Here is a 57,671-nt window from a genome sequence, read left to right as displayed (position 1 = left end):
GGACGGAATCATGCAGCATTTGCGGCCGATTCGCGGAGCAAATGACAGCTACAAGCCCATTTTCGTTCACTCGTTCGATGACTTCACCCTTTCCGGAGCGAGATTTTAGTTAGGATAACGCCCCTTGGCAGCCGGTGGGAATGGGGCATCCAGGCAGGACAATATCGCAAAAAATCCATCCTGGGCCTTCTCATTGATAAGTAGTTGTAAAAAATTGCAGAAAAAGAGAAATTAATTTCCAGTTCCCATTTGGGAAATGCTCTAAATAAGCCCTGCGGGGTCAGCAATTTAGTCCGACATCCTATGCTAAATGCCCAGCCATATTAGGTTTACACAACTTTCGTGTCACAGTGCGCATATGCATTTTGTTGCATAATTGCCCTATGCTCGACATCCGTATGATGGTTTCCCTCTCACGCATCGAGTGTCTAAAATGGCGGCTCCTCCAGGGGTTCGCTCTGATTTGTATCCCCGTCGCGCTGCTCAGCGGCTGCGGGAGCGCGGTGACCGAACTGACCCGCGCCTCGGGTAGCGGAGCCGGGCCGCTGGCTACTGGGTCGACTTCGTCCGTCACTGGAGCGGAACTGGCCGCCGGGCCAATCGTGCGCCCCGCCAATTTTATGACGTCTGTTAAGACGTATGGAGCAACAGGAGACGGTAAGACCGACGACACGGCAGCCATCCAGGCTGCGCTCAGCGACAGCCGGAGCGATGCGACGGGAAACTACAACGGCGCACCCAAGGCGCTTTATTTCCCTGCGGGAACGTACCTGATCAGCAAGACTCTGTCCTGGAATGGATGCTGCGTCATGCTGGAGGGCGCAGGATCCTCCACAAGCATTATCCGGCTTGCGCCGTCCGCGGCCGGCTTCGGCACGGCAGGAACTCCAATGCCGATGATCCAGACCCCTGCTGGAATTAGCTCCTTCCGCGAGAACATCTTCGACCTCGGCTTCAGCATCGGCGCCGATAATCCTGGTGCTGTCGCTATCGACTATGTCTCCAACAACAGCGGCTCAATTCGCAATGTAAACATTCTCAGCGAGGACGGCGGGGGCGTAGCCGGTATCTTGCTCACGCGGCAGTACGCTGGTCCACTGCTGATCAAGAACGTTGCAGTGAGCGGCTTTCAATATGGCATGCAGACATCGAACTATGAGTATGGACAGGTCATGGAGAACATCACGCTCAAAAATCAGAGCGTCGCGGGCATTTACAACTCGGAACAGACGATCAGCGTTCGCAACCTTTTAAGTACCAATAAAGTGCCCGCGATCATGAATGAACATGGGATGGTCTTGCTGCTCGACGCAGAGCTGCAGGGCGGGGCATCGAGCACCCAGGCGATTCAGAGTCTCGGCAATATATACGCGCGAAGTGTCACATCGGCTGGCTATGGCGCTACTCTACTGGACGAGATCACCGCAACGCCTAAGACGGTCACAGGCGCCATTACCGAGTACGTGAACGGCACACCGTTGACACTGCGAGGTGGCTCCAAGGCCTCCAGCCTGAACCTTCCGATCGCCGAGACACCGACCTATGAGGACACGAACCTTTCGGACTGGGCGCCCTTCACGCCAACATACGTCAATGAGGCACAGCTGCAGGCAGTACTCAATAGTGGTGCGTCGACCGTCTATTTTCCGTTCAACACCTATGCCTCCTACAACGAGGCCGTAGTCACGGTTCCAGACACGGTCAAGCGGATCATCGGATTCTCTTCAATCGTGAACGTCGATGCATCGGGGACCAATGGCGGCGGAATTCGCTTCGTCGTGAACAGCAATAGCGCGACCCCGCTGATCGTCGAGCAGTTCGGGTATGGCGTCAAAGTCGATCAGCAGGGCACCAGACCGCTCGTCCTCAACAATGGGAACTATACCTATACGAGCTTTACCGGGGCGGGAGACCTCTTTCTTGAGGATATGATCGCCGCAACGCCGATCGTTATTCAGCCGGGACAGCAGGTGTGGGCGAGACAGCTGGACGACGAGATTCCCGGCACGAAGATCACCAACAACGGCACGTTCTGGGTGCTCGGCTTGAAGACCGAAAAAGAGGGAATCGTGATCGACACCAGCTCAACCGGTCAGACCGAGGTGTTGGGCAATCTCATCTATCCATCCAGCGTGCTTCCGTCAAACTCGATCATGTTCCGGGCTGCAACACAGTCCGTCTCCTATATCTATTCGCAGTCGAACTACTGCACAGACTGCGGCTACGACATCCAGGTCTCGGAGATTATCAACGGGGTGAACGAACAGGTCACATCGAATCCGTCACTCCGCTATGTGATGCCGCTTTATCACGGCAAATAGCGCGGATGCTTCTGCTTACAACGCAGAACTCCGAATAAACATCCGATTGCTATAATCATTCAGAGCGCCGTAATGGTCGGATTTAAGCTAACATCCGGCTAAGTTTCGCTGTTCGTGAGTGCTCCTCCCGGCGAATTCCTTTTTACGAACACGACCTTGGGGAATGTGGTTTGCACAGTTTGCAGAGGCTGCGACAGATCCTGTTTCGCGTCAGCGGAGGTCGAGAGCTGGCTGCTCTGGGAGACCAGGCGCTAGTCAGTGGCGCGAACTTCATAACGAACGTCATACTCGCGCGCAGTCTTGGCGTAACCGAGTATGGCGTCTTTGCCCTTGCTTGGATGACGGTGCTGTTCGTCAACAGTCTGCAATGGGCTCTCGTCGTATCTCCCATGATGAGCGTCGGGCCGAAGCAGGCAACGTCGGAGCGACCGGCTTACTTCGGCGCTGTTCTGGCTCAGGAGATCGCCTTCGCCGTCCTCAGCGCGCTGCTGGTAATGGCCGGCGTTATGCTTTCGACGAGGTTCTTTCCGCGATGGAATGTAGGCGGACTTACCCTACCGCTCGGCTTCGTCGTGCTGTCCTATCTTTTGCAGGACTTCCTTCGCCGGTATTTTTTCTCGGTACGCCAGAGCATGTGGGCGCTGATCACCGACGCTGCAAGCTACCTTACGCAGTTACCTATTCTTCTTCTGCTCGCGAAGCAATCCCGTCTTACTTCTGCGAAGGCCTTGTGGATCATCGGGCTCACCTCCGTTTTTGGATTTGTGGTGGGCGGCTTCAAGTTTGAACGCATTACCATGATCCGCAGTTCACTCAGGGATGTATCGCTTCGGCATTGGCGCATCTCACGCTGGCTGCTTCCTTCAGCCTTCATGCAGTGGAGCGCGGGCAACCTGTTTGCCGTCGCTGCGCCGCTGTACTACGGCGCAGCTGCGGCGGGCGTACTTCGCTCTGCGCAGAACATCGTCGGTGTCGCGCACATCTGGTTTCTCGGTTTGGATAACGTCGTTCCCGCAGAGGCCGCACGACGCATGCACACCGAGGGGCTCGACTCATCCTTCCGCTATATCCGCAGCATCCTGGTGCGCTGGGGACTGGTCACGCTGGCGTTTGTCATCTGCATCGGCGTACGGCCCGACTTCTGGCTGAAGCTGGTCTACGGCAGCAAGTATGCGAGCTATGGCTACATACTCCAACTCTATGCGCTGCTCTACCTCATGGCGTTTTTCTCCGGACCGCTGCGGGCCGGTCTGCAGGCGCTTGAATATACGCGTCCCGTATTCTGGTCTTATCTGGCGATGACCATCTTCTCGATCTTGCTGGCAGGCCCCAGCACCCGCCTGCTCGGCCTTCGCGGCGCCATGTTGGGCATGATCGCAACTCAATTTCTCTTCCAATGCATTGTGGGCACCGGACTATGGCTGCATGTACGGCGGCTGCGTCGTGACATGAAACTGGCGCAGGTAGAGAATTGATGACCGAAGTTACAACTAAGACCGATCCTCGCAGAACCACACCGTTTCGTGTCCTGCTCTCCTCGTATGCCTGCCGGCCCGACGCCGGCTCCGAGGTAGGCATCGGCTGGAACTGGGTCATGAGCCTCGCCGAAGCCGGATGCGAGCTCGATGTATTTACGGCGGCTCGAAACCGCGAGGCGAACGAGGCGTTCCTCGCAGCGAATCCCATGCCGAACCTGCGCTTCCACTTCGTCGATGTTCCGTGGATGTCTCCGTGGGAGCGCGGAGGCAAGCACTATCTGCTGTGGAGTTGGAAGACGTGGCATCAAGCTCGTCTCCTTGCGAAGACAAAACGTTTCGATCTCGTGCTGCATGTCTCCTATGGGAGCGTTCATGTTCCTACGCAGCTGTGGCGGCTAGGGCTTCCTACGATCTTCGGCCCTGTGGGCGGTGGGCAGGTAACGCCTAAAAGCTTGCTCGAGTACTACGGTTCGGGGCGGAGTCATGAAGAGCGGCGCACGCTATTGACGCGCTTACTGCCAAGAATGCCCGGCTATCGCGGTTCCATGCGCAAGATGCGTGTCGTGCTCGCAGCAAATAGCGACACAGCGGCTCTGGCCAGGAGTGCGGGATGCCGCGATGTGCGCCTGCTGTGCGACACAGGTCTGCGGCGCGACTACGCCTCGGAGAGCCCGCGCCAGTTCACCGCGACAAACGAAATTCATCTGGTGTGGGTGGGAAGCTTTCAACGGCGCAAAGGTCTGGAGCTCGCCTTCGATGCGCTTCAACACTCATCCCCGAAGATTCAGCTCACCCTCATCGGGGACGGCATCGAGCGAGCGGAGATGGACGCCATGCTGGCAAAGCGGGGACTCGCGGAACGAGTGCACTGGAGCGGCGCACGCCTTGGCTGGATGGAGGTTCGAGACAACTTCCGTACGCACGACGCGATACTCTTCACCAGCCTGCGCGACTCCTTCGGCTCGCAACTCCTCGAGGCCATGAGCCAGGGTCTTCCGTTCATCGCGCTGAGCATGAGCGGAGCTCGCGACTTTCTCCCCGCCGGAGGCGGCCTGAGCGTCGAGCTGGGGCCGAACGTAAGCGAGACCGTGCGCGGTCTTACCCGTTCTCTCGATGACTTCGCCGCACTCACACTAGAACAGCGTAATCGCATGTCGGAGATCGCATGGCACGCTGCCCAGGGGTTCGCCTGGAGCAGACGCGCGGAGACGATGCTTGAGATCTTCGCGCAGGTGACGCATGACAGATAGATCCGAATCTTCGCACCGGACGGCATCGCTGCGATGGAGAAGTACTGCATTGCAGATTAGAGGGGGACGATAAGTTGGCAGGAAAATATGTCTTCTGGGGCGGCTACGCGGGCAACAATCTTGGTGACGAAGCTATTCTCTGGGCGTTGTCCCGGCTGATTCGCAAACTCGATCCTGCTGCCGAACAATTCGTCTTTATACCCGATGGTGTCAGCGCCGCAGTGGAGGCGCAGTATAAGGAATGGAACATCGCCGTCGTATCCGGGCCGCTGCTCCGCTGTCTCGGCATCTTCCGTCACGCACGTCTGATCGTCGGTGGAGGTCAGATGATCGACGACAGCTCGTATGCATGGCCGATCGGGTGGAGTTCAATCTTCATCGCAGTGAACAAGCTGTGGAGTCATCGTCCGCTCGTTCTCTGTGTCGGGGCGGAGCCGCTGCGGAAGACCATCCCTCGCTTTTTGGTGCGACACTTCTATGGGCTCGCCGAAGTCATCACCTGTCGCGATGAGGAGTCTTCGACGGTCGTGCGTGAGGCTGGCGTGCCAGCTGCAAAGGTATGGACGACACGAGATGTTGTCTTCTCTCTTGACCGCTCACAGCTTCCGCAGTGGGAGCCGGGCCGCAGCACAGTGCGAACGGTAGCCGTGGCCGTGGCCTACGATCCTGCACGTGTGCTGGAAGACGTATCCCGCTACAAGCACCTCGTCATTGCGCTGCGCAAGTTGGACTTCCGTGTAGAGTTCCTCGCTCATGATCTACGCGAGGCGTACGACGTGCAGGCCCTCCGCGAGGTCAAGAAGAGCTTTCTAGACGACGAGGGCGTTCAGGTGGCACATGCTTCGAACGTAGCGGAGACCTTTGACATCTATGCACGAGTCGATGCTGTCATCAGTGCGCGCATGCATCCGCTCATTATGGGAATGCTTGCAGGCACGCTGCCCATCGCATACGGAGGCAAGGCGAAGGTCAGATCGCTGCTCTCGAACTCCGCCATTCCAGCAATTGCAGCAGATGGCGAACCGCGCGAACTTGCAACGCAGCTCGATGATGTCTTTGCACAACGCGACAGCATTCGCCGTCAATTGGCAGAGACCGCCGAGACCTATCGTTACATGGTCGAAGAGGCCACCTCGCTGGCGCTGCAGCATGGACGCCGCTGAACCTCACTAAACCTAGCCGAACGCTAGCGCGAAGTATAGATAAGGGCCGAGGATGTCGAGGTGATAATGCCGAGAGAAGACGCAAGCACCGTCTTACCTTTGCTGACCGGTACATAGACGATGTCCTGGGCGTGCAGCATTGGAGCGCTCGCCTTGCCCTGCGTGATCTTCCGAAACTTCACAGGTATTTCGGTCAACGTCCCGTCAGAGTTCTTATGCACAATGTGGATGCCACCTATCGAGGCATTCATCAGTGTGCCATAGGCAAGGGCAAGCGCCTGGGCCACGTCAAGCTGTCCATCCTCCTGCATGACGTACCCGCCAGGCCGGGTGACGGCGCCAAGCACATACACAATACCGGCACGTGGAACCGTAACGGTATCGCCCGGACGAACAACGATATCCTCCGCTGCTGGGGTGTTCTTGCTGCGTGCATAGGGGACAACCTGCGTGGTCATGTGCCCATTCGCGGAGTGGCGAATCTCCACGGTGTCACCCGCGGTGATCGTCTCACCCCCCACCATGGCCAACACATCGGAGAGCGAATGCGGCGCCAACAGCGGGACACGCCCAGGGGACCCCACCTCGCCCAACACCGTAACATTGCTGTCGGCGTACTGCGCAACATCGAGGTTGATCTTTGGGTCTTTGAGTATCTGCGCATCTCTCAGCTTGGCTTCGATGGCATCGTGCGCTTCGGACAAACTCATGCCGTTGACAGAGATAGAACCCGCCATCGGCACGGTGATGTTGCCGTTGTTGTCGACACGGAGCTGGCCGGAGATCTCCGGCATGTCGTAGACCTGCATATCCAGCAGATAGCCGGGAGCAAGTGTGGCCGAAGAGAAGTCGTCGGGTACGGAAGTGATTGCGCCTGCGCTGGCACCTTGCGGGCGCGTGTGCAGCACCGCGGATCCGCCGCTTCCTAAGGTAGAAGAGCCACCGCTTCCTAAGGTAGAAGAGCCACCGACTGGAGGCTGACCACTGGTCTGGGCAAGCGCGGTGCAACTCGCGGCGGTAAGCAGAAGAAGCAGTGTAGCGCCGCAGAAAATCAAAGAGCGACTTCGGCGATGAGATATCGAGTACATTGTGGTGATTGCTGTTGAGGCGATTGAAGACGGGAACATTTCAGGCATAAGATCCCTTCCGTGCGCTGCGTGGGCTGCCGTAGCTGTGAAGCCGTGTCGAACTCTGAGGTACGCCGTTCAGGACGTAGCCGACAATAGGAGCCCCCGTGCGCTCCAGTAACTGATTCATGCTCTGCAGGTCCGCGCGAGAGGTAATACCTGCACGAACCACGGGAAGGATCGCGTCCACCTTCGCCGCAAGCACGGCTGCATCGGCAACAGGAAGCACGGGCGGACTATCGATGAGTATCCAGTCGAACTCCTTGCGCATCTCAGTTACCAGTAAATCGAGCGTCGGCCCGGTGAAGAGCTCAGAGGGCAGCCCAGGCCTTGCTCCAGCTGGTAACAACACAAGATTCTCCACGCTGGGATGGGTCTTAAGACGAGCTTGCACATCAGTCTGTTGTGCCTCGAGCGCGTCGCTCAACCCATTCTGATTGACAATGTCGAAGTAGTGGTGAAGATCGGCATGGCGAAGATCTCCATCGATCAACAGGACTCGCGATCCCTGCTGCGCCAGCGCGATGCCGAGGTTATAGACAATGGTCGTCTTGCCGTCCGAGCCCAGTGGGCTTGTAATCAACAGCGTCTTTCCTGGCTCGGCGGGGCTGCTCATCATCAGGGCCGTACGCAATACGCGGAAGGCCTCGGCCAATGGAGAATCTGGCTGCGAGAGCAACGCGCTGGCGTTCGACGAGGTTGAAAGTTCAGCAGTCTTGCCAGAGAAGAGTGGAAGAAATGCAAGCACGGGAGAATGTACCGCCATCTCGACATCGCGTGGCAGTGTCACCGAGACGTCCATGCTCTGACGAAGGAAGGCGACACCGATGCCGATCAGAATCCCAAGAAGCATCGCGACAGCCAGCGTCAATGGATAGTTCGGGAAGGAGGGAAGGCCCGTGACCTGCGCGCGATCCACAATTGAGAGACGCGTGGCATGAATACCTTGCTGCACGCTCGCCGCCTGTACCTGCGAGAAGAGGCTTTGATACTGGGCGCGATTCGAAAGCGCCTGCTGAGACAGCACCTGCAGCTTTGCGGTGTTGTCCGAAAGCTTGTTTACCTCTTCCTGCTGCTTGGCGAGTTGGGCTTTTACCGTGTCCTCGGACGACTTTGCAAACTGGTACGAGTTATAAGCGCGCGCCGTAATGTTATCGAGTTCGATCTTGATAGACGAATTGATCGTGTCCATCTGGTTATGAAGTTCAATCAAACGCGGATTCTTCGCGCCGTACTTCGTCTCTAGATCCGCATACTGAACCTTCAGCGCGACCTGCTGCGCGCGCAGTGTGCGAAGAAGATCGAGGCCGCCAGTTTGTCCGATTGCGGAACCGCCAACCAGCGATGCGATCGGTCCAAGCCCAAGCACAACCTCCGGGCTCTGATCCTTCAGCAGTCGGTAGACGCCCTCGCTCGAGATACGATTAGCCTCAGCTGTATCCAGCTCCTGGTTCAGCGCATTCAGTCGATCGACGACTGCATTGTGCGACTCCACCGTCACACCCTCTGAACCCGGTATCGTTCCACCAAGATTGATTCCCGCCAGACCACTGCTCCTCTGAAAGTCCGCCAACGCCTGCTCCGACTCCTGAAGACGTTTCTTCGAGCCCTCAAGTTCCTTGTTCAGCCAGAAAGAAAATTGCGAGCTCGACTGGAGACGACGCTGCACGTAGTCTTCGATGAACATCTCGCTGAGCGTGTTTGCCACCGAGGCTGCAACGACCGGATCGCGATCGCGAAATGTAACCTGGATCAGCCGCGAGTCTTCGACAGGCTCAGCCTTCAGCGAGGCTTCAAACATCTTCAGCAGTTTCTGCCGTGTCAACGGAGCCTGGTCGAGCGGACGGCCTATCTCTTTTTTATCGATCGTGCGCTTGTAAGGTACGTGAGACAGAAGATTGAGCTTATCGATTGTCTGCAGCGCAAGCGTACTGTTCTGCAGAATGGTTACGTCGGTCGTCACCTCTGTCTTTACATCGCTGGTGGGAGCGCCCGAGGAGCCCCCTCCCGCCGCAGAGGCGTCGTCGGGGATGATCTCCAGTGTTGCGACAGAGTTGTACTTTGGCGTCAACAGCAGACACGCAAGAAACGCGAGCAGCACCATCGACAGCGTGATGAGTGCGATCATTCCGCGATAGCGACGTAGTACAGCAAGCAGATCACTCAGCGACTCGTACTGCTCCGGCGCTGCGTGGCTCGCCGCGTCGAGCACTCTGTGATGCTGAAGATCCGATTGACGCTGACCGTTGGGTGTTTGCCACTCACTTCTGAGTAGGGCCATAGCTTCATGTCTCCAAAGTTCTGTAATCGCAAGCCTTGGAACCGCTCGAATATCGCTTCTTGCAGCCAACTAAGGCAGAAGACGGTACGCCCGTTCGTTGTTCTTTACTTGTATCCGCCGCAAAGATACGTAACGCTCGTGCCCGGCTGGGGAGGTAAAGATCTGTTGCGATTGTATCGTCTTTAGGCTTGCATCTGAAAGATCTCTTCTCTTCCCACAGCCTCGAGGTTTTAACACCTTTGAAACAGGCTTCGATTAAGCCTTGCACTTGCCTATTTCATGCAGATGTCTGCATGTAGCTCGAAGTCGGAACTCCGCTTCGCCTAATAATATTTTTGTAACAGCAACAAGAGCAATTTACTGCATAAGATGCTTCGCACCATAAAATGGGATGCTTCGCGCAACAACAAGCAAGATTCACGCTGGATCAGAGTGGTTCCATTTGGACGGTAGACAGCCCATTTGGGCTTCTCTACACTGAAGACAGAGTCACCCTAAATGCACAAGGAGACACGATGACCTCTGGCGAACAGTCAAGAGTAAATATCCTCGGCGTTGGTGTCAGCGCCCTCTCCATGCAAAGCGCAATTGAGCAGAGCGAGGCGTTGCTCGACCGCGGCGGCAGCGGATATATCTGCGTGACCGGAGTACACGGCATCATGGAGGCGCAGGCAGGCGAAGAGTTTCGCGGAATTCTCAACCGATCGTTTCTAACGACGCCCGATGGCATGCCAACCGTATGGCTGGGCCGTCTCCATGGCTTCAAAGACATGACTCGCGTCTATGGACCGGACTACATGGAAAACGTCTGTCAACGCTCTGTAAGCCGCGGTTACCGCCATTTTCTTTATGGCGGAAAGGAGGGCGTCGCCGAAGAGTTACGTTCGGAGTTGACCCGTCGCTTTCCTGGACTCGAGATTGTCGGAACGTATACTCCTCCGTTTCGCCCGCTGAACTCCGATGAGGAAGAACAACTGCGGGCGCAGCTGGAAGCAGCACGCGTCGACATATTCTGGTGCGGATTGAGCACGCCCAAGCAGGAGAAGTTTATGGCTGCCTACACAAGCCGACTGCCAGTAAAGTTGATGGTAGGAGTCGGCGCAGCCTTCGATCTACTGAGTGGAAATCTGGATGAGGCCCCCGACTGGATGAAGAGTGCCGGGCTGCAGTGGCTCTATCGCCTGATCAAAGAGCCGCGTCGTCTGTGGAGACGATACCTCTACAATAACCCGCGCTTCATCTGGCTCACAATGCTGCAGCTCTCCGGCCTCAAGCGTTTCTCAATCTGAACGCGTAACTTCGCGTTGAAGCTCGGCGAACAGTCACACTTTCGTTCGCCGAGTTCGCTTGCATTCAAACCCTATGCGGGAGACTTACCTATTTTGGCGCGGCGCACCTTCGCCGCTGAAGTCTCGCTATCCACGGAATAACTCTTCGACGGAATCTTATTGCGCGGTGTAAGCGCATACAGAACAGCCTCCATCCGATTGGAAACTCCCAGCTTGTCGTAGATGTGGAAGAGATGATTCTTGACCGTATGCTCACTCACCTTCAGCGCATTCGCCAGTTCGTGGTTGCTCAGCCCCTCTGCTAATAAATGCAGAACCTGTTGCTCCCGCGCGGTAAGCAGCGACCTTCCCTGCCGATCCGTTACATCAGTAAACTTCGGACGCGATAGGGACATCACCAGATGAGACAACAGCTCATTACTGGCCCATATCTGTCCTTGATGGACGCATCGGATACATTTGCAGAGTAGATCGAATCGAAGATCAGCACTACCGAAGATGCCCCTCGCCCCCGAGCGAAATAATGAGATGACTTCAGCGTAATCGGTGTCCTGGGTCAAAATAACCGTACTTGCGCTTTTATAGCAGTGCGGGAGCGAGTCCAGAAGCTCCACCGCGTCGCGTAACTTCTCCGTTTTCAAAGAGCCCAAAAGAATGACGTCGACGGAAACGCCCTTTGTGGCATTTAGCATCTGCGGCACATCATTGACCGGTTCAACAACCTTCAGGTCAGGAACTGCATCAAATGCTTTATGCAGAAGTTCGCAGAGCATGGCAGGTAGATTTGCCATGAGGATCCTGATAACTCGCTCGGGTGCGGGTTTTTCAGAAGACTGATGAATAGAGGTCTCCGACATTGAGTAATGCTCGATTGGGTACTCTTTCTCAGATTATGTAGCGCTCTGGTTCGTTGAAAAAATCCAGTTTCCCTATTGATTACAACGCAAGTTTGTAGGCCCTCAAAATCATTAAATGCTCGAAGTATATGCATGTCAAGAGTTACCAAAAAATATCTGAATAGGACATATAAGGAGAATCTCTCATATGAGAACCCGACTTTTTGATTCAATACATGAGAAGAACGCCTCAAGCCTTTTTTTTCATTGCCACCTCAAGCCGAAGCGTCTAGCGTTAGATCTAGACGCTATTTGTCGTTTTGTCCAGTCATCGAACCTTAACTTCGCGAGAAGGCAACATCGGAAGGGGCTCCCCCAATGACACCTTCGAACAGAAATACGCTTCTAGAGTTAGTTCAGATTGGCGATGTCGGCATTCTATTTTGCTGTTTAGGCGTTTCCTATGCCGCGACATCGCACAGCCATACGCTCAGCGTTCTCTCCTCCCTGGAGACTCATCGGCCAATCCAGGTATTTCTTGAGACGCTCATCCTGGCATTTGGGTGGCACGCCACGCTTCGGATCAACCGGTTCTACCGATCCAGAAGACTCGACGGCTATCTGAAAGAGACGCTTGACGTCTGCTCCGCCAGCGCAGTATGTGCCTTCTTCAGTTTCATATGGCTGTGGCTCATCTGCTCTCCCTACAAACACCCAGTCGCGGACCTGGCTCTCATCAGCCTCTTCTTCGGGGTCTTGACGTTCAGCGCCTTCATGTCGACGCGTCTGATCGGCCGGGCGATCGTGCACTCCATTCGCGCACGCGGACACAACCTCAGACACATCCTCATCGTTGGCACGAATCGCCGCGCCGATGGATTTGCACGGGACATCGCACTCCATCCGGAGTGGGGCTACCGTCTGCAGGGCTTCGTCGACGACCAGTGGTGGAACAAGCAGACAGCAGATTCCAACTCCGGTGAACTTCTCGGCGGGTTCGACGATATGCCGATGCTGCTTAGAACACTTCCAGTGGATGAAGTCATCGTCGCGCTTCCGCTTGCGTCCTTCTATCATCAGACCGCGAAGATCGTCTCCCTGTGCCGCAACCACGGCATCGCCGTCCGCTCCATAGGAACATTCTTCGATCAGGGAACCTCCCGGCGCACGGCCTTCCTTAGAGGATCGATCGGCACCATCACCCTGCACGACGAGTCCTGGAACGCGCGGGCTTCGCTTGTAAAGCGTCTCGCAGATATCGCAATTTCCTCTATCCTGCTCATCGCCCTCGCGCCGATCTTCGCGGCTGTCGCAATCCTGATCAAGTTGACCTCGCCTGGGCCAGTGTTCTTCAAGCAGACGAGAATGGGATACGGGAAACGTCCCTTCAAGATCCTGAAGTTCCGCACCATGGTTCAAGAGGCGGAAAAACTCATCGCGCAGGTCGAGCACCTCAACGAGACTCAGGGACCGACCTTCAAGCTGACCAACGATCCCCGCATCACGAAGTTCGGCAAATGGCTGCGCAAGACAAGTCTCGACGAGATCCCGCAGCTCCTGAACGTCTTCATCGGTCACATGAGCCTGGTCGGTCCTCGACCGCTCCCGCTGCGTGACTACGAAGGATTTTCCAAAGACTGGCACCGCCGCCGCTTCAGTGTAAAGCCCGGCATCACCTGTCTCTGGCAGATTATGGGACGAAGCTCCATCGGCTTCGACGAATGGATGGCTCTCGATATGCGCTACATCGATCAGTGGTCGGTTTGGCTGGATATCAAGATTCTGTTCCAAACCATACCAGCCGTCTTCCGTGGATCGGGCGCTGTATAAAATCATCGGCTCATCAGTGGACGTTTCGCTATTGCTAGTACGAAACGTCCACGATGACAGATGACACGATCAATGGCCGTCGCGCCCGTCCAAGTAGACACCTCTGCAAATCACACTTCCATCGCAAAACATACCGTCCCAACCCGCCTACGGTATGTGCCTGTCATCAATCCTTCCCATTCCATCGCCCCTGCGGCAAACGCGGTTGGCAGACCGTGCATCTCTTTAAAGAGAACTAGAGAATTCGCGTCCGTTTTATGCGTGCGTGAATCAGCGCGAGTGAGCGCAGACCGTACGTCTAACCAAGCAGTCAGACCTGCTTTAAATGCCCAGGTGATATGAAACCTTTCGAAGGCCGCAAACGTGTCGTCATAGAAGAAGTCCAGCCGCAAGTCGATTGCGGCCGCTACCCCGCAAAGAGAACAATCGGCGATGTCGTTACTGTCACCGCAGCCGTCTTCGGCGACGGCCACGATCATGTAGCCGGCCACCTGCTCTACCGTCACGCCAGCGAAGACACCTGGAAGACCTCCCCACTCATCCCTCTCACCAACGACCTCTGGTCCGCCAGCTTCACGCTCGACAGATTAGGCGAATGGGTCTTTACCCTCGAAGCCTGGATCGATCACTTCGACACCTGGCGAGACGATCTTGGCAAGCGGCTCTCTGCGCAGCCAGCATCAGAAGACGTCACTTCGTCCGCAACGCAGCAAGACATCCCACTTGCGCTGCGTTCAGGCTCCATCCTCCTGAAACAGGTCGCCGAACGCGCGAAGGGTGCCGACCAGCAGCTTCTGTCGCGCGCCGCAGCCTCACTCATCCAACTGGCCGAAAGCAAAAATACTACTTATACGGATCCCATCAACGAAGAGACCATCAAGGTCGCCGCGAAGTATCCCGATCTGAATCTGTGCACCCGCTATCCGCAGGAGCTGCACCTCTGGGTCGACCGCGAGCGCGCACGCTACTCCACCTGGTACGAGCTCTTCCCTCGCTCCACCTCGCCCGATCCCACTCGGCATGGCACCTTCGCCGACGTGCAGGCGCTTCTCCCCAGCATCGCTGCGATGGGCTTCGACGTACTCTACCTTCCACCTATTCATCCCATCGGCACCGCATTTCGCAAAGGCCCCAACAACAACGTCACCGCAACCGAGAACGATCTCGGCAGCCCCTGGGCCATCGGCGCGAAGGAGGGCGGCCACAAATCCATCCTCCCTCAGCTCGGCACCCTGCGCGACTTCAAAGCTCTAGTAGCCGCAGCCCAAGACTCCGGTATGGAGATCGCCCTCGATATCGCATTCCAATGCTCCCCCGATCACCCCTGGGTTACAGAGCATCCCGACTGGTTCATCATCCGTCCGGACGGGACCATCCAGTACGCGGAAAATCCTCCAAAGAAATATCAGGACATCTATCCACTCAACTTTGAATCATCCGACTGGCGCGGCCTATGGGAAGGCCTGCGCGACGTCTTCGCCTACTGGATCCGTCAAGGTATCCGCATCTTCCGCGTCGACAACCCACACACCAAGGCCCTTCCCTTCTGGGAGTGGTGCATCGCCGAACTCCAGAAGAAAAATCCCGACGTGATCTTCCTCGCCGAAGCCTTCACGCGACCTCACGTCATGTACTCATTGGCCAAAGCCGGCTTCACCCAGTCCTACACCTACTTCACGTGGCGCACCGCCAAGGCAGAGTTGCAACAGTACTTCGAAGAGATCACCAAGCCACCGGTCACAGACTTCTTCTGTCCCAACATCTGGCCCAATACGCCAGACATCCTTCACGGGTCGCTCCAGACAGGCGGACGGCCAGCCTTCATGCAGCGTCTCCTTCTCGCCGCAACCCTGGGCGCAAACTACGGCATCTACGGCCCCGCCTACGAGCTATGCGAGAACGCTCCCATCAAGCCCGGAAGCGAAGAGTATCTCAACAGCGAAAAGTATGAGATCCGCCACTGGGACCGTACCGCGGACTACAGCCTCGCACCGCTCGTCACTCGCATCAATCGCATTCGCCGCGAAAACAAGGCACTACAAAGCGACGGCTCCCTCCACTTTCATCCCGTCGATAATCCAAACATCCTCTGCTACAGCAAGTCCGCCGGCGACAACCGCATCCTCGTCGCGATCAACCTCGACCCCACTCAGGAGCAGGCCGGCTGGATCGACCTCGATCTCAAACAGCTTGCGATCCCGCGCGACGGCAACTTCGAGATCCAAGACCTCCTCACCGGCATCCGGTACCAGTGGCACGACCGCAGCAACTACGTCGCCCTACGTCCGGATATCATGCCCGCACACGTATTCCGAATTATCACCGCGCCAGCCGGTGAGACTACACTCAACCCAGCTTCGTCGGCATCATAGATATAGAGCTTCTCCAGCACGAGGAACAAGAGTGAAAAAAGCCGGCAGCGCCACCGATCCCCTCTGGTACAAAGACGCGATCATCTACGAGATTCACGTTCGTGCCTTCATGGACTCCAACGCAGATGGCATCGGCGACTTTCCCGGCCTGATGTCCAAACTCGACTACCTCCAGGACCTCGGCGTCACCTGCCTCTGGCTGCTTCCCTTCTTTCCTTCGCCCCTCCGCGACGACGGCTACGACATCGCCAACTACGTCGACGTCAACCCCAGCTACGGCACCCTCAACGACTTCAAACAGTTCCTCGACGCCGCCCACCATCGCGGCATGCAGGTCATGATCGAGCTGGTCATCAATCACTCCAGCGACCAGCACCCATGGTTTCAGAACGCCCGCCGCGCCCCTAAGGGTTCGCCTGAGCGCGACATGTACGTGTGGAGCGACACCGACAAACTCTTCGAAGGCGTCCGCATCATCTTCACTGACACGGAGAAGAGCAACTGGACCTGGGATGAGGTCGCGCAGCAGTACTACTGGCATCGCTTCTTCTCGCATCAACCAGACCTGAACTTCGACAACCCACGCGTCATGGAAGAGGTGCTGAACGCGATGCGGTTCTGGATGGACCTGGGCGTCGACGCCCTCCGTCTCGATGCGATCCCATACCTCGTCGAACGCGACGGCACCAGCTGCGAAAACGTGCCCGAGACTCACGTCAAGATCAAAGAGATTCGTGCCGTCATCGACGCCGAATACGAGAATCGCCTTGTACTCGCGGAGGCGAACATGTGGCCCGCCGACGTCCGCCCCTACTTCGGCGACGGCGACGAGTGCCACATGGCCTTCCACTTCCCCCTGATGCCGCGCATCTACATGGCACTCCGTCAGGAAGACCGCCTCCCCATCACGGACATCATGGCCCAGACCCCGGCCATCCCGGAGAACTGTCAGTGGGGCCTCTTCCTCCGCAACCACGACGAACTCACCCTCGAGATGGTCACCGACGACGAGCGCGACTACATGAACCTCGCCTACGCCGCCGACGCCCGCATGCGCATCAACGTCGGCATCCGGAGGCGCCTCGCGCCACTCGTCGACAACAACCGCCGCCGCATCGAACTCCTCAACTCCCTGCTCCTCAGCTTCCCCGGCACGCCCATCATGTACTACGGCGACGAGATCGGCATGGGCGACAACATCTATCTCGGCGACCGCAACGGCGTCCGTACCCCCATGCAGTGGAACTCCGACCGCAACGCCGGCTTCTCCAAGGCCGTTCCCGCGCAGCTCTACTTCCCCGTCATCATGGATCCCATCTGGGGCTATCAGTCCATTAACGTCGAAGCCCAGCAGTCCGATCAGTCCTCGCTCCTCCACTGGACGCGCAACATGATCGCGCTCCGCAAGCTCTTTCACGTCTTCGGTCGAGGCTCGCAGGAGTTCCTCAACCCCGACAACAGGAAGATCCTCGCCTACATTCGCAAGTACGACGACGAGGCCAATGGCAACACCGAGACCATCCTCTGCGTCGCCAACCTCTCGCGTTTCTCGCAGCCCGTATCGCTCGACCTCACCAAATTCGTTGGCATGATTCCCGTCGAGATGCTCGGCTACGTCACCTTTCCTTCCATCACCGCGCAGCCGTACCCGCTCACGCTCGCGCCCTACTCCTTCCTCTGGCTCGAACTACAACCCGCGCCCGAGGTGCCGCAACCAGTCCAGATTCCCGAAGAAGAGCCCATCCTCGCCCTGCTCAGCCACGGCATCGAAGGCATCCTCACCGGCCCTGGCCTTTCGCTTCTGCAGCAACTCCTCATCACCTATCTCCCTCACCAACGCTGGTTCGGAGCGAAGTCGAAGACCATCAAGACCGTCGCAGTACTAGACTTCGCAGAACTGCCCAGCCTCAACGCCGCTCTCGTCTTCCTTCAGCTCACCTACGACGACGACACCAGCAACACCTATCAACTACCACTCACCATCAGCACGGGAGAAGCCGCCGACACACTCCGCGCCTCCGACCCCGGCAACATCATCGCAACTGTCAGCACACCCGACGGCCCCGCAGTCCTGCACGACGCTGTAGCTCGCGAAGACGTTCGTCAGGCCATCCTCCATCTCATCGAGGCCAACGAAGAACTCCCCACCCGCAACGGCACTCTCGTCGGTCACAGCAGCAGCGCCTTCGCCGAAGCACGTGGCAGCGAACCGCTCCCCGCGCGCACCGGCTCCGCCGAACAATCCAACACATCGATCCTCTACGACGCAAAACTCATCATGAAACTCTTCCGGCGTCTCGAACCCGGAGAAAATCCCGACACCGAGATAGGCCGTTTCCTCACCGAAACCGCGCACTTCAACCGCATCGCTCCCTTCCTCGGCGACATCACACTCAAATCAGAAGACGGCGAACCGACCACGATAGCCATGCTGCAGGGCCTCGTCGAAAACGAAGGCGACGGCTGGCAGTGGACACTCGACGAGCTCTCCCACTACTACGATGCGGTAGCCACTCTGCCAACTCCGCAGGACCTCGGTACAGTCCCAAACCTCATCGCTGAAGATAAAACCTCAACCCTCGCGCGCGAACACGCCGCACTCTACCTCGACGCCGCCTGCCTGCTGGGCCGTCGCACCGCCGAGATGCACCTCGCCCTCGCAACCCCTACTACAAATCCCGCCTTCGCAGCCGAGTCCTTCATCACCACCGATCTCGTCGCTGAGGCGGATCGAATCGACACGCAGCTCACCCGCACCCTCGAAGTCCTCAGGCGCACCATGTCTCAGCTCAACGAGGTCACCGCCGACAACGCCGCGCTTCTTCTCAGCCGTCGCATCCAGATCTTCTCCCGCGCCCGAGCCATCGCCTCTGCCACACCCTCCGAAGCCGGACAGCGCATCCGCATCCACGGCGACTATCATCTCGGCCAGGTCCTGCGCTCACGCAGCGACTTCGTCATCCTCGACTTCGAAGGCGAACCCGCGCGCAGCCTCACCGCACGCCGCGCCAAACAGTCTCCGCTCAAAGATGTCGCAGGCATGCTGCGCTCCTTCAGCTACGCCGCCAACGCCGCACTCAACACCTTCGCCCAACGTCGCCCGGACGACGCCAAAAACCTGGAGCCCTGGGCCACGCTCTGGCAGAACGCCGTCTCCACCGAATTCCTCCGCGCCTACAAGCTCGCCATCGACACCGCAGGTTCGCAACTCCTCCCCAAACCCGCGCAGGCGCAACTTCTACTCAACGCCTACCTGTTAGAGAAGTCACTCTATGAACTTCTCTACGAACTCGACAACCGGCCCACCTGGGTCCGCATCCCACTCACCGGCATTCTCTCGCTGCTGCAATAGCAGCGCTTATTCGATCTCCACAACCATCTGCAGCTCCACCAGAGCATTCCGCGGCAGAGCACTCACCCCGACTGCCGCACGAACATGCTTCCCCGCCTCCACAAACACCTTCACCAGCAGGTCCGATGCGCCGTTGATGATCTTCGGCGAATCTGCGAATCCCGCAACAGCGTTCACGTATCCATTGACGCTCACAATACTCTTCACCTTATCCAGCGATCCAAGATGCTGCCGAAGCACCGCCAGATGCAGCAACACGCAGGTCTGCGCCGCAGCATATCCTTCTTCCACTCCGCAATCATCGCCGGCCCTGCCCGTAATCACGCCGCTGCTATCCGCAGAGATAACACCCGAGAGATAGACCAGCTTCCCCACCGTCTTCGCCGGAACATAGTTGCCACCTGGGGACGGCGCAGACGGCAGACTCAAACCCGCTTCCAGAATCGTTTTTTCGATATGCATGCGCCGTACTTTATCACGTCAAAAAACGCATCTCCTTTCTTCTTGTCGAAAAGAGAATCCACGATAGTCTGAGTCATGCCCCGAGTGAAGTCGGTTATCGTCTTCGTTGTGTGCTGTGCCCTGCTCGCTGCGGGACGCCCTTCCAGCGGAGCCCTTCTTCAATCCAAGCGCAGCTCCGCAACAGACCTTCAGATCACCGGAATGATCGCCGGCATCACGCCAGGCGCCGTCCGATACATCTCTTACAAACATCTCCTCAAACTCCCCACCGTGACTATCCCCATCCAGCCCGACGATAACTTCACCGAGCTTCCCCGCCAGAAGGTCGTCATCACCGGCATCTATCTTGACGTACTCGCCCAATCTCTCGGCGCTCTGCCCGGCGCAGATCTCATCGTCGCCATCTGTTCCGATCGCTACCACGCTCACTTCTCCCGCGAATACACGCAGCAGCATCGCCCCATCTTAGCCCTCAAGATTAATGGCCTGCCCGTAAATACATGGGCAAAGAAGACACACAACAAGAGCCCCGGCACGTACTTCATCACCCACGCCTCCTTCACGCCATCGTTCAAGGTTCTCTCCTACGACGAGATGCCCCAGATCCCCGCAGTCATCGCGGGCCTGGACTTCAACTCCTCACCACTCGTCTTCGGCGCCATCGCTCCATCCGCCAACTACGCCTCCACCCCCGAGATCGACGCAGGCTACCGTATCGCAAAGCAAGACTGCCTCCGCTGTCACAACATGAACAGCACCGGCGGCACCAAAGCCGACAGAACCTGGCAGACACTAGGCACCCGCGCCGCTACCTCGCCAGCCACGTTCGAACGTCTCGTCCGCGACCCGAAGTCAATCGATCCGAACGCCTCCATGCCGCCCAATCCCAGCTTCGACGACGCCATTGCCAAAGCACTTCAGGCTTACTTCCAGACCTTCTCCGCGGAAGCTCACTGATGCCGATACGGATCTCGAAGGCTCTCCTCATCCTCTCCGTGGCCTTCTTCTACACGCTCGTCGTCTTCAACAACGCGACAGATTACAACTCCAACTTCCAGTTCGTCCGCCACACTCTCACGATGGACTCGACCTTCCCCGGCAACCACGGCATGTGGCGCGAGATCGATCGCCCCGCCATCCACACCCTCTTCTACCTCCTCATCATCGCCTGGGAGACCGTCACCGCCATCCTCTCTGGTGGTCCGGCATCAGGATGCTCCGCGCAGCCAACCTCTCCGCCGCGCATTTTCATCAGGCAAAGTCGCTCGCTATCCTCACCCTCGTCTTCGGGATGCTGATGTGGTTTACAGCCTTCATCAGCGTCGGCGGCGAATGGTTCCTCATGTGGCAATCGAAGACATGGAACGGTGAGGAGACTGCCTTCCGCATCTTCGTCATCCTCGGTATCATCCTTCTCTACCTGGCCATGCCGGAACCCGTCGCAACCGAATAGTCCACCACCGCACGCACGCGGCACAATACAATCCATCCAACACCCAGACAGCTCCTTCTAACCAGATAGGTTCCTCGCCATGACCGAAACCATCTCTCCACTCCAGTCTCTGCGCAGCGTACTCGCCGCCGAAACCACGAATCCCAGCGAAGTCGCAGCAAACTCCGCGAGCAAAGCCAACAGCAACGCCTCCCGCAATATCTACTTGACCTACTTCGCGAATGAATCCCTCCAACGCGCCGACCAGCTTACCCGTCTCTTCCCACAACCTACCGCTCGTCCAGCACTCTACGGCGTCCCCATCTCCATCAAGGACTGCTTCGACGTCGTAGGCACCATCACCACCTGCGGCTCACGCTTCTACGCCCAACACAATCCCGTCGCGACGAAAAACTCCTGGGTAGCGCAGCGCCTCCTCGACGCGGGTGCCATCCTCACCGGCAAGACCCACCTCCATCAACTCGCCTACGGCATCACCGGCGAAAACGTCGACTACGGCGACTGCCTCCAGCCACGCGACGCCACCCTGCTCACCGGAGGATCCTCCAGCGGATCCGCCGCCAGTGTGCAGGAAGGCTCAGCCCTCGCCGCCATCGGAACCGACACCGGCGGCTCCGTCCGCGTTCCCGCTGCGCTCTCCGGACTCGCCGGCTACCGCTCCTCCCGCGCCGTCAGTCGCGGCCAAGAGCGTTGGGCAGGCGCGGCCCACCTCGCTCCCTCCTTCGACACCCTCGGTCTTCTCTTCCGCGATCTGCGCGACGCCCCCGCCCTCGCCAACGCCATCTTCGACATCCCATCCGCCCCCACTCCGACCCGCCCGCGCATCGGCTGCGTCGGCGAAGCCTTCCTCCACGACTGCGAGCCCGAGGTCCTCGAAGCCTACACAGCATGGAAGCAGCGCCTCACCCAGCACGGAGCCATCCTCTCCCCCATCGATACCGTCTTCTGGTCCGACAGCCTCGAGATCTTCGCCCCCATCCAGGCCAGCGAAGCCGCCCTCATCCACACCGGCAACTTCCTCCACTTCGAACCCGCCATCGCCGAACGTCTCACCTGGGGCGCATCCCTCACCAGCGATCAACTCGCCCCCCTGCATCAACGCCTCGAAGCCTTCCGCTCACAGATGTCCCTACTCTTCCAGCAAGTCGACTTCTTCATCCTCCCCTGCGCTCCCGTAAGCAAACTCCACGCCGGGCAAGACCAATCCGCCGCCCGCAAAAACATCCTGCGCTACACCACACCCGTCAGCCTCGCCGGTCTACCTGCCGTCGTCCTCTCCGGAGAACACATCGGCGCAGCCTTCGGAACCGGCATGCAACTCGCAGCCGCACCTATGCAGGACGCATACCTGCTTGCCTTCAGCGCAACCCTCGCATAAACCCCCACCCAACCAAGCAATCCCAGCCTCTTCAAACAACATAAATACCCTCCGCCTTTACATACTCCCTCCCATTGACGATGATGTTATGGCCGACGCCATTCACACCGGCACCACGGGGAATAGAAGGGAAACAGAACATGAGCACAGACACCAGCGTCCTACGCGAGACTCTCACCAAACTCATCGGCTCCGACCGCACCGACAAGCTCTTCAAGGTCCTCGTCATCCACCCTGAGATCGCCGCCGACCCCGGCCCCAAAGTCTCCCGCGCCGCAGTCGCGCAGGCTCTCAACATGCTCCTCTTTGAAGATCTGCTCGCCCGCGTCCCCGCCGCCAAAACCTACGTAGAACACTGCATCCGCGACGGCAAGACCGTCATGCATGACCACGGCGCCGTCCGCACCGTCGCCCTCGCCGGCATGGGCGCTCTCCCCGCCGGTCAGGAGTCCATCACCCGCATCCTTCGCCCCCTTGGCTACGCCCTCAACGGCGAGTACCCCCTCGAGCGCCTCAAGATGACCGGCCGCTCCCACGCCCAGGCCGACTATCCCGAAGACATCGCCCAGTTCTTCATCAGCGAGCTTCACCCTGAGCGCTTCTCCCCCGAGTTCCAGGCCGCCGTCCAGCGCATCACCTCCACCTCCAAAGATCCCGTCACCCCCGAAGCCAAGGAACTCCTCGAAAAGCTCCACACCAACGGCTCCCTCTCCGTCGACGAAGCCGCAAAGCTACTCCCCACCCTCGTCTCCGTCTTCGCCCGCCAGCACACCGAACCCACCCTCGCCGACTACGAGATCCTCCTCGCCGAATCCCCCGAGATGGCCTGGATCTCCACCGAAGGAAGCGCCTTCAACCACGCTACCGACCGAGTCCCCGACGTCGACCAGCTCGCCGCAGAACAGAAGGCCCTCGGTCAGCCCATGAAGGCCGCCGTCGAAACCTCCCAGTCCGGCCGCGTCCGCCAAACCGCCTACCTCGCCGCCCGCGTCCAGCGCAACTTCCGCACCCCCGACGGCCTCATCCAGAAAGAGGTCAACGGCTCCTTCTACGAGTTCATCACCCGCCTCCCGCTTCCCGAAGAAGACGGCAAACAAAAACTCGACCTCAGCTTCGACAGCAGCAACGCACAAGCCATCTTCAAGATGACCGCCAATACCTGATTTCATCCCTCCGAAATGCTGTGTCTCTCTCCCGAGCAACAACTCGGCATCTAACAAACTGGATAGTCGATAGAAACTCAGGAGAGAATAATGCAGCGACGGAACGCTAAAGCAACACTGGCAGTGATGGCGGCAGGCCTCATGTACGCGACAACACTGTTAGCCGCCCCACCCGCCTCGCAGGCCGACCGGGACTTTGTAGCTAAGGTGTCCCAGGGAGGGCGATATGAAGTCGAAGCAGGCAAGATCGCTGCCATGCGCGGAGTAACTCCATTTGTAAAGAACTTCGGTGTCCTGGAGTCACATGATCATGACGCCGTGAACGGTGCGCTGAGAGACATCGCGGGCGCGACAGGCGTAGTCATCGCACCTGGACTGAACCCCGAGTTCTCCAAGCGTCTGGCCGATCTGAAAGCAGTCCCACCGGATCGCTTCGATGCGTACTACATCACGGACATGAAGCAGATTCACAACAAGGATGAAGGATTGTTTATCCAGGAGGCAGAGGGCGGCTCCGCACCGTACCAACAATTTGCCCATCAGACCGCGGTGCTCGTAAAAGCCCATCTGGGATGGCTGAACACGCTGTAAGCATTCGACGAAAACAGGTTGGCTCCGAAGATTCCTCCCCTTCAGACATAGGTCTCACCCCGTACAGTGAGCCCTATGTCTGCCTTACCCTTCGTCGTCCTACCAAGCTCAAACGCCCACGTCGGCGACACCTCCTTCAAACTCGGCCACTCGAAGCCGTATAGTGGAACGGTCGCGATCATACACCGGAGAAGCACGAAAACATGCCACAAAGCATGACGATCCTCAAAGCAATAACCGCAAACATCCTCTGCCTGTCATTCCTCCCCGCTTTTGCCGCTCACACGCCCACCACAGACTGGGTCGGAACCTGGTCCGCCTCCCCCATGGCCTGCCCCACAAAACCAGACCAGCCCGCCGGCGATTCAACCTACCGCAACGTCATACGCACCAGCATCGGCGGCAAAGGCCTGCGCGTAAAGCTGACCAACGAATTCGGCACCACTCAGCTTCTGGTAGGCTCCGCCCGTATTGCCCTGAGCTCCGGCAACGGAGCCATAACGCCAGCCTCCGATCATGAGCTGACCTTCGGCGGCCGCCCCTCCACAAGCATTCCCGCAGGCGGGTTCATGCTCAGCGACGAAGTCCCTATGAACATCCCTGCGCTCTCCAGCCTCACGGTAAGCCTCTACCTTCCCGATCAGGCGATCCCAATCCGCACCTGCCACTTCCTCGCCTCATCGACCAACTACGTGGCAAAGGGCGATGCCACCAAAGCTCTCAAAATGGAGAACGCCCGCACAACACCCGCCTGGATCTTCGTCAAAGGGATCGACGTGCGTTCTCATAAAGGCGCCTTCGCCATCGTCACTCTTGGCGACTCCGTTACCGACGGCAACGCCTCGACCAGCGACGCCAATCATCGCTGGCCGGACTACCTCGCCGACCGCCTGCAAAAAAATCCCGTCACGGCACAGGCCGCCGTCCTGAATCAGGGAATCATCGGCAACCGCATCCTGCGCGCCGAACTCGGCCAGGCCGCCATATCCCGCTTCGATCGCGATGTCCTCGCGCAGAGCGGCGCACGCTACCTGATCCTCCTCGAAGGCATCAACGACATCAACTGGGAAGAACCCTCCGAAGACGCCTCCGCCGAAGACCTCATCGTCGGCATCACCCAGCTCGTGGAGCGCGCCCACGCCCACGGCATCACCGTCTTCGCCGCGACTCTCACCCCCTACAGCGGCTCCGAAATCTTTTCAGAAAAAGGCGAGCAGACGCGCATCGCCGTCAATCACTGGTACCGCACAGCAGGCGTCGTAGACGGCGTCATCGACTTCGACAAAGCCACACGCGATCCACTGAAGCCGGCCGCATTCAATCCCGCGTACGACTCCGGCGACCACCTCCATCCCAACGACGCCGGATACAAAGCAATGGCAGACTCGATCGACATAAGCTTGTTTCACCAGCCAAAAACTTCGACCCTCCCGAAGACCGCAGCCAACGCAAAGTAGCTGAATCATCATCATTGCCTTTTCACCTCCTGCTTTAAACTCTTCATCGACAGCCGTATAGTGAAGGCAATATGTCCACCTCACCCTTCGTCGTCCTGCCCAGCTCCCACGCCCGCGCACACGACACCTTCACTGCATCCGAAGACCTCGAAGCCCAGCTCCGCCAGACCATCCGCGGCGAAGTCCGCTTCGACCCCGCCTCCAAAGCCCTCTACGCCACCGACGCCTCCAACTACCGCCACATCCCCATCGGCGTCGTCATCCCCCGCGACGAAGCAGACGTCGCCGCCACCGTAGACCTCTGCCGCCGCTTCAACGCCCCCATCCTCACCCGCGGCGCCGGAACCTCCCTCGCCGGCCAGGGCTGCAACTTCGCCGTCGTCCTCGACTTCTCCAAGTACATGAACGGCATGTCCGCAATCGACGTGACTAATCGCACCGTCAAAGTCCAACCCGGCATCGTCCTCGACCGCGTCCGCGACGCCGCAGAAAAGTTCAACCTCACCTTCGCCCCCGACCCCGCCACCCACAGCCGCTGCACCATCGGAGGCATGATCGGCAACAACTCCTGCGGCGTCCACGGCCTCATGGGCGGCAAAACCGTCGACAACATCGCCTCACTCGACCTCCTCCTCTACGACGGCACCCGCCTCACCGTCGGCCCCACCACCGAAACCGAACTCGAAACCCACATCGCAGCCGGCGGCCGCACAGGCGAGATCTACGCCACCCTCAAAACCCTCCGCGACACCTACGCCGCGCAGGTCCGCGAAAGATTTCCCCGTATCCCCCGCCGCGTCTCCGGCTTCAACCTCGACGAGCTCCTCCCCGAAAATAACTTCAACCTCGCCCGCGCCCTCGTCGGCAGCGAAGGCACTTGCGCCATCATCCTCAGCGCCACCCTCCAGCTCGTCCAAAGCCCGCAGTGCCGCACCCTCATCGGCATCGGATTCCCCGACGTCTTCCTCGCCGCCGACCACGTCCCCCACATCCTAGAGTTCAAACCCATCGGCCTCGAAGGCATCGACGGCTACCTCCTCGACGCCCTCCGCCGCAAGCAAAAATCCCTCGACGACCTCGCCCTCCTCCCCCCCGGCGACGGCTTCCTCATCGTCGAGTTCGGTGCCGCCACCCAGCCCGAAGCCAACGCGAAAGCCCGCGCCCTCGCCGCCTACCTCAAAACCCTCACCCCCGAACCCACCGCCCGCATCTACACCTCCGCCGAAGCCAAGCGCGTCTGGCACATCCGCGAGTCCGGCCTCGGCGCCACCGCCTTCATCCCCGGCGTAGGCACCGGCTGGGAAGGCTGGGAGGACGCCGCTGTCGATCCCACCCAACTCGGCTCTTACCTCCGCCAGATCGCCGCCCTCATGAAGGAGTTCAACTACCGCAGCGCCATGTACGGACACTTCGGCCAGGGCTGCGTCCACATGCGCCACAACTTCGACCTCGAAACCGAATCCGGCATCCTCAAGTTCCGCCAGTTCATGGACCGCGCCGCCGACATCGCCCTCGCCCACGGCGGCTCCCTCTCCGGCGAACACGGCGACGGACAGGCCCGTGGCGCACTCCTCCCCAAGATGTTCGGCCCCGAACTCATGGAAGCCTTCCGCACCTTCAAGCACGTCTTCGACCCCACCAACCGCCTCAACCCCAACAAGCTCATCGACGCCCACCAGCCCCACGAAGACCTCCGCCTCGGCGCCGACTACAACCCCTGGCAGCCCAAGACCCACTTCGCCTTCGCGGAAGACAATGGCTCCTTCGCCTCCGCCAACCTCCGCTGCGTAGGCGTCGGAGCCTGCCGCAAGACCGACGCCGGCTCCATGTGCCCCAGCTTCATGGCCACCGGCGAGGAGCTCCACTCCACCCGCGGCCGCGCGCACCTCCTCTGGGAGTTGATGCAAGGCGAAGTCCTCCCCGACCAATGGAAGAACAAGCAGGTCAAAGAATCTCTCGACCTCTGCCTCGCCTGCAAAGCCTGCAAGTCCGAGTGCCCCGTCTCCGTCGACATGGCCACCTACAAAGCCGAGTTCCTCGCCCACCACTACGAGAACGAGTCCCGCCCCTGGAGCCACTACGCCTTCGGACGCATCGACGTCTTCGCCCGCCTCGCCTCCTACGCTCCGCACCTCGTCAACGCCATTAACAACGCCCCCGTCATCAGCACCGTCATCAAAAAAATCCTCCACATCCACCCCAACCGGACCTTCCCCCGCTTCTCCAAACCCTTCACCCCCGACCGCCGCCTCGCCCGCGACCCACGCCGCCGCAACGACCGTCGCAACCCCCTCCCCGCCGAAGCGCCCGAGGTCTTCCTCTGGGCCGACACCTTCAACAACTACTTCCACCCCTCCGCCATGCGCGCTGCCCACCAGGTCCTCACCACCGCCGGCTTCCGCGTCACCCTCCCCACGCAACATCTCTGCTGCGGCCGTCCCCTCTACGACTTCGGCATGCTCGACACCGCCAAAGACTACCTCCTCAAGATCCTCGATGCCCTCACCCCGCAGCTCCAAGCCGGCACCCCCATCGTCGTCCTCGAACCCTCCTGCGCCTCCGTCTTCCGCGACGAACTCACCAACCTCCTCCCCAACGATCCCCGCGCGCAAAAACTCCGCAGCCAGACCCTCCTCCTCAGCGAGTTCCTCGTCAAACACGCCCCCCACTACCGCCCCCCGCAGCTCGACGGCAAGATCATCGTCCACGGCCACTGCCACCACCGCGCCACCATGTCCATGACCGACGAGCTCGCCATCCTCTACGCCACCGGCGCCGACATAGAACTCCTCGACTCCGGCTGCTGCGGCATGGCCGGTCCCTTCGGCTTCGAAAAAGACAAGTACGATCTCTCGCAAAAGTTAGCCAACCGCGTCCTCCTCCCCGCCGTCCGCGCCAACACCAAAGCCATCATCCTCAGCGACGGCTTCAGCTGCGCCGAACAGATCACCCAGAACACCAACGCCAAACCCATCCACCTCGCCGAACTCCTCGCCCAGGCGAATCGGCAGACCTAGCGCAGAGTTCTCAAAGGGAGAGAGAGGTGGAGTTTGGGTGCCCCAGGTCTCGCTTCTGAGACCTGGGGCTTCGGGAAGGCATTGACCTATACCACTAAGAACTCCGCACTAGAAAGTCGACGCCATCGTAGGCACGTCTGACATATCCAGGGACGATTCCATCGTCGTCGGTTGACCGGCTTTACAGTAAACCCAGCTTCCAGCTAGGCCTACAAAAAGTGCAACCAGCAACACCTTCACAAGATAGTGCGGCGCACAGAAGATTCCCGTGCAAGGAGGGCTCGCTGCAGCCCCGGTCGGTACGGCTTCATGGCTCGTCATAGTAAGCTCCTGATCTTTCGATTGCCGACAGCGAAGACTGCCGGCAGACAGTAGCGAAGACCCTTAGCCCCCGCGCCATCTGCACTTTTTCTAGCTCCCACGCCGCCGCCATGTCCTCAACTCCGCATCAAGTACTCCTCAATCTTTTTCACAAGCTCTATCCCACTGATTCCATTCAGCCGCTTTAAACCACTCCCGGACACAAACCGCGTCGCCGATTTGCTACGCTAGTCCAAAGTGAAACTCGACGAGGTCCCCCCGGTGCTCGATGTACACCCTCCCCATGAACCCATGCATGGCTGGCGCGATTTTCTGCTTCATCTCTTCACCATCACCATCGGCCTACTCATCGCTCTCGGCCTCGAAGGCTGCGTCGAGTGGCAGCACCACCGCCACCTCGTCCACGAGGCCGAAGCCAGCCTCCACGCCGAGATCGAAAGCAACGCCAAAGGCCTGCCCGACGCACTCGCCGCGCTGCACAAGAACCAAGACCAGCTCAAACACGACATCGAAGTCCTCAAATACATCATCCAGAACCACAAGGACCCCGAACACTCGAGCATGTCGATCGGTTCCGGCCTCCAGACCTTCGACGACGTAAGCTGGCGAACCGCTCAGTCCACCACCGCACTCTCCTATATGCCTTACGCCCGGGCCGAGGAGTACGCCGACATCTACACCACCCAGGCCGAGCTCTTCGACGCCGAAAAGCAGGCCGCCCGCGACGCCATCATCAGCCTCGCGCCCTTCATGAACGTCGGCGAAAAGGACTCTCTACCCGACAACCAGGCCCGCGACATCAAGCAAAAGATCGAAGTCCTCCAGGGCCAACTCACCCTGGTCGACGCCTTCATGAACTCCCTCGACCGCTCCTATAAAAAGTTCCTCGCCGCCCACCCCGACTAACGCGCAAAGCCCGCGGCCTCACCGAACATCATCGCGCACATAAAGACTAGGCCCGCCCGCTTGAATCCTCTGCCCCACCCGTGCCGCCCTCCAATCCTGTCAAGCCCCACAAACTTCTAAACCATTCATTATCATCTACATATCCCTTGCGTACTTACCCCACCCCAACCCGTATAATTAAATAAGGAAGAAGAAAGCCCCGATGCCTAGGCGTCGGGGCTTTCTTCTTTCCAATCAGGACTTTGCAAGCAAGACCCCGACAGCGGAAGACTTTACACCAAGGTCCAAACCTAAAGTCCCTGTTTAGAAGACTTTGCACAACAAATACTAGGAGGGAGTACCTAAGCCAGATCGCAGCGTTGCGCTTACGGCAGAGTGACGTTCAGATGTCCAATCTTCGTCGTTACCGGCGCGAAGACACCCGCCTCCGTAAACCAAAGCTCCTGCTTGTTCTGGTCCAGCGCAATATCGTAGTACCCGCTATCGGCCGAAGGAATCGTGTACTCCGTGAACGAGCCAATATATGGATTCAGTACTCCAAGCAGACCGGAGTCTCCCTCGAACCAGACCCGTCCCAGCCGGTCGATACGCATATCCTCAGACAGAGCGTTGGCCGTCGGAATCGTATATTCGATCCACCCCAGCGTCAGGCGAGGCCGCACCACCGCATTGGCAGGAGCCACAGCAGTCTGCACACCCGTCGCAGGACCCGAGCCGGCCGACCGCACCGTCACGCCACTCTTGCTGGCATCGCGTGAACCAGGCGAGACCACCTCGTCGCTATGCGGCGCCAACTGCGGATACAGCAGCGCAAATGCATTCGCATAGTACTCCGACACCCAAACCGTACCATTGGCATTCGCCTGCACGCCAGCCGGATTCCCGCCAAAGGTCGGCACCAGGTAGGTGCTGATCACACTCGTGTTTGGGTTCAGCCTGCGGACCTTGTTCGTCCCCGCCGCTCCCGCACCATCGAAGTTTCGCTCCACAAACCAGATGTTGCCCGCCGCGTCGATGCTGAGCTGTTCAATGTTATCGTCCGGATGCTCCAGTGCAACCATCCACTCGGTGATCACGCCATTGGGCGTCAAGCGGCCCACGCCTGTTGTCTCCGAGAACCACTTGCTCCCATCCTGCGCCAGCTGCAGAAACAGCGGCGACCCGCCAGACGGAATCGCATACTCCTCGACGCTCCCCGTCGTCGGATTCAGAAGACCGATCGCATGATTCGATCCATCGGTAAACCAGATGCCGTTCGCAGCAATCTTCACGGTAACCGGCTGGCCTCCGTTGGGTATGGCAAACTCCGCGCTCGTCTGATTCGCCTTCAGCTGTGCGATCTTGCCTGCACTCGTCTCGGCGTACCAGATGCTGCCGTCGCCGGCGATGTCAACACCCTGCGGCAGACTGAAGGTAGAAGGCGTTGGAACTTCGGTGATAGTGGCTTGCTGGCGATTGACCGACACATCGGCACCAGCGGCGGAGCTCTGCGCCTTCACATTCAGAGGGGCTGCACAGCACAAGACAGCGAGAACGACAAAAGACAGCATAGGTTTCACGAAAGATCTCCTTAGGATCGTCTGGTGCACGCAACAAACCAGGTCAAGGAGGAAGGTAGGGACAGCGAACAAGGCCAGAAAAAAACAGACGCTCTCCACAGGTACGCATTGCTTCGTCTTTAACACGAATGCAGCTACAGGCAGAGTCTTGCGTCCTTCACCCTACCACACGAAACTGACTCATCGCTCCCGCGACCGAAAGGCATCTGCTTGGCCTCCCAATATGAAACAACTTGGTGTCCGTACAATAAGACACGATTTATATCCGATGAATTTTCACTCCCGCCGAAACCTCTCCCATTTGCCACCGGCCATTCCCAACGTCTACGCTAACCATGCCAGCCATGACGATCAAACAAGAAGTCGAATCCATCCTCGCCCACCTCGGCGTAAGCAAATCCGCCTGCACCAGTGGCGACCTCACCGTCCGCACCCCCATCACCGGCGAGATCATCGCCCAGATCCCCCGCATCACCCCCCTCGCCGCCAGCGAAGCCATCGCCCAGGCCCATCTTGCCTTCCTCGAATGGCGCACCGTCCCCGCCCCCAAGCGCGGCGAACTCATCCGCCTCCTCGGCGAAGAGCTTCGCGCCAACATCGACTCCCTCGGCCGCCTCGTCACCATCGAGACCGGCAAGCTCCTCTCCGAAGGCTTCGGCGAGGTCCAGGAGATGATCGACATCTGCACCTTCGCCGCCGGCCTCTCGCGCCAGCTCGCCGGCCTCACCGTCCCCTCCGAGCGCGCCCGTCACCGCATGATGGAGACCTGGCACCCCCTCGGCGTCACCGGCATCATCTCCGCCTTCAACTTCCCCGTCGCCGTCTGGAGCTGGAACACAGCCCTTGCCCTCGTCTGCGGCAACGCCGTCGTCTGGAAGCCCAGCGAAAAGACTCCCCTCACTGCCCTCGCCACCCAGGCCATCTTCGACCGCGCCGCGGCAAAGTTCGGCGGCGTCCCCGAAGGCCTTGCCACGCTCCTCATCGGAGACGCCGCCGTAGGCCAGCAGCTCGTAGACTCTCACCTCATCCCCCTCGTCTCCGCCACCGGCAGCACCGCCATGGGCCGCGCCGTCGCCCCGCGCCTCGCCTCCCGCTTCGCCCGAGCCATCCTCGAACTCGGCGGCAACAACGCAGCCATAGTCGCCCCCACCGCCGACCTCGACCTCACCCTCCGCGCCATCGCCTTCTCCGCCATGGGCACCGCCGGCCAGCGCTGCACCACCCTCCGCCGCCTCATCGTCCACACGGACGTCTACGACAAACTCATCCCCCGGCTGAAAAAGGTCTACGCCTCCGTCAACATCGGCGACCCCCGCGAGCCCAATACCCTCGTCGGCCCGCTCATCGACGAGCGCTCCTGCAACGCCATGCAGCAGGCCCTCGACGCCGCCCGCGCCGACGGAGCCGTCATCACCGGAGGCGAACGCATCAACACTGAAGATCCTGAAGCCTTCTACGTCCGCCCCGCCCTCGTCGAAATCCCCACCCAGACCGACATCGTCAAACACGAGACCTTCGCCCCCATCCTCTACGTCCTCAAATACTCCGACCTCCCCGAAGCCCTCCGCCTCCATAACGACGTCCCCCAGGGCCTCTCCTCCAGCATCTTCACCTTGAACCTCCGCGAAGCCGAGCAGTTCCTCTCCGCCGTCGGCTCCGACTGCGGCATCGCCAACGTCAACATCGGCACCTCCGGGGCGGAGATCGGCGGAGCCTTCGGCGGCGAAAAAGAGACCGGCGGAGGCCGCGAATCCGGCTCCGACGCCTGGAAGCAATACATGCGCCGCGCCACCAACACCATCAACTACGGCACCGACCTCCCACTAGCCCAGGGCGTCAGCTTCGACATCGACTAAACCAAAGCTCTCACTCGTCTCTTTTGTTTGTCCTCTTGTTTATCATCCCGCAGCGCAGCGGAGGGATCTGCGGTTGCCTCTGCACTTGGGTTGCTCTAGCCATCACGCCGCGGCAATCCAGCCGCCCTCAACAAACCCTCACCGCAAAGAAAGGAACCAATCCCCAGCATGAAGAAGTTCCTCACCCTGGCAGCCCTACTCCTCTCAACCCCACTCTTCGCCCAAACTCCACCCCAGCGCCCAAACATCCTCGGCATCTCCCACGCCGGCTTCTTCGTCTCCAGCCTCCCCGCCGCCCTCGACTTCTGGCACGGCCTCCTCGGCTACGACGACGCCTACGACCTCAAGAACCCCGACGGCACAGTCAGCATCGCCTTCATTAAGATCAACGACCACCAGCACATCGAACTCTTCAACCAGAAGCCCCCCGCAGGCTCCGGCTACCTCAGCCACATTGCCTTCATCGTCTCCAACGCCGAGCAGATGCGCCTCTACCTCGCCTCCCGAGGCATACCCGTAGACAGCAAGGTCGGCAAAGGCCGCACCGGCGAACGCAACTTCGAGATCAAAGATCCCGACGGCACCCTGGTCGAGTTCGTCGAGCCCCAGCCCGACGGCATGGAAGCCAAAAACGCAGGCAAATTCCTACCCGCCGCCCGCATCTCCGATTCCATTTACCACCTCGGCTTCCTCGTCGGCAACAGCCAGAAAGCCATGGCTTTCTACGGCGACATCCTCGGCTTCCACGAGTTCTGGCGCGGCAGCTCCAACGGCAAAGAGCTAAGCTGGATCGACATGCGCGTCCCCGACGGCAACGACTACGTCGAGTTCATGCTCTACCGCGATCTCCCCCCACCCAACCAGCGCGGCGTCAGCGAACACGTCTCCCTCTCCGTCCCTAACCTCGCCACATCCATCACCCGCCTCGAAGCCAGCCCCGCCTACAAGACCTACGCCAAGCCCCTCGCCCCCCACACCGGCGTCAACGGCCAGCGTCAGGTCAACCTCTTCGATCCCGACGGCACCCGCATCGAACTCATGGAGCCCTTCACCGCCAGCGGCAAACCCGTCCCACCCTCCGCCGCCCCACCACCAAACTAAAAAACGGCCATCCGAATCCCTCCGGACAGCCGCTTCAAACTCACCCAGCCTCTACTCGCGCATCGTCACCTTGTGCCCGGCCAGCCGCCCGTCCATATCGGCCAGCACATACGCCTCCACCGCCAGCATCGCGGCATTCTTGTTGAACTCCACCGGATCGACCTTATCCAGCGTATCCGCCTCCGTATGGTGCCAGTCGAAGTAGTGCGCCGCCGTCGTCCGCGGACTCAGCGAAGGCACGCCATCCGCCACCAGCGGCTCAATATCCGACCCTCCCCCACCCTGCGACACCGTATCCGTTCCAATCGACCCCATCAGCGAGGCGATATCCTGCAGGGCCGCAAACGACCTCTGATCCTCCGCCGGCATCTGGCTCACCTGCACCGCCTTCGCCCCCGGCATCATCGACTCGAAGCCTCCATACCCCATCCCCAGCGGCTTCTCCGCTCCTTCGTCCATCTCAATTGCGGCCACGTAGTCGCCAATCTTGTCCCCCACCATCTTCCGGTACGCAATCCCGCCGCGATCGCCGTTCTCCTCATTCACCCAGAACACCAGCCGTATCGTCCGCTTCGGCTTCAGCCCCAGCTTGTGGATCAGCGACACCGCCTCATACGTCGCCATAATCCCCGACCCATCATCCTGCGCGCCCTGTCCTACATCCCACGAGTCGATATGGCCGCCCATCACCACCACCTGCTCCGGCTGCTCACTCCCCACAATCTCGCCGATCACATTGCCCGCCTGCACATCCGCCTCCATGTGCGCCTCCATCTGCAGGTGAACCCTCACCGGACCCTCCTTGCACAACCGCTCGATCATCAGCGCATCCTCCACCGAGATCGCAGCTGCCGGAACCTTCGGAGCCTTCGCGTCATACACCAGCGTCCCCGTATGCGGTATCTGCATCGCCAGCCCCGTCGCCGACCGCACAAGCACCGCCGCCGCGCCCTTCGCCCCAGCCCGCGACGGCCCATACGTCCTGTACTGCGTATTCACCCCATACCCATGCCAGCCCGGATTGAACACCACAATCTTTCCCTTCACCTGCTCCGGCGTCATCGCATCCAGCGCCCTGAAGCTCGGCACAAACACCACCTCCGCCGTAATCCCTTCAACCGGAGTCCCCACACTCATCCCCAGCCCCAGCATATGCAGCGGCCTGTTCACCGCCCCCACCCCATCCGTCATCATCGTGCCCGACTCGCTCCCGCGCACCCACCGCGGCACCATCACCGGCTGCACCATCACGTTCTGCAATCCCGCCTTGCGCATCAACTCCGCGCCCCACTCCACCGCCGTATTCAACTGCGGCGTCCCGCTCAACCGCTTGCCCACGTGGTCGCACAGATACGTCAGCGCCACATACCCATCCTCATCCGTCGCCGCCGCCTGCAGAATACGATCCGCATCTGCCTTGTACTTCGCCGCCAACGGCCCGGCAACCGCAGGCATCGTCGGTTGTGCCGGTGCATCCGGCGAACCCATCTGCGACAAACCCGACTGAGCAAACAGCAGCGCAGCCCCCGTCAAAGCAGCGGCAAAATATTTCATGCAAAGATCTCCCTTTTCTCTGACCATAGAACCTGCTCCCACCAAACACAAGCAATTACGCAAACGCCTCGGCGCGCACATACAACGTCAATCCCGCCGCCCCCATATCTCGCGTAGCATCTCAATAAGAGCGTGACCATCCCCTCCATGCCGATCCCCCGCCGCCTTCTCGCCCTTAGCCTTACCTGCGCCCTCTCTCTCACCCCACTCGCCTCCGCCCAAACCCTCGCCCGTCCCGGCTGGGCAGGCTCCGGCATGAGCACCGACGTCTGGTGGAAGCACGCCGTCGTCTACCAGGTAAACCCAGCCAACTTCAGCCCAGCCTCCAGCCCCGCAACCGACACCGCCGCCACAACATCCGCAAGCCCACTCCACGGCCTCACCCAGCGCCTCGACTACATCCAGTCCCTCGGCGTCGACGCCATCCTCCTCACCCCCATCCAGCCCGACGCCGACCATCCCCAAGAGATCAACCCCGCACTCGGCGCCTCCGACGACCTCGACGATCTCATCCACGAGTCCAGCCGCCGCAACATCCGCGTCCTCCTCGACCTCGACCCCAAGATCCCCAACGACACCCTCTCCAACGTAGCCCGCTTCTGGCTCAACCGCGGCATCGCCGGCTTTCACATCGTCGGAGGCACCGACAACGCCCACGCCCAGGCCGCCATCGTCCGCAAGGCCGCCAGCACCTTCCTCGGCCAGCGCATCGTCATCGCCGACGCCGACCCCACCCTCCCCACCGATCCGCGCCAGCGCACCTACAGCCCGCCCGACTCCTCCACCGCCCCGCAACTCTTCCTCGACGCCCGCCCCGGCACCCCCGACAAACTCACCGCCTCCCTCATCCGCCCCGCCATCGACACCACCCAGGACATCCTCCAGGCCGGGCACACTCTGCCGCTCCTCGCCACCGACGGCCCCGCTCTCACCCGCAGCATCTCCCGCTACGCCGACGGCCAGCACGACCTCGCCATCGCAAAAGTCCTCGCCACCATCCTCTTCGCCACCCGCGGCGAGACCCTCCTCTACTACGGCCAGGAGCTAGGCGTCCCCACCCCCGAGACCTCACCCCTCATCGTCTGGGACGCACCGCCCCCACCCGCGAAAGGCAAGCCCGCACCCGCGCCCGCCGAGTACGACAAATCCGTCCCCCCCAACGCCGCCCTTCAGGACGCAGACCCCTCCTCGCTCCTCAACTGGTATCGCCAGCTCAGCAGTCTTCACCACGGCAACGCCACCATCGCCAACGGCCAGAACATCACCATCAATCAGGACGACAAGAACGTCCTCGTCTGGATCCGCAAGCCCCAGGGCACCTCACCCCTTACCCCGCCTCTGGTCATCATCTGCAACCTCACCGCGCAGCCCGTCAACCTCTCCCTCAAGGCCGACATCGTCCGCCTCCACCTGCGCGGCAGCTTCCTCCGAACCGTTCTCCGGTCCGACAAAGGCATGGGTACCATGCACCTCGAGTCCATGACCATCGCACCCTACGCCTCCTACATCGGCGCCCTGCGCTTCTAAGCCACCACCAGCTCTCCCTGCGCCCGAAGGACGCATCAACACCGCGAATTGAACGGACTAACGCAATCAAGTTTTCGTAAGCTTGGAAATGCCGTAGAGTAGCTTCCAATGCTTGATACCGCACAAAATGTCGTCATCTTCATCGTCTGCGTGGCCGCCTCGCTTCTGTTCGTGACCCTGCTCAATCGCACATGGCCCGCGGAGATGCGCCACGCCCACAACGAACTCATCGGCTGGCAGCTTGGCATCCTCGGCACCACCTACGCCGTCATCCTCGGCTTCATGCTCTACACCGTGTGGACCAACTACGGCGCCGCCGAGCTCAACGCCGACCTCGAGGCCAACGCCCTCAGAAACGTCTTCCGCCTCGCCGAGGGCCTGCCCGCGCAGCAGCGTGTCCAGCTCGAAGCCGAGTGCCGCACCTACGCCGACGCCGTCATCAACCACGACTGGCCCGAGATGGCCAACCGCCAGATCCCCGAAGAGAGCCACAACATCAACAAGGACATGTGGAGGACCCTCATGTCCGTCAAGACCGCCACCGCATCCGAGTCCCTCGCCGAAGACCACGCCCTCTCCGAACTCGCCTCCCTCACCGAACATCGCCGCACCCGCCTGCTCCAAAGCACCTACCAGCTCCCCACCGTCCTCTGGTTCGTCCTCATCGTCGGCGGCATCCTCACCGTAGGCTCAGCCTGCATGTTCGGCTCAGGCAGCGTCGTGCTCCACGCCTTTCAGGTCTTCGCCTTCTGCACCCTCATCACCTTGGCACTGCTCGCCGTCGCCGATATCAACCGCCCCTTCATGGGCTCAGTCCACGTCAGCGACTACGCCTTCCAGCGCGCCCGCCAGAACATGAGCGAAGAGTAGTAACACTACATAAACAACTTTCCCCAAAGCATCTTCACTGCTGTTCTAAATAGAAAATTCTTATTCCAGAGCAGTATCGACATCTAGCCTGAACGTAAGTGATGGATTGATATAGAAAGCGTCATCCTGAGCGGAGCCTCTAGCAGTTTCATCGCGAGAGGCGCAGTCGAAGGACCTGCCATACGCTCAACGTGCCAATACTTTCACCCCATCTCGCACCACATCCAGAACAGACCCGCATCCTTCTATAGGTCGACCACCTAGACCGTCTCCACACCCAACCCCGTCCGCCGCATCGCTGTCCCATACCCCTCATACACCCGGTCGAACACCGCATCCCACCCGCACCCCAGCGCATACTCCCTCGCCCCCAGGCGCATCCGCTCCAGCCGCACCCGATCCCTCACCAGCTCCGCAATCGCCCCTGTAAATCCATCATCCCCCGTAACGAATCCCGTCTCCCCATCCCGCACGATAAACTTCGGCCCTCCATCCTGCGTCACCACCGCGGGCACCCCGCTCGCCAGCGCCTCCAGCACCACATTGCCAAACGTATCCGTATGCGAAGGAAACACCAGCACATCCATATTCGCGTAAGCCTCGCCCAGCGCCGACCCACGCAGCACCCCGGCAAACTCCGCCTCCTTCAGCTCTCGCCTCAGCGCCTCCTCCTCGCTCCCATGCCCCACAATCAGAAACCTCACTTCACCCACGCCCATCGCCTCCAGCTCCCGCTCCACCCGCACCAGCAGCGACACGTTCTTCTCCACCGAAAGCCGCCCCACATACCCCAGCACCACAGCCCGGTCACTCACCTCCCGCGTCCTGCGACTAGGCGAAAACATCTCCGTATCCACCCCCCGCTGCATCAGGTAGCACGGCCTCCCCGTCGTCCGCTCCAGCATCCTGCAAAGCTCGTCGTTCGGCGCAAACAATACCTTCGCCAACTTATAAAACTGCGACGTAGCCCACAGCACCCCACCCTCCACCGCATCCTCCACTCCCGCACCGCCCGCCGCCGACATCCTCCCCGTCAGCCACCCCATCCGCCTCGCCGCATACTCATGCACGTTCGTATGCCACGACGCCGCCAGCGGCACACCCATCTCCCACGCAAAGTACGCCCCAAACATCCCCAGCTCGCTCGGCCCCGTGATGTGAATCACGTCCGGCCGAAACCTCTCCAACGCCCGCCGTATCGCGCCCCCATGCCTCCAGAACAACGTGTCGAACTCGAGGTCCTTCTCCATCCGCACCGAACCCCGGCTACGCTCCAGCTCCAGCGTACCCAGCTCCCCCACCTGTTCGTACGAGATCTCCCGCGTCCCCGCCCTCACACACAGAAACGGCCGCCCATGCCGCTGCGCATACGCCACAAAGTTGCGGCTCGTATGCGCCACGCCGTTCACCTCATGGAACGAATCCGGAAAGTAAGCCACACGCGGCACACGCATCGCTCTAGCCTACCTCTCGTTCGAACTCAAGCAAAAACCTCTTCAGAAGCTATCGACACAGATTTTTCGAAAAGCAACAAACCAACGTTACTTAGGTAACAGGCTAACGATATACTGAGGTATATGCACTTCTACTCGATTTGGCCATCGCTTGTTTGTATGGCTGTAATCCTGGCACTGATCTCCACCCCGCTGTTCCGCGCGGCGGACACTCCTCCGAGCCCGCAACCACATCGCCTCAGAACCATGGATGGCCTCCGAGGCTTTCTCGCCTTTGGCGTGTACTTCCACCATGTCGCCGTCTACCACGGCTTCCTGCTTGCCGGGGATTGGCAGTCGCCTCCAACCAGGTTCTACTACACACTCGGCCCCCTGGCGGTCTCAATATTTTTCATGATTACCGGATATCTCTTTTGGTCAAAGTTGATGCAGGTACGCGGCAGGCCGGCTTGGCTCAATCTCTATATCGGCCGCGTATTTCGCATCGGACCACTTTATCTCGCCGTAATGTCTGTGATGTTGCTTTATGTCTTTGTGCGAACTGGCTTCTCCTTGCATGTCCCAGTCTCCAAGTTAAGTGTTGGGATCGCGAAATGGCTTTCGCTGGGCCTTTTCAGTGGCCCGGACATTAACGGCTACCTCAACACGTACCTGCTGATCGCAGGCGTAACCTGGTCCATTCGATGCGAATGGATCTTTTACCTCTGCCTTCCAATTCTCGCCTTGGCCGCCCGAAAGAAATCTCTTTGCCTGCCACTTGTCATCACCGCCCTGGCAGCTTGCTTCGTCTACACAAGTCTGCATCCGCCAAAGCTCGGATCCCGGCCGAGCATCATATTGGCCTCGCATTTTTTGGCTGGAATGCTCTTCGCCTCCTTGCATGAAAAGGGATGGTACGCGCGGTTGCAGAACAATCTGAGCTCCGTCGTCGTGCTCGCGTTGGTGGCCATCGTCTTCCAGGTACAAAACCCCTACACATTCGGTCCAGTGGTTCTACTTGGGACAAGCTTTTACCTCATCACCTCTGGATGCACTGTCTTCGGACTTCTAACAACCCGGCCTGCGATCCGACTTGGCGACATCAGCTACGGCATCTACCTCTTGCAAGGCTTCGCCTTGGCAGCTGTATTCCGACCGGCATTTTTTCGCCACCTGGCTCTCTCGTCACCGATCAACCACTGGAGCTTAGCTCTCGTCGGCGGTATCGTCCTCATCTGCATTGCGACCGTCGGCCATCTCGGAGTCGAACGGCCCGGTATTGCCCTTGGCAGACTTGTTAGCGCTAGGCTCGAAGCACGCCTCGACCGCCGCTTACTCGTTACGAGATAGCAAAAACTGCAGGTCAGTCCTCAAGCATCCAGCTTCGCCAGCGTAGCCTGCATCTCCCCGCTATCGTTCCACGCCATCCGCAGCCCATTCGACACCGGCCCCGCGCCCATCATCCGAACCATCATCAGCACCGCACGAAAGAACGCCGGAGCCTTTCCCGTCGTCCAAAGCTGCGTCATCGGCTGAATCGTCCCCGTCGCATCCGGGTGATACACCCGCTCATCCCACAGCCTCGACCCCTCCGGAAAGTGCGGATAGTCCCGAATTGCATCCAGCGTCGACTGCAGAATCCTGTGCTTCCACGGCTCCGCATACTGCGGCATAAACAGCACATGACTCTCCCGTTCCCGCCGCACCTCATGCACAAACTCACTGAAGCTCTCCGCCCGCGTCAGGTTCACATTCGCATTCGGCTCCACCCCATGCCGATCCCCGCCGCTGATCACCAGCTGATTCCACTTCCCCGCCAGCGTCGCCGTCTCGCGATTTTCCTTCCAGTCCCGCAGCCCATTCAGCTCCAGCGCATGCACAAACTGCCCATGCACCGCCAGAAACTCGTTCACCAGAACCTCGTGCTTCTCTTTACCCACCCGGTACAGATCCCACAGCGGATGGTTGAAGATAATCAGCACTCCCGGAATCTCATCCAGCTCCGCCAGAATCTCCGTCAGCAGCCGAGCCTCCCGCGTCACCACCGGCAACGCCGTAAACGCCGCCAGCCGCTCCATCCATGCCGCGCCCGTCGCACTCGGCAGATTATGAATCCCCAGGTGAAACGCAGTCACCCCAAACGGCACCGTCCACTCCACCGACACCGGAATATGCCGCGACGAAGGCACCGTCCGCAGCAGCATCGGCGCATTGATATCGTCATGGTCCGTAATCGACACCAGCCCCTGGATCTGCAGCTTATCTTCAATCTGCCTGCGCTCCAGGTCGAACGCCAGGCTAGGCGTCAACGGCGGCGTCCAGTAGCTCCGCGCATAGTCCGGCGGAATCCCCGTCAGCCGAATGCTCCGCCGCTCCGCCCACCGCATCAACGGCTGCAGAAAGCTCCAGTCCTTCGACAGCTCCGAGATAAAATCCAGAGTCTCTTTCGACTGGTTCGTATGACTATGCAGCGACACGCCCGTCGTGAAGCCCTTCGCCGCCTCCGGTTCGCGCCATAGATACGAGATGCTCGACTGTCCCATTGGCCACCCTCTTGATTCAGGCTTCGTTACGAGGGAAGTATGGACATCCAACATGACTGCGGTGTGACTGCACCAACAATGGAGCTTCAAAATCCCTAAAGCCCGTATCTACAATGATTCCCCAAAGGTTGTAGCGCCCCGGCGAACCTGACCGGCCATCCGCCGACTCAAGCCTTCCACAACATCCCCGCATATCCGAACGGCCGCCAGCTCCTGCTCTTCCAGAAGTAAGCCAGAATAATCACACTCGCAATCGCCGCATACGCACACCACAGCGACGTGAACGCATACCGCTTCACCCCCATCACCACCAGCAGGATAGCCAGGTTCGCCCATCCGAAGATCACAATCTCTTTCACCTTCGAGAACAGTAGCGAGCCGCACGTCGCAATCACATAAAAGATCGCGACCGTCGTATAGTTCGTCGCCGGATTGATGTACACGATGCTGTTGCCCTTCACAAAGATCTGCGTCGGATACGCCGCCAGCGCCCAAAGGATATACAGCGTCGTCAGCGCACCAATCGCCACAAACGGCAGCATCCGCCGCCTGCTCCGCACATCCGACTCAAACAGCAGCACGCTCAGAGGCATCAGGAACGGAAGCAATCCCTGCGCATACAGCATGAACGCCGCCCCCATGTTATGCGTCACCGCCGGAGACAGCACCCCATCCAGCCCCAGCCACACAAACCCCTCAATAAACTGATGAACCGCAAACAATGTAGGCAGCGAAGCAAACAACAGCTCCCGCCGATGCCTCACCTTCGTAAAGGTCAACACACCGATCGTGCCCAGAACTCCACTTCCCACAAAATTCGCCGCCGCCGAAAAACACACCTGTCGTACCCTCCAAAACTCCTACGACAAACCTATCATCCCTCTTATCAGTACTTCTGCTGTTGCTGTAGACGTTGCTGCTGTTGCCTGCCCTTTGTTTGTCTTTTTGTTTGTCATCCCGTAGGGATCTGCGGTTGCAGTTGCCCTTCCCATTGCAAGCCGCCCGCAGAGACCCGCCATCACCCCGCACCACAACACCCAACAAACCCTACCGCGTCTTCGCGATATCCGGCCCCAGCGTCTCCTGAGCACTAGGCGCCGGCCCCACCGGCACCCCACCCTCATGCTCCAACCGCTGCAACTCCCGCTCGTACTCCGAATCCAGATGATTCTCCGTCAACCCCGCCTTCAGCATCTCGAACGCCTGCTCCGGCGTATCCGCAAACTGAAACAGCTCCAGATCAGCCTTGCCGATCGCACCCTTCTTCGCCAGCAGCTCCAGGTTGATCACATTCTTCCAGTAGTCCGATCCATAGATCACCACCGTGATCGCCTTCGCCAGCTTCTTCGTCTGCGCCAGAGTCAGCAGCTCGAACATCTCATCCAGCGTCCCAAATCCACCCGGAAACACCACCAGCGCCTTCGCCAGATACGCAAACCAGTACTTCCGCATAAAGAAGTAGTGGAAGTCGAAGCTAAGCCCCGGTGTTATATACGGATTCGGATGCTGCTCGAACGGCAGCTTGATATTCAGCCCGATCGTCTTGCATCCAGCCTCGTACGCCCCGCGATTGGCCGCCTCCATAATCCCCGGCCCGCCGCCCGACGTCACCACAAACCGATGCCTCCGCCCCGGCAGCGTCTTCGCCCACGTCCCCACCAACCCCGCCAGCCGCCTCGCATCCTCGTAGTACCGCGCCATCTCCACCGCGGCTTCAGCCAGCTCCAGCTTCTGCCCGCTCGCCTCCCCGCGTTCAATCTCTTCCACACTCGCCGGCTGCTCTTCCTTCGGCGCCGGCTCGCACGAACCCGTATTCGCCAGCAGCTCCAGCTCCGAGTTCGCCACATCCAGCGCCCGAAACCGCGCCGACCCGAAGAACACCACCGTATCCTGAATCCGCTCCCGCCGAAACCGCGCCATCGGTTCCTGATACTCCGCCAAAATTCGCAGCATCCGCCCATCCGGCGAACTCAGAAACTCCGCATTCTCATACGCCAGCGGACTCTGTTCGTGAGTCTCATGCGGCTCCTGCGTCCGTTGCGCCATCATGTCCTCCACCCAGCCCGGCTCCCCACTCGGCTTAGCGACGTTCTTATCCAAGTTGTTCTTAGCCACGATAGTCCCGGTAATGCACGGCCTCGGAGACCCCAATCCAGATATCCATCATCCCCAACCCCGAGATCACACCCCGCACCGCGCCGTTATGCAGCACCGACGCCAGCCACGGCCGCGCCAGGATGAATTCGTTCCGGTCCCAAATCCGCACCCACCACGGCAGCACCATCACCAGCACGCCCAGATACACGCAGAACAGCACCAGCACAAACAGCGACAGCCTCTGCAACCACACCGGTGCCGTCCTTCTGGTTCGTTCGTCCCCACTCGCCGGCCTCTGTTGCATCGCCGGTTCGGGACTCGTAAAAAGTTGTGGCTGTCCGGACATCCAACTCCGTAGTAAAAAAATCCCGGAAAGCTCTCGGTGCCCCGAAAACTCTCAATCCTGACAGTAGCAGAGCCACCCTCCCTTGTCTCTCCAAGCCTCTCCAACTTCGGCACCACGGGAGGATACCCACACACATCTCCTTATTTTTGAGGAGTTGGCGCCGCCTCCGGAGCCCTCACCCCAGGCCCGCGCTTATCGTGCGGAAAGTCCAGCCGCAGATCATACGTCGAACCCGTCCCCGTCACCTTGATCGGCAGCTCCACCCCCGCGCCATTCTTCTTTAGCAGATTGTCGAAAGGCTTCACCAGCAGGCTCTTCCATCCCGTCGTCATCTGCGACGCCGTCGCCTCCGTCCGCGCCACCCCATGAAACTCGAACGTGCTCGGCACCAGCTTCACCTCACCCTCCATCTTCACCTGCACCCCCGGCATCTGGTAGCTCAGCTCGCTCACGTTCACCACCGCATCCGCCACCGAAAACTTCCCCTCCGCCGACGCCGTCACCGCCTCCGCATCCTCCGCATTCGCCAGTCTCGGCTTTCCCTGCGCCCGCATACTCATAGTGTCCATCTGCTCCCGCATCTTCGCATCGCTCAGCACCGCGCCGTCGATCGTAAACGTCCCCTCCAGCCGTATCTTCCGCGAAACGCTCACCGGCCCCGGCGGAATCCGCACATGCGCCTTGAACCCAACCCCTCCCCGCAACAGCGGAGGATTCGCCTTTAACGCCAGCGACAGCACATCCTCCACCCGGCCCTTATCCATCACCACATGCAGATCCAGATCCCGTCCCGACTGCCCATCCACCCGCACCACCTCGCCTCGCGCCGTAAAGCCCGACCGCCCCAGCCGCGCCACCACCGGATCCAGCTTCGTATTGCCCGTCGTCCCATCCACCACCGCATGAAACTCCGCATGCAGAAACATCGGGTGGTCGCTGATGTCCAAACGAAAATCCGGCGTATCCGAGATTCCATCCACCGTGATCTCCCCCAGCGTCCCGGCAAACTTCCCCGTCGAAGCCAACGTCCCCGCAATCCCATGAATCGACGACAGGTCCGCCTTCGTAAACGCGTACGTCCCCTCCAGCGGAGTATCCCGTGGATTATCTCCCTGCCACGGCCCAAACCGCCCCGTCGACTCCACCAGCCCCACCGGCTTCGGATTCATCAGCACCGCCTCATAGTTCAGCGGCTTCTTCGCGCCCACATCCGTCAGCGTCACCCGCTCAATCTCGAACACCAGCGGCTCCTTCGCCGGATTGCTCGTCTCCAATGTCACCCGCGCATCCGTGCACTCGATCCTGTCCACCGCAATGCCCAACTTCGACTGCCCCCGCGCCTTCTCATCATCCGGCTGCGCCGCCCCGCGCTCTCCCTTCGGAGGAATATTCACCTTCACCCCACTCACCTTCACCGCCACCACCCGCGTCGTCGGCCGCAGCAGCTCTCTCAGTCCCGTCCGAAACTCGAAGCTCTCCACACTCAGCATCGGCGGCGCATTCTGCCGCACATCCGGCTTCGTCGGTCCCGCCAGATATAGAATCCTCAACCCACCACCCGTCACAATCACGCCCTTGCTCACCGAAAGCTCGAGCCGATCCAGCTCCACCGGGCTATGAAACCTCGCCGACAGCGTCTCCACGACCTTGCGTCGCATCAACGGCTGCAACTGCCTCAATCCCCACGCCACCGCCAGCGCACCCACCACCGCCACCCCCAGGAGCACCGAAACCGTCACCAAAACCCACCGCCTCCGCCACCAGCGGCGGCTCTCCTGCTCGTTCGCTTCCGTCATCGGTACCCCGTTCCACCTATGATAAGCGCGCAAACGGCCTGACAGCCGGTCGCCCTGCGCGGGCAGCGATCACTTCGTGATTTGCATACCCCTCCGGGTGCCGCTCCCGATGGTCGCCTGGAAGATCTTTCCACCGACCATCGGGAGGCCCAAGCGAAGCGATATACGAGTCACGAAGTGACCGCCGCCCGCGCAGGGCGACCGGCCGTCAGGCCATATCCTTCGAACTAATCACGCTCCACAAACTCCACCAGCTTCGTGAACGCACTGTTCCAACCATTGTTATGGCCCGTCGCCGACTCAGCCGTCGCAAAGTTCTCATGGCTGAACTCCATCAGCGTGCCACCCTCCACATCCTTCAGCCGAACCGTCACCACGCTCTCCTCGCCCGGAGCCCAGTCCGCCAGCCACGTAAACCGAACCAGCTCATCCGGAACCACCTCCAGGTATCTTCCCCAAGACGAGCCCGTCACCTCCTGCGCCTCCTCCCCCGCACTCTGCGGCGGACGCATCCCGCGAACCGTCACCCGGTGCTCCCCGCCCGGCCTCGCATCCGAGCTCGCATCCAGCACCGTAAAGCCCACCGGGCCCCGCCAGCGCTGCATCTCCTCCGCCCTCGTCCATGCCTCAAACACCCTCCGTCGCGGAGCGCGAAGCACACGGCTGATAAACACCTTCAATGGATCCACTGTCTTCACTGCCTTGTCTGCGGTCATAGTTGCTGTGCTCATTCCGTATCTCCTTCCAGATACCTCTCCAGGTTGTCGATCTGTTCGTTCCAGAAGCGGGAGTAGAACGCAATCCATTCCTCAGCTTGCTTCAAGGACCGCGCCTGCAACCGCACGATATGAAAACTTCCACGCCGCTCCCGCGCAATCAGCTCCGCACTCTCCAGCACCTTCAGGTGCTTCGAGACAGCAGCCAGAGACATCTTGTGCGGTTTCGCAATCTCACCCACCGTCCGCTCACTCGTCGCCAGAACCCGAAGGATCTGACGCCGCGTAGGATCGGCCAGTGCGTGAAAGACGGAGTCGAGACGAGCTGCAGAAGACTTAACCATTTGGTTGAATCCTAACCCCGAAAAAGAAAGCTGTCAACCATTTGGTTAAATGTTTTTTTCTTCACTCGCGATGACATCCCACCCGTCCCTACAGTACGATCTCCTCAAATCTCACAGCCCGCCAACAGACCTCAGCAAAAAAGTCGCGGGCAGAAAGCCACCCAACATGAGCGCTCTGGAAAGCTATCCCCGCATCACGCCCTTCCTCTGGTTCGACGCCAACGCTGAAGAGGCCGTCAACTTCTACATCAGCGTCTTCAAAAACTCCCGCCGCCTCGACACCCTCAACAGCACCCCCGCCAACCCCAACCCAGCCTCGCCCATCCTCACCATCGCCTTCGAGCTCGACGGTCAGAAGTTCACCGCGCTCAACGGCGGCCCGTACTTTAAGTTCAACGAGGCCATCTCCCTCGTCGTCCGCTGCGACAACCAGCAGGAGATCGACGACTATTGGTCCAAGCTCACAGCCGGCGGCGGCAGCGAAACCCAGTGCGGCTGGCTCAAAGACAAGTTCGGCCTCTCCTGGCAGGTCGTCCCCGCCCGCCTGGCCGACCTCGTCAAACATCCCGCCGCGATGAAAGCCATGCTCACCATGAAAAAACTCGACATCGCCGAGCTCGAACGCGCCGCCAACTCCTAGCCGCAAATCCTCAAGCGACCAACGGGAGCAGCACCCCAAAGGGAACACAAAAATCACGAAGTGATCGCCCTCCGCGCAGGAGGCCCGTCCGGCAGGACAGAATCTTTACCCACAGAGGTATTACTTAACCAAACAATCCTTCCGCCCCGTATCCGCCACGCTCGCAATCATCCACTTCCCATCCGTCCGAACCATGTTGAACAGATCCGTCCCGCAGTGGTCCACCTTCCCATCCACCAAAAACTCGAACGGAGCCCACACCACCGCCAGATCGTTATCGATCCTCACCAGCGGATCATGAATCCGCTCCTCGATCTGCGTCCTCCCCGGCTTCCCCACCCGCTCCGCAAACGCGTCGAACGTCATCTGCGTCGGCTTGCCATCCCGCATCAACACCATCACGCCGCCCGGCAGCGTCGGCGCTTTGATCGCCGCTGCATCCCGCTTCGCCATCCCGTCGAACATAGCCTGCACCGACGCCAGCACCGCCTGCTCCTCCGGTGTAACCGCCTCCACCGAAGCCGTCAACGCACCAGCCGCCACGGCAACAAACAAAGCCAAACCACATCCACGAGAGATTTTCATGCCTCCGATTCTAACGCCCGCCCTCCATCCACAGTCCAACCACAGCATCCGCTCCATCCCAGTACGCTCCATCCAACAACGTAATCCCCCGAGGTACGATCGCATATGCCCGAATACGAGAGCGAGCTCTCGAAGCTTGTCGACCAGCTCAACCGCGCCGCCACCAGCGCAAAGTCCAACGGCAAACGATCGCTCGATCAACTCCTCGAAGTCGCCCTGCGTTCCACCGCCTCCGACATCATCCTCGTCGCCGGTTCCCCCGTCATGCTCCGAGTCAACGGAGCCCTCACCCCCGACACCGCCCCACCCCTCACAGCCGACGACATCCGCGGCATCCTCCTGCCCCTCCTCGCACCCACCCAGCTCGAAGAGCTGCACAAGCAAAGAAGCCTCGACTTCTGTTTCGTGCGCGGCTCCATCGGAAGATTCCGTGCCAACTTCCACCATCAGCTCTCCCTCGCAATCCTCGCCATCATCTCCCAGCAGCTTCTCCCCGCATCCAACGGGGCCGGTCGATACCCAGCCGTCGAAGTCCTCGTCGCCACCGGCGCAACCCGCAATCTCATCCGCCGCGGAGATGACCACCAGCTCCGCGCCAGCATCGAGACCGGCCGCGCCGACGGCATGATGACCATGGAGCAGTCCCTCGTCGAACTCTTTCGCGCCGGCCGCATCTCCCGCGAAACCGCCTTCGCCCACTGCTACCACCCCGACGACCTGCGACGCCACATGGAAAACTGATCCCACAGCCCTGCCCAGCAGGCCTCTGCAAACACACGCCCAAACCCTCCAGATGAGAAAATAGAGAGACATGCTCCAACTCTCATCAGCCGGCAAACGCTTCGGCCAAAAACTCCTCTTCGAAGACGCCAACTGGCTCATCACCCCGGACGAGCGCACCGGCCTCGTCGGCGGCAACGGCACCGGCAAGTCCACCCTCCTCAAAGTCCTCGCGGGCATCGAGACCCTCGACTACGGCCAGCTCACCCGCGTCAAAGGCATGACCCTCGGCTATCTCCCCCAGGACGGCCTCGCCCTCCGCGGCAAAACCGTCTTCGCCGAGTGCCTCTCCGTCTTCGACCACCTCCACGTCCTCGAAGCCGAGTCCATCGACCTCACCACCGTCCTCTCCGAAGCCGACCCAAAATCGAAAGAGTACGCCGCCGCAGCCGAGCGCTACTCCGACATCGCCGACCAGCTCCATGTCCACGACATCTACAACCTCGACTCGCAAGTCGGAGCCGTCCTCGGCGGCCTCGGCTTCTCCAAAGAAGACTGGGACCGCAACACCGAAGAGTTCTCCGGCGGCTGGCAGATGCGCATCGCCCTAGCCAAACTGTTGTTACAAAAGCCCAGCCTTTTACTCTTAGACGAACCCACCAACCACCTCGACCTCGAATCCCGCAACTGGCTCGAAAACTATCTCCACGACTACCCCAACGCCTTCATCCTCATCTCGCACGACCGCTACTTCCTCGACGTCACCGTCAACAAGACCGTCGAACTCTGGAACAAGCGCATGCACACCTACCACGGCAACTACGAAAAATATGTAACTCAAAAAGAAGAGCGCCGCACCCAGCTCATGTCCGCGTACAAGAATCAGCGCGACCGCATCGAAGCCCTCGAAGCCTTCATCAACCGCTTCCGCGCCCAGGCCACCAAGGCCAAGCAAGTCCAGTCCCGCATCAAAGAACTCGAAAAGATCGAGCGCATCGAAGTCCCCGAAGACGAAGCCACCATCCACTTCTCCATCCCGCAGCCGCCCGCCTCCGGCCGCACCGTCATCGAGGTCTCCAACCTCACCAAGGTCTACCCCACGCCCACCGGCGGCAAGCGCACCATCCTCGACAACCTCAACTTCACCATCGAACGCGGCGACCGCATCGCCCTCGTCGGAGCCAACGGCGCAGGCAAATCCACCCTCATCCGCCTCCTCAGCCGACAGGAAGAACCCACCTCCGGCACCATCCGCGAAGGCCATAACGTCCTCACCGACTTCTTTGCCCAGGACCAGTACAAAGTCCTCGACCACAACGCCGGCATGCTCGACGACATCAGCGGCTCCAGCCCCAAAGTTCCCGTCGTCGAACTCCGCTCCCTCCTCGGCTGCTTCATGTTCTCCGGCGACGACGTCTTCAAAAAACTCGGCGTCCTCTCCGGCGGCGAACGCAACCGCTACGCCATGGCCAAGATGCTCGTCTCCCCCTCGAACTTCCTCCTCCTCGACGAGCCCACCAACCACCTCGACCTCCGCGCCAAAGACGTCCTCCTCGAAGCCATCCGCAACTTCACCGGCACCGTCCTCTTCGTCTCCCACGACCGCTACTTCATCGACGGCCTCGCCACCCGCGTCTTCGAAGTAGAAGACCGCCGCCTCCACATCTATCCCGGCAACTACGAAGACTACCTCTGGCGCAAACAGGGCGGCCCCGATAAAGTAACCGAACAGATTACAAACTCCCTCGCCGCCGCACCTGCACCTCCACCACCCGTCGTCGAGCCCATCGCTCCGTCACCCGCACCCTCAAACATCAAGCGCCTCAACCCCATCAAGCTCAAGCAGCTCGAAGACCGCCTGCGCTTCGCCGAAGAGGAGATCCCCCGCCTCGAATCCACCATCGCCGCCGCCGAAGCCCGCCTCGGCAACTTCACCTCCGCCGACCAATCCCAAAAGGACGCCGCCGAACTCGACCAGCTCCGCGCCCAGCGCACCACCCTCCTCGCCGAGTGGGAAGAGCTCTCCCTCACCCTCGAAGAACAACAAACCGCCTAGCTGCTTCGCTTCACCCTCAAACTTAAAGCGGGGACGCCTATCACTGTCCCCGCCCCGCAAACAGGATAAGATTCCTATCCGGGTCGCCCACAACAAACGTGCGAGCCCCCCACGGCTCCGTTTTCAGCGCCTGATGAAAGACCACCCCCGCCGCCTGAAACTCCAGAAAGAGCGCCTGCGCATCATCCACAGTGATCGTCGCTGACAGCAAACCCTCTCTGTCCCGAAGCTCCGCACTCATGGCCGATTCGTCCAGATGGCGCAGATTCAAACTCGCCCCATCCCGAAACACCTGCCCGTAAAACGCCGGCTCCCCATACGTGAAAGCAACCGCAAACCCCAGCCTCTTCGTATAAAACTCGCACGACGCTCCAACATCAGCGACAAAGAGCTGAGGCTCAGCAGCCAGAAGTGTCGGCCTGTATGCAGCTTCCCTCCGCACGTCACTCATAGCGCGAACTCCTTTGACCACCATAATGATTTGTCGTTGCAGTTGCAGTTGTAGTTGTAGTTGTAGTTGTCTGTCCTTTTGTTTGTCATCCCGCAGGGATCTGCTGTTGCTGTTGTCTGTCCCTTTTAACCACCACCACGACCGTCCTACTCCAATTCCCAGCAAAACACAGCAACCTATCTAATCCGCCGAATCCTCAAAGTCCTCCCGCCGCAACGGCATCCCGAAACTAATCCGCGTAGGCGCCTCCTTCCTCACATCATGAATCGACCCCGGATACACGCTATTCAACCCATACCGTGCATTCAGCTTGTCCATCACCCCCGTCACCCGCTCCCGCGCATCGCCGGACTCCGCCCACAACCCCGGCCCCGGTTCAGGCCCCAGCTCCGTCACACCCACCGTCAGATCCGACGGCTTCGACGCAGACGGCACCTCCTTCCACAACTCGATCAAATGCCCCTGCAAGATCGCAGGCGACTGGCACGCAACAAACCGAATCCCCGCATCCAACGCCCGATCCTCCCCCATAAATCCCACCTGCAAAAACACCCCACCCGCCCACAGCCCCTGCTCCCGCATTCGCCGAGCCGCCGACAGCAGCAGCTTGATCGCAACCCCACGCGCCCTCTCCGGACTCCGGCAGTTCGGCGGCAGGATATGCTGCCGGCTGAACGTCGCCTGCACCGTTCGCGTCGCAGGCTCCAGAAAATCCTCTCCCCGCAGCCAAAGCCACATCCGGTCCCCCAGCACGCCGCCCCACAGCGAATGCATATGCTCCCGCCTCTGTGCGCATAGCTCACGCATGGTCGTTATCCCCGCAGCGCGCAGCCTCTTCTCCATCCGCCGCCCCACCCCCGGAATATCCGAGATCTCAAATCCATACAACGCCTGCGGCAGCGTATCCCGATCGAACAACATCAGCCCGTCCGGCTTCTGCACATCGCCCGCCATCTTGGCCAGCAACCGGTTCGGCCCCAGCCCAACCGAACACCGCAGCGTCTCCCCCACCGACCGGATCGCTGCCTTGATCGCATAAGCAATCTCCGTCGCTCGAACCGGATCGCGCTCTCGCCCCATCAACTGGCACGCAAACTCATCGCACGACATCACCTGTTGGATCGGCACGCATCGTTCGATCGCCGCCTTGATCCTGTCGTGGTACTCGATATAGAGCCGCGGCCGAGCCTTCACCAGAATCAGGTGCGGGCAAAGCGCCTTCGCCGCCGCAACAACCATCCCTGCCTGCAGCCCGTAACTCTTCGCCTGGTAGCTCAACGCAATGCAGCACGTCGTCTCCGCCTCCACCGGCACAACTCCTACAGGCCGCCCGCGAAGCTCCGGACGCAGCTCCTGTTCCACCGACGCGAAGTAAGCATTCAAATCGACAAACAGCCAGCCAATCTCCGGGCATCCCATAGCCACTCATTTTAGCGAATAAAAAGCGAAAATGCACAACCCAATAATCTCCCTAAATCACTCCCTGACAAAACTTCAAGAAAGGTTCAAAGTGACTCCCGAAGATTTATCCCGAAAACCTGGCGTAGCTTCCACGACCACAAAACACGCAGCGAATCACCACGATCTCACCACCCAAATACCACCAACTGTCCACCAGGAAACCGCGATTTACGCCCAAAAATCGCAAAACCCCACCCAAAAACCACGCCGGAAAAAATCCGCGAACTAACGCCCCTCGCGCAGCCTGGCCGCCAGTCGCTCCGGCAGCCCCGCCATCAAAATCCGTCCCTGCGCCGCCGTCAGGTCGTACGGCACGCGATGGTACGCAATCTCCATCGCCTCCGAGTCGTACATCACAAACGCCGCCCGCCAGTCGCAATCCCTCGGCTGCCCCACCGACCCCGGATTCACCAGATGCCGCGTCCCCTCTGGAATCAACATCTTCCAGCTCTCCGCCGCATTCTTCGTCCGGTACTGCGTCTTGATCTCGTGCCAGTCATCACCCTTCTGCGAGAACCCGCCCTGCACATGCGTATGCCCAAAGAACGTGATCGTCGTCGTCATCTGCTGCAGCGGAGCCCACGCATCCCGCATGCTCAGAATGTACTGATCCTCATTCAACGGCGACCCATGCACGCACGTCGCCGCGCTCTGCTCCTCCGGCGTCACCGGCCCCTGCGCCATCTCCTTCAGCCACTGCAAGTTAGCCGGAGTCAACTCATTCTTCGTCCACATCGCCGCTGCCCGAGCCACCGGATTGAAACCCACCGCCGACGTCAAACCGCAACAAACCCGGTCATGGTTCCCCCGCACATTCACCTGCGCCAACGGCCGAATCAGGTCCACCACCTCATTCGGACTGGCTCCATACCCCACCATATCCCCAAGATTCCAAAGCACATCGTACGGCTCTGCGGCTGCAAGAACTGCCTTGAGTGCTTCGAGATTCCCGTGGATGTCCGAAAGAATAAGCGCGCGCATGCAGTCAATTTGGCCCAATGCCCAATTTCCAAGTGTAAATACTTTTTCCCGATCCGGGAAATTCACGAAATCCAGACAGATACAGCCCTACAACACCGAAGCCAGCGGCCTCGTCCGGTCCGTCTTCATCGTCGGAGCCGAAGCCAGCAGCCTCCGCGTGTACTCATGCTGCGGCTCTGCAAACAACCGCCCCACCGTAGCCTCCTCCACAATCTCCCCCTGCCGCATCACCACCACCCTGTCTGCCACCTGCGATACCACCGCCAAGTCATGTGAAATAAACAACATCGCCAAACCATACTGCGTCCGCAGATCCTTCAACAGCCCCAGAATCTGGGCCTGCACCGTCACATCCAGCGCCGTCGTCGGCTCATCCGCAATCAGCAGGCGCGGCCTGTTCACAATCGCCATCGCAATCAGAATCCTCTGCCTCTGCCCTCCCGAAAACTGGTGCGGATAGTCCTTCGCCCTGCGCTCAACCTCAGCCAGCCCGACCTCCTCCATCGCCTCCAGAACCCGCGTCCCGACCGCCTTTCGCGACATCTCCGGATGATGTGCCTCCACCGCCTCCGCGATCTGTATCCCTACCCGCATCACCGGGTTCAGCGCCGTCAACGGCTCCTGAAAGATCATCGCAATCTCCTTCCCACGCCGCCGCCTCATCGCCTCCATCCGCAGCCCCAGCAGATCCTCCCCGCCAAATCGAATCTCACCCGTCACCCTTGCCGTCTCCGCCAGCAGGCGCAGCACAGCCAGCGAAGTAGCCGACTTCCCCGATCCCGACTCCCCCACCAGCCCCAGCGTCTCCCCCGCTTCGATATGAAACGAGATTCCCCTCACCGCCGCGCGCTCCCCAAACGCAACCGACAGGTCCTTCACCCGAAGCAGTGCCTCCCCCTCCGCAACCGCATCCACCACACGTTCCATAGAGCGATGGTAACGAACTTCAACGCAATGGCAACCAACCCCAGCTTTCCCAGTAGGACTTTGCCCCACCGATAGCGTCTAATCTCGATAGCAGATCATGAGACCCTTCTTCCTCCGCGCGATCCTCGCTGCCGCCGCCCTGGCCTCTCCGCTTGTCCTCGCGCAGATGCACAAAGTAGCCAAGCCCGAGCAGGTCGTCCGTGCCGTCGGCGTCTACGAGTGGACCGGCGACTTCACCAAACCCACCGCCAGCCGCCTTATTCCTGTCTCCCTCTTCATCGAAGGCCAGCTCCAGGACGCCGGTGTCTACATCGCCCGTCCCGTCCCCTTCGCCCTCCTCAGCGGAAACGTCTACGAACTTCAGGAGGCCGGCATCGACAAGGGAATGCTCGATCTCGCCTACGCCCGCCACCTCCAGGCCGTCGACGCATCCGGCGACTCAGCCTACGACGACGGCTGGTTCGGCTACGGCAGCGTGAAGCCCCTAGCCGCTCCCAGAAGAACCGCCGCCGCCGCACTCAAACCCTCGAAAACCCTGCCAGTCCTCACCAGCTCCAAACCCCAGTCCAATACAGCCTCCACCTCCACCGACCCCGACCGCCCCACCATGAAGCGCCGCGACTCGTCGACCACCTCATCCACGCCCAGCAACAACCCCAGCACCCCTCCTGCAAGCTCCCCGAGCACAACCTCCACCCCAGCCACTCCCTCTACCACCTCCACCAGCACTTCCGACGATCCCGACCGCCCCGTCATGAAGCGTCGCGACAACTCCACAGCATCCACCACCAGCACAACCACCGACTCCACCGCCCCCGCAGACGACCCAGACCGACCGACGATGAAGCGCCACGATAGCTCCGCCGGCTCCGACACCACCGCCACCAGCGGCACAACCACCACCCCAGCCTCCACCACCCCAGCCCCTGCCGACGATCCCGATCGTCCCACCATGAGCCGGCGAAGCACCGACAACTCCACCGCCAGCTCTGGATCGACCACCTCCAGCACCAGCGATCCCTCAAACGACCCAGACCGTCCCACCTTGAAACGCCGCTCGCCCGAAGAAGCCCGGAAAGCCAGGACCGACACCAACGGCGTCGTCGGAGTCGGTTCCCTGAACGACGACCCCGACCGCCCTAACCTCCACTACGGCAAACCAACCCACTCCCTCACAGAGACCGACCTTCCCAAGCTCGTCGGACTTCCCCCCAGCCTTCATCAGATGGTCGCCGTCTCAGACGCCGTCAATCGCGAATCGCACCCCTTCACCCTCACCTTCGAGGACGCCACCCAGCGCGCAGCCGTCCTTCAGAAGATGCAAGACCTCGCCCGCGCCCAACTCGCCGCCTACGGCACCCCCCAGACAAAATCCGCTCCAACTCCCAAAAAGACCACAACCCCCGTCAGATCAAGCCACACTGCAACTAAACCCGCATCCACCCCTCCCATAGCTCTCATGGATGAGGAACTGAAGGCCTACACCCTAAGCTACGGCGGCGACCCGACGTACATCTACTCCGCCCACACCGCCGGCACCGGCGTAACCCTCCGCTACGTCACCATCGTCGCCCAGGCCAACGGTCTCGGCGACATCAAGCCAGCCATCCAGAACGTCACGGACGCGGCCCATCTCGACCGCACCCCTCACATGCGATTCGTCGACGTCGTCGATGCCGAAGCCAGCAATCGCGCCAGCCTCCTCTTCGAGCTTCGCGGCCAGAACTCCCGCCAGTTCGGCCTCTATCGCGTCATCGCCTCCCACTCCGACCAGATCTTCGCCACCGGCACCACTCAGTAAGCCACCGAATAATCCGCAGCGCCCACCTTGAACCACCTTCACCCCGGGAGTATCGTCTTACCAGCCGTTCAGGAGCCTCTCATGAGCCAACGAACCGCAGCTCTCTTCCTTCTAACAGCCGCCTGTTTCACCACCTGCGCTGCCGCTCAAACTCCAAAGAGCGACGACAGTGCATGTCCGGTGAACATACTCGCCCAACGCCAGTCCGCGCCCGCCATGCTCAGCGCAAGTAGCCCGCGTAAAGACGGCCCATCGCAAGG

45 protein-coding genes and 1 pseudogene (2 of these 46 only partly in view) are annotated in these 57,671 nt (G+C 60.1%); 26 read left to right on the top strand and 20 right to left on the bottom strand.

Translation table 11 applies throughout. The features are described 5' to 3' along the window. Nucleotides 1-70, bottom strand: the 5' portion of a protein-coding gene (locus tag GSQ82_RS22830) for a glycosyltransferase family 2 protein (RefSeq protein ID WP_256370110.1). It extends 821 nt beyond the left edge of the window; the window shows 70 of its 891 coding nt (coding positions 1-70); it begins with the start codon at nucleotides 68-70; the stop codon falls past the left edge of the window. A gap of 313 nt (nucleotides 71-383) precedes the next feature. Here GSQ82_RS22830 and GSQ82_RS22825 point away from each other — a divergent pair, with 313 nt between their 5' ends. From GSQ82_RS22825 to GSQ82_RS22810, 4 genes are all read left to right on the top strand, one after another. Further along, nucleotides 384-2,321 carry a glycoside hydrolase family 55 protein gene (locus GSQ82_RS22825; RefSeq protein ID WP_158794575.1) on the top strand — a complete coding sequence of 646 codons (1,938 nt, stop codon included), beginning with the start codon at nucleotides 384-386 and terminating at the stop codon, nucleotides 2,319-2,321. A gap of 170 nt (nucleotides 2,322-2,491) precedes the next feature. Further along, complete coding sequence (locus tag GSQ82_RS22820; protein WP_158794574.1) at nucleotides 2,492-3,796, top strand: lipopolysaccharide biosynthesis protein; 1,305 nt, start codon at nucleotides 2,492-2,494, stop codon at nucleotides 3,794-3,796. Further along, a complete protein-coding gene (locus tag GSQ82_RS22815; RefSeq protein WP_158794573.1) occupies nucleotides 3,796-5,049 on the top strand; it encodes a glycosyltransferase family 4 protein in 1,254 nt (417 codons plus the stop codon). Before GSQ82_RS22820 ends, GSQ82_RS22815 begins: the two co-directional genes overlap by 1 nt. A 74-nt stretch (nucleotides 5,050-5,123) precedes the next feature. After that, nucleotides 5,124-6,212: a polysaccharide pyruvyl transferase family protein gene (locus tag GSQ82_RS22810; protein ID WP_158794572.1), complete on the top strand. Its 1,089-nt coding sequence runs from the start codon at nucleotides 5,124-5,126 to the stop codon at nucleotides 6,210-6,212. A 23-nt stretch (nucleotides 6,213-6,235) separates the two neighbouring features. On the opposite strand, the gene GSQ82_RS22805 is transcribed toward GSQ82_RS22810, so the two are convergent. Then, on the bottom strand, nucleotides 6,236-7,120 hold the full coding sequence (locus GSQ82_RS22805; protein WP_158794571.1) for a polysaccharide biosynthesis/export family protein: 885 nt from the start codon (nucleotides 7,118-7,120) through the stop codon (nucleotides 6,236-6,238). A 220-nt stretch (nucleotides 7,121-7,340) separates the two neighbouring features. Then, complete coding sequence (locus GSQ82_RS22800) at nucleotides 7,341-9,620, bottom strand: polysaccharide biosynthesis tyrosine autokinase (RefSeq protein WP_158794570.1); 2,280 nt, start codon at nucleotides 9,618-9,620, stop codon at nucleotides 7,341-7,343. A gap of 515 nt (nucleotides 9,621-10,135) precedes the next feature. Here GSQ82_RS22800 and GSQ82_RS22795 point away from each other — a divergent pair. After that, nucleotides 10,136-10,909, top strand: coding sequence for a WecB/TagA/CpsF family glycosyltransferase (locus GSQ82_RS22795; RefSeq protein WP_158794569.1), 774 nt, complete (start codon nucleotides 10,136-10,138; stop codon nucleotides 10,907-10,909). 71 nt (nucleotides 10,910-10,980) lie between these two features. Here the strand turns inward: GSQ82_RS22795 and GSQ82_RS22790 are convergent, their stop codons facing one another. Continuing rightward, nucleotides 10,981-11,700: a response regulator transcription factor gene (locus GSQ82_RS22790; protein WP_158794568.1), complete on the bottom strand. Its 720-nt coding sequence runs from the start codon at nucleotides 11,698-11,700 to the stop codon at nucleotides 10,981-10,983. 423 nt (nucleotides 11,701-12,123) lie between these two features. On the opposite strand from GSQ82_RS22790, the gene GSQ82_RS22785 reads away from it, so the two are divergent. The 3 genes from GSQ82_RS22785 to treS all read left to right on the top strand — a co-directional run bounded on the left by GSQ82_RS22785 (nucleotide 12,124) and on the right by treS (nucleotide 19,299). Then, nucleotides 12,124-13,575, top strand: a complete 1,452-nt coding sequence (locus tag GSQ82_RS22785) for a sugar transferase (protein ID WP_158794567.1) — start codon at nucleotides 12,124-12,126, stop codon at nucleotides 13,573-13,575. A 338-nt stretch (nucleotides 13,576-13,913) separates the two neighbouring features. Beyond that, nucleotides 13,914-15,947 carry an alpha-1,4-glucan--maltose-1-phosphate maltosyltransferase gene (locus GSQ82_RS22780; RefSeq protein WP_158794566.1) on the top strand — a complete coding sequence of 678 codons (2,034 nt, stop codon included), beginning with the start codon at nucleotides 13,914-13,916 and terminating at the stop codon, nucleotides 15,945-15,947. Nucleotides 15,948-15,978: 31 nt separating this feature from the next. After that, nucleotides 15,979-19,299 carry a maltose alpha-D-glucosyltransferase gene (gene treS / locus GSQ82_RS22775; protein ID WP_158794565.1) on the top strand — a complete coding sequence of 1,107 codons (3,321 nt, stop codon included), beginning with the start codon at nucleotides 15,979-15,981 and terminating at the stop codon, nucleotides 19,297-19,299. 6 nt (nucleotides 19,300-19,305) lie between these two features. Here treS and GSQ82_RS22770 read toward each other — a convergent pair whose 3' ends face one another. Then, a complete protein-coding gene (locus tag GSQ82_RS22770; RefSeq protein WP_158794564.1) occupies nucleotides 19,306-19,761 on the bottom strand; it encodes a RidA family protein in 456 nt (151 codons plus the stop codon). A 75-nt stretch (nucleotides 19,762-19,836) separates the two neighbouring features. Between GSQ82_RS22770 and GSQ82_RS22765 the strand changes: the two genes are divergently transcribed. From GSQ82_RS22765 to GSQ82_RS22730, 8 genes and pseudogenes are all read left to right on the top strand, one after another. After that, complete coding sequence (locus GSQ82_RS22765) at nucleotides 19,837-20,718, top strand: cytochrome c (RefSeq protein ID WP_158794563.1); 882 nt, start codon at nucleotides 19,837-19,839, stop codon at nucleotides 20,716-20,718. After that, a pseudogene (locus tag GSQ82_RS22760) lies at nucleotides 20,718-21,214 on the top strand (DUF2165 family protein). The gene GSQ82_RS22765 and the pseudogene GSQ82_RS22760 overlap by 1 nt, the downstream one beginning before the upstream one ends. Nucleotides 21,215-21,293: 79 nt before the next feature. Beyond that, nucleotides 21,294-22,592, top strand: coding sequence for an amidase (locus GSQ82_RS22755; RefSeq protein ID WP_158794562.1), 1,299 nt, complete (start codon nucleotides 21,294-21,296; stop codon nucleotides 22,590-22,592). 140 nt (nucleotides 22,593-22,732) lie between these two features. Beyond that, nucleotides 22,733-23,755, top strand: a complete 1,023-nt coding sequence (locus GSQ82_RS22750; protein WP_158794561.1) for a DUF1338 domain-containing protein — start codon at nucleotides 22,733-22,735, stop codon at nucleotides 23,753-23,755. Between the two features lie 90 nt (nucleotides 23,756-23,845). Continuing rightward, complete coding sequence (locus GSQ82_RS22745; protein WP_158794560.1) at nucleotides 23,846-24,346, top strand: DUF4142 domain-containing protein; 501 nt, start codon at nucleotides 23,846-23,848, stop codon at nucleotides 24,344-24,346. A 203-nt stretch (nucleotides 24,347-24,549) separates the two neighbouring features. Continuing rightward, nucleotides 24,550-25,803: an SGNH/GDSL hydrolase family protein gene (locus tag GSQ82_RS22740; RefSeq protein WP_158794559.1), complete on the top strand. Its 1,254-nt coding sequence runs from the start codon at nucleotides 24,550-24,552 to the stop codon at nucleotides 25,801-25,803. A gap of 71 nt (nucleotides 25,804-25,874) precedes the next feature. Beyond that, nucleotides 25,875-28,820: an FAD-binding and (Fe-S)-binding domain-containing protein gene (locus GSQ82_RS22735; protein WP_158794558.1), complete on the top strand. Its 2,946-nt coding sequence runs from the start codon at nucleotides 25,875-25,877 to the stop codon at nucleotides 28,818-28,820. Between the two features lie 582 nt (nucleotides 28,821-29,402). After that, nucleotides 29,403-30,047 (top strand): hypothetical protein, encoded by a 645-nt coding sequence (locus tag GSQ82_RS22730; protein ID WP_254061860.1) that lies wholly within the window; start codon nucleotides 29,403-29,405, stop codon nucleotides 30,045-30,047. A gap of 365 nt (nucleotides 30,048-30,412) precedes the next feature. Here the strand turns inward: GSQ82_RS22730 and GSQ82_RS22725 are convergent, their stop codons facing one another. Beyond that, nucleotides 30,413-31,606, bottom strand: a complete 1,194-nt coding sequence (locus GSQ82_RS22725) for a hypothetical protein (RefSeq protein WP_216847161.1) — start codon at nucleotides 31,604-31,606, stop codon at nucleotides 30,413-30,415. Between the two features lie 344 nt (nucleotides 31,607-31,950). On the opposite strand from GSQ82_RS22725, the gene GSQ82_RS22720 reads away from it, so the two are divergent. Continuing rightward, nucleotides 31,951-33,462: an aldehyde dehydrogenase family protein gene (locus GSQ82_RS22720; RefSeq protein WP_158794556.1), complete on the top strand. Its 1,512-nt coding sequence runs from the start codon at nucleotides 31,951-31,953 to the stop codon at nucleotides 33,460-33,462. A gap of 168 nt (nucleotides 33,463-33,630) precedes the next feature. Further along, nucleotides 33,631-34,563, top strand: coding sequence for a VOC family protein (locus GSQ82_RS22715; RefSeq protein WP_158794555.1), 933 nt, complete (start codon nucleotides 33,631-33,633; stop codon nucleotides 34,561-34,563). Between the two features lie 51 nt (nucleotides 34,564-34,614). On the opposite strand, the gene GSQ82_RS22710 is transcribed toward GSQ82_RS22715, so the two are convergent. Continuing rightward, entirely contained in the window at nucleotides 34,615-36,117 is a 1,503-nt protein-coding gene (locus GSQ82_RS22710; RefSeq protein ID WP_158794554.1) for a M20/M25/M40 family metallo-hydrolase, read from the bottom strand. A 132-nt stretch (nucleotides 36,118-36,249) separates the two neighbouring features. Between GSQ82_RS22710 and GSQ82_RS22705 the strand changes: the two genes are divergently transcribed. Both GSQ82_RS22705 and GSQ82_RS22700 read left to right on the top strand, forming a co-directional pair. Continuing rightward, nucleotides 36,250-37,644, top strand: a complete 1,395-nt coding sequence (locus GSQ82_RS22705; protein WP_158794553.1) for an alpha-amylase family glycosyl hydrolase — start codon at nucleotides 36,250-36,252, stop codon at nucleotides 37,642-37,644. A gap of 108 nt (nucleotides 37,645-37,752) precedes the next feature. Further along, complete coding sequence (locus GSQ82_RS22700; RefSeq protein WP_158794552.1) at nucleotides 37,753-38,514, top strand: DUF4239 domain-containing protein; 762 nt, start codon at nucleotides 37,753-37,755, stop codon at nucleotides 38,512-38,514. Nucleotides 38,515-38,774: 260 nt separating this feature from the next. On the opposite strand, the gene GSQ82_RS22695 is transcribed toward GSQ82_RS22700, so the two are convergent. Beyond that, a complete protein-coding gene (locus GSQ82_RS22695) occupies nucleotides 38,775-39,968 on the bottom strand; it encodes a glycosyltransferase (RefSeq protein WP_158794551.1) in 1,194 nt (397 codons plus the stop codon). Between the two features lie 159 nt (nucleotides 39,969-40,127). On the opposite strand from GSQ82_RS22695, the gene GSQ82_RS22690 reads away from it, so the two are divergent. Continuing rightward, a complete protein-coding gene (locus tag GSQ82_RS22690; protein WP_158794550.1) occupies nucleotides 40,128-41,297 on the top strand; it encodes an acyltransferase in 1,170 nt (389 codons plus the stop codon). A gap of 20 nt (nucleotides 41,298-41,317) precedes the next feature. Here the strand turns inward: GSQ82_RS22690 and GSQ82_RS22685 are convergent, their stop codons facing one another. The 7 genes from GSQ82_RS22685 to GSQ82_RS22655 form a co-directional block, all read right to left on the bottom strand. Beyond that, nucleotides 41,318-42,490 (bottom strand): hypothetical protein, encoded by a 1,173-nt coding sequence (locus GSQ82_RS22685; RefSeq protein WP_254061859.1) that lies wholly within the window; start codon nucleotides 42,488-42,490, stop codon nucleotides 41,318-41,320. A gap of 167 nt (nucleotides 42,491-42,657) precedes the next feature. Beyond that, nucleotides 42,658-43,329: a DUF6629 family protein gene (locus GSQ82_RS22680; protein ID WP_158794549.1), complete on the bottom strand. Its 672-nt coding sequence runs from the start codon at nucleotides 43,327-43,329 to the stop codon at nucleotides 42,658-42,660. Nucleotides 43,330-43,537: 208 nt separating this feature from the next. Then, entirely contained in the window at nucleotides 43,538-44,536 is a 999-nt protein-coding gene (locus GSQ82_RS22675; RefSeq protein ID WP_158794886.1) for a TIGR00730 family Rossman fold protein, read from the bottom strand. Between the two features lie 61 nt (nucleotides 44,537-44,597). Continuing rightward, nucleotides 44,598-44,933 (bottom strand): hypothetical protein, encoded by a 336-nt coding sequence (locus GSQ82_RS22670; RefSeq protein WP_158794548.1) that lies wholly within the window; start codon nucleotides 44,931-44,933, stop codon nucleotides 44,598-44,600. Nucleotides 44,934-45,073: 140 nt separating this feature from the next. Next, nucleotides 45,074-46,729 (bottom strand): hypothetical protein, encoded by a 1,656-nt coding sequence (locus GSQ82_RS22665; protein WP_158794547.1) that lies wholly within the window; start codon nucleotides 46,727-46,729, stop codon nucleotides 45,074-45,076. A 227-nt stretch (nucleotides 46,730-46,956) separates the two neighbouring features. Next, complete coding sequence (locus GSQ82_RS22660; RefSeq protein ID WP_158794546.1) at nucleotides 46,957-47,460, bottom strand: SRPBCC domain-containing protein; 504 nt, start codon at nucleotides 47,458-47,460, stop codon at nucleotides 46,957-46,959. After that, entirely contained in the window at nucleotides 47,457-47,789 is a 333-nt protein-coding gene (locus GSQ82_RS22655; RefSeq protein WP_158794545.1) for a helix-turn-helix transcriptional regulator, read from the bottom strand. The genes GSQ82_RS22660 and GSQ82_RS22655 overlap by 4 nt, the downstream gene beginning before the upstream one ends. A gap of 166 nt (nucleotides 47,790-47,955) precedes the next feature. On the opposite strand from GSQ82_RS22655, the gene GSQ82_RS22650 reads away from it, so the two are divergent. After that, nucleotides 47,956-48,429 carry a VOC family protein gene (locus GSQ82_RS22650; protein ID WP_158794544.1) on the top strand — a complete coding sequence of 158 codons (474 nt, stop codon included), beginning with the start codon at nucleotides 47,956-47,958 and terminating at the stop codon, nucleotides 48,427-48,429. Between the two features lie 120 nt (nucleotides 48,430-48,549). Here GSQ82_RS22650 and GSQ82_RS22645 read toward each other — a convergent pair whose 3' ends face one another. Beyond that, the gene (locus tag GSQ82_RS22645; protein WP_158794543.1) at nucleotides 48,550-49,014 is read right to left on the bottom strand and encodes a nuclear transport factor 2 family protein; all 465 of its coding nucleotides are present in this window, start codon (nucleotides 49,012-49,014) and stop codon (nucleotides 48,550-48,552) included. A gap of 105 nt (nucleotides 49,015-49,119) precedes the next feature. Here GSQ82_RS22645 and GSQ82_RS22640 point away from each other — a divergent pair, with 105 nt between their 5' ends. Together GSQ82_RS22640 and abc-f are read left to right on the top strand one after the other, a co-directional pair. Then, nucleotides 49,120-49,755 (top strand): hypothetical protein, encoded by a 636-nt coding sequence (locus GSQ82_RS22640; RefSeq protein WP_158794542.1) that lies wholly within the window; start codon nucleotides 49,120-49,122, stop codon nucleotides 49,753-49,755. A 70-nt stretch (nucleotides 49,756-49,825) separates the two neighbouring features. Next, nucleotides 49,826-51,790, top strand: a complete 1,965-nt coding sequence (gene abc-f, locus GSQ82_RS22635; RefSeq protein ID WP_158794541.1) for a ribosomal protection-like ABC-F family protein — start codon at nucleotides 49,826-49,828, stop codon at nucleotides 51,788-51,790. Between the two features lie 40 nt (nucleotides 51,791-51,830). Here the strand turns inward: abc-f and GSQ82_RS22630 are convergent, their stop codons facing one another. The 4 genes from GSQ82_RS22630 to GSQ82_RS22615 all read right to left on the bottom strand — a co-directional run bounded on the left by GSQ82_RS22630 (nucleotide 51,831) and on the right by GSQ82_RS22615 (nucleotide 55,610). Next, nucleotides 51,831-52,241 (bottom strand): VOC family protein, encoded by a 411-nt coding sequence (locus GSQ82_RS22630; protein ID WP_158794540.1) that lies wholly within the window; start codon nucleotides 52,239-52,241, stop codon nucleotides 51,831-51,833. A gap of 180 nt (nucleotides 52,242-52,421) precedes the next feature. Then, a complete protein-coding gene (locus GSQ82_RS22625; RefSeq protein ID WP_158794539.1) occupies nucleotides 52,422-53,660 on the bottom strand; it encodes a DNA polymerase in 1,239 nt (412 codons plus the stop codon). Between the two features lie 267 nt (nucleotides 53,661-53,927). Continuing rightward, on the bottom strand, nucleotides 53,928-54,683 hold the full coding sequence (locus GSQ82_RS22620; RefSeq protein WP_158794538.1) for a metallophosphoesterase: 756 nt from the start codon (nucleotides 54,681-54,683) through the stop codon (nucleotides 53,928-53,930). A gap of 87 nt (nucleotides 54,684-54,770) precedes the next feature. Continuing rightward, nucleotides 54,771-55,610, bottom strand: coding sequence for an ABC transporter ATP-binding protein (locus GSQ82_RS22615; protein WP_158794537.1), 840 nt, complete (start codon nucleotides 55,608-55,610; stop codon nucleotides 54,771-54,773). Between the two features lie 97 nt (nucleotides 55,611-55,707). Between GSQ82_RS22615 and GSQ82_RS22610 the strand changes: the two genes are divergently transcribed. After that, entirely contained in the window at nucleotides 55,708-57,411 is a 1,704-nt protein-coding gene (locus tag GSQ82_RS22610; RefSeq protein ID WP_158794536.1) for a hypothetical protein, read from the top strand. A gap of 81 nt (nucleotides 57,412-57,492) precedes the next feature. Further along, nucleotides 57,493-57,671, top strand: partial view of a hypothetical protein gene (locus tag GSQ82_RS22605; protein ID WP_158794535.1) — the beginning only. The gene runs 319 nt beyond the window's last position; 179 of the gene's 498 nt are visible here — the first part of the coding sequence; its start codon is at nucleotides 57,493-57,495; the stop codon falls past the right edge of the window.

This window comes from Granulicella sp. L60 (genome assembly GCF_009765825.1).
In the GTDB taxonomy this organism is placed as follows: Bacteria; Acidobacteriota; Terriglobia; order Terriglobales; family Acidobacteriaceae; genus Edaphobacter.
The sequence above is the reverse complement of the archived record's forward strand: the minus strand, read 5'-3'. Positions and strand labels throughout refer to the sequence as shown.

Bases quoted from the DNA above. Each gene is read 5' to 3' on its own strand.
- GSQ82_RS22710 (WP_158794554.1), bottom strand. From the start codon at position 36,117: ATGAAATATTTTGCCGCTGCTTTGACGGGGGCTGCGCTGCTGTTTGCT.
- GSQ82_RS22740 (WP_158794559.1), top strand. From the start codon at position 24,550: ATGCCACAAAGCATGACGATCCTCAAAGCAATAACCGCAAACATCCTC.
- GSQ82_RS22720 (WP_158794556.1), top strand. From the start codon at position 31,951: ATGACGATCAAACAAGAAGTCGAATCCATCCTCGCCCACCTCGGCGTA.
- GSQ82_RS22650 (WP_158794544.1), top strand. From the start codon at position 47,956: ATGAGCGCTCTGGAAAGCTATCCCCGCATCACGCCCTTCCTCTGGTTC.
- GSQ82_RS22750 (WP_158794561.1), top strand. From the start codon at position 22,733: ATGAGCACAGACACCAGCGTCCTACGCGAGACTCTCACCAAACTCATC.
- GSQ82_RS22825 (WP_158794575.1), top strand. From the start codon at position 384: ATGCTCGACATCCGTATGATGGTTTCCCTCTCACGCATCGAGTGTCTA.
- GSQ82_RS22795 (WP_158794569.1), top strand. From the start codon at position 10,136: ATGACCTCTGGCGAACAGTCAAGAGTAAATATCCTCGGCGTTGGTGTC.
- GSQ82_RS22645 (WP_158794543.1), bottom strand. From the start codon at position 49,014: ATGAAAATCTCTCGTGGATGTGGTTTGGCTTTGTTTGTTGCCGTGGCG.
- GSQ82_RS22670 (WP_158794548.1), bottom strand. From the start codon at position 44,933: ATGTCCGGACAGCCACAACTTTTTACGAGTCCCGAACCGGCGATGCAA.
- abc-f (WP_158794541.1), top strand. From the start codon at position 49,826: ATGCTCCAACTCTCATCAGCCGGCAAACGCTTCGGCCAAAAACTCCTC.
- GSQ82_RS22715 (WP_158794555.1), top strand. From the start codon at position 33,631: ATGAAGAAGTTCCTCACCCTGGCAGCCCTACTCCTCTCAACCCCACTC.
- GSQ82_RS22625 (WP_158794539.1), bottom strand. From the start codon at position 53,660: ATGGGATGCCCGGAGATTGGCTGGCTGTTTGTCGATTTGAATGCTTAC.
- GSQ82_RS22620 (WP_158794538.1), bottom strand. From the start codon at position 54,683: ATGCGCGCGCTTATTCTTTCGGACATCCACGGGAATCTCGAAGCACTC.
- GSQ82_RS22770 (WP_158794564.1), bottom strand. From the start codon at position 19,761: ATGCATATCGAAAAAACGATTCTGGAAGCGGGTTTGAGTCTGCCGTCT.
- GSQ82_RS22630 (WP_158794540.1), bottom strand. From the start codon at position 52,241: ATGAGTGACGTGCGGAGGGAAGCTGCATACAGGCCGACACTTCTGGCT.
- GSQ82_RS22790 (WP_158794568.1), bottom strand. From the start codon at position 11,700: ATGGCAAATCTACCTGCCATGCTCTGCGAACTTCTGCATAAAGCATTT.
- GSQ82_RS22800 (WP_158794570.1), bottom strand. From the start codon at position 9,620: ATGGCCCTACTCAGAAGTGAGTGGCAAACACCCAACGGTCAGCGTCAA.
- GSQ82_RS22785 (WP_158794567.1), top strand. From the start codon at position 12,124: ATGACACCTTCGAACAGAAATACGCTTCTAGAGTTAGTTCAGATTGGC.
- GSQ82_RS22695 (WP_158794551.1), bottom strand. From the start codon at position 39,968: ATGCGTGTGCCGCGTGTGGCTTACTTTCCGGATTCGTTCCATGAGGTG.
- GSQ82_RS22815 (WP_158794573.1), top strand. From the start codon at position 3,796: ATGACCGAAGTTACAACTAAGACCGATCCTCGCAGAACCACACCGTTT.
- GSQ82_RS22615 (WP_158794537.1), bottom strand. From the start codon at position 55,610: ATGGAACGTGTGGTGGATGCGGTTGCGGAGGGGGAGGCACTGCTTCGG.
- GSQ82_RS22690 (WP_158794550.1), top strand. From the start codon at position 40,128: ATGGCTGTAATCCTGGCACTGATCTCCACCCCGCTGTTCCGCGCGGCG.
- GSQ82_RS22765 (WP_158794563.1), top strand. From the start codon at position 19,837: ATGCCCCGAGTGAAGTCGGTTATCGTCTTCGTTGTGTGCTGTGCCCTG.
- GSQ82_RS22665 (WP_158794547.1), bottom strand. From the start codon at position 46,729: ATGACGGAAGCGAACGAGCAGGAGAGCCGCCGCTGGTGGCGGAGGCGG.
- GSQ82_RS22755 (WP_158794562.1), top strand. From the start codon at position 21,294: ATGACCGAAACCATCTCTCCACTCCAGTCTCTGCGCAGCGTACTCGCC.
- GSQ82_RS22640 (WP_158794542.1), top strand. From the start codon at position 49,120: ATGCCCGAATACGAGAGCGAGCTCTCGAAGCTTGTCGACCAGCTCAAC.
- GSQ82_RS22780 (WP_158794566.1), top strand. From the start codon at position 13,914: ATGAAACCTTTCGAAGGCCGCAAACGTGTCGTCATAGAAGAAGTCCAG.
- GSQ82_RS22675 (WP_158794886.1), bottom strand. From the start codon at position 44,536: ATGGCGCAACGGACGCAGGAGCCGCATGAGACTCACGAACAGAGTCCG.
- GSQ82_RS22660 (WP_158794546.1), bottom strand. From the start codon at position 47,460: ATGAGCACAGCAACTATGACCGCAGACAAGGCAGTGAAGACAGTGGAT.
- GSQ82_RS22655 (WP_158794545.1), bottom strand. From the start codon at position 47,789: ATGGTTAAGTCTTCTGCAGCTCGTCTCGACTCCGTCTTTCACGCACTG.
- GSQ82_RS22735 (WP_158794558.1), top strand. From the start codon at position 25,875: ATGTCCACCTCACCCTTCGTCGTCCTGCCCAGCTCCCACGCCCGCGCA.
- GSQ82_RS22745 (WP_158794560.1), top strand. From the start codon at position 23,846: ATGCAGCGACGGAACGCTAAAGCAACACTGGCAGTGATGGCGGCAGGC.
- GSQ82_RS22610 (WP_158794536.1), top strand. From the start codon at position 55,708: ATGAGACCCTTCTTCCTCCGCGCGATCCTCGCTGCCGCCGCCCTGGCC.
- GSQ82_RS22685 (WP_254061859.1), bottom strand. From the start codon at position 42,490: ATGGGACAGTCGAGCATCTCGTATCTATGGCGCGAACCGGAGGCGGCG.
- GSQ82_RS22700 (WP_158794552.1), top strand. From the start codon at position 37,753: ATGCTTGATACCGCACAAAATGTCGTCATCTTCATCGTCTGCGTGGCC.